This window comes from Enterobacter cloacae complex sp. XAL002, assembly GCF_049236805.1.
Lineage (GTDB): Bacteria > Pseudomonadota > Gammaproteobacteria > Enterobacterales > Enterobacteriaceae > Enterobacter > Enterobacter intestinihominis.
This window is the reverse complement of the sequence record NZ_JBMKJN010000009.1, coordinates 57672-114518: the sequence shown is the minus strand read 5'-3', so window position 1 is coordinate 114518 and position 56847 is coordinate 57672. Positions and strand designations below refer to the sequence as shown.

Below are 56847 nucleotides of genomic sequence, written 5' to 3'. Positions count from 1 at the left end.
ACGACCAGCGCGCTCAGCATGCAGGAGATGATCTGGTGGCCGAAACCGCCGATGGAGATCAGCACGATGGTGATATACGGGTCGCGGGTCACGGCCACAACGGCCAGAGAAATCATCAAAAACGCGCCGGTCACTGAACTTGCCACCACCGAGTTGACGCGGGTGCAGCCGAACCAGCGGGTATAAAGCCGGGTGAGGTAGCCGCTCGCCACGCTGCCGAGGTCGGCGGCGAGGAACGGCAGCCAGGCGAACATCGCGATCTGTTTCAAATCCATGCCGTGCTCTTTGGCGAGGTAAAGCGGCACCCAGAAGCTCAGCACCGCCCAGGCGGGTTCCGCCATAAAGGCCGGAATGGCGATACCGTAGAACCGTTTGTTCTTCGAGACGGTTTTCAGCGCGGTCAGAAAGGGCAGCCTGACCGGTGCGGGTTCGTTATCCTGTTTGATAAACGCCAGCTCGTCGCGGCTCAGGTTCGGGTGCTGCTCCGGGTTGTGATAGAAGATCCACCACAGGATCACCCACAGCAGCGCCAGTACGCCGGTAAACATAAACGCACCCTGCCAGCCGAACGACGCATGAGCGAAGTAAATGATTGGCGGAGCCAGCATCGCACCGATGGAGAAGCCCACGCCCGCCCAACCGGCGGCAACAGGACGCTCTGATTTCGGGAACCATTCACCGATGGTTTTGGCGTTCGCTGGCGTGGCGGCGGCTTCGGACGCGCCCATAAAGAAGCGCAGGATCGCGAGATGCAGCCAGCTCCCGGCACCTGCGTGGAAGATACACATCAGCGCCCAAATCCCGGCGCAGACCATAAAGCCAATCTTGAGGCCGATAACGTCAATCAGCCAGCCGCAAAGGGGCTGGAAAATGGTATAGGCGATCTGGAACGCGCCGACGATCCACGAGTATTGCTCGGTGGTGATACCAAGGCTCTCTTTCAGCTCGGGGGCGAGAATACCTAACGAGTTACGGGTGATGTAGTTTACGGTCACGCCAAGAAGAAACAGCACCAGTACGTACCAGCGCAGATTCTTAATGACGCGACGGGTTTTGCTTGTCGCAACGGTGTTGTTGATGTCCTGACTCATTTTCTTCTCCACAAGACGGACGGTAAGGGACAAAGGTTCAGATGTCACACAGCGTCAGGCGTTTGAAAGTTATCTGTTTTAGAGTGCTAAGCTGCTATACAACTAGTATGGAAGTTGTGTGACAGGTTCACCTTAAGAGAGAAATTGAGCAGGAAATAGTGGATTTTGTGCAAACTTTCTCATAACCGAGGTTTAATTTTCGGCATTATGGCCTTCTCGCAAGTTATTACCTGATAAAGATGTTGTGAAAATTTTTTCATTTCACATCCGGAGCCAGATCACAAAATGGATAAAAGGCTTAAAATCACCGAAATCGCCGCCCGTACCCGGCTCTCCATCAGCACCGTTTCCCGCGTGCTGGCGGGGAAGGCAAACACCAGCGAAAAAGCACGGGCAACGGTGCTGGCATGCGCGCGGGAGCTGGGGGTAATAGAGGGCATGGCGGCGGGGCGTCTGTTGCTTAACAGCCTGATGGTGTTTGCCCCGCAGCGGGCGTTTGACGAGCGGTCTGACATCTTTTATTACCGCGTCATCCAGAGCGTGAGCAAAGGGCTGGCCTCGCACGAGGTTCGCCTGCGTTACTGTGCGCTGGAGGAGAACGACAGCGACGCCCAGCTGTTTCTGGCCCGCATGAACGAAGTGGACACCCAGGCGGCGATCCTCCTCGGTATCGACGATCCGCATATCCACGATCTGGCGGTAGACGTGGGCAAACCCTGCATGCTGATTAACTGCCGGGACCGCCACATGCGCCTGCCCGCCGTCGCGCCGGATCACCGCGCCATTGGCGAGCGGGCGGCGGAGTACCTGTTCGAGATGGGGCACCGGGAGGTGATGAATGTGCTGTGTTTGCGTCGCTATACCATGGAGCTGCGCCTGTCGGGGATCCGCGACGCGTGGCACGGCCATAACCTCAGGTTTAGCGACCGGCGCGATCTGCTGATGGTGCCAAGCTTTAGCGCCAAAGAGACGGAGCAACTGGTGAGTGAGTGGCTTCACCAGCAAAAAGGGAAAGATCTGCCGACGGCGTTCCTGGTGGGCGGCGACTTTATGGCGGCGGGAACCATCAGCGCCCTGCAAAAACACGGTCTGCGCGTGCCGCAGGATGTCTCGGTGATGAGCATCGACGGCTTTAATCTCGCGGCGATTCAGGATGTGCCTCTGACGGCGGTGCATGTCCCGCGCGATGAGCTGGGAACAGAAGCGGTATATATGCTCCAGCAGCGGCTGATGCGCCCGGACGCGCCGGTCGGAACATTGCTGCTGAACGGCACGCTGGCCGTGCGGGAATCGGTACGGCGGATACGTCAGGGAAAACGACGCACCGCCGTTGAGCGGGAAGGGCTTTACGACAGTTAAGCCATGCCCAGCGCGCGCTTGCCGTGGATGTTCAGATCGTTCACGGTGAAACGGTCCTGCCAGCTTTTCTCATAATCCTCGCGCGGGAAATCTCCCGGTGACGCGCCGGTTTCCAGCGCTTCCTTGACCTTTTTCGCGTAGGCGAGGTTTTTCTCGCACATCGGCGCGGCAGGAATATACATCACGTTGCCCCAGCCCTGTTGGTTTTCCACCGGCGCGACCGAGTGGATCACATCGCAGTGCCACCAGACAGAATCACCGGCTTCCAGCGCGGGAATGCTGGTCAACGCTTCGATGAGCAGCGGATGCCACTTCTCAGAAATCGGCAGCACGCGCCCCGGCGCCACGCCGCACAGTTCGTCTTCCGGCACGTCGTCCAGTAGCGGACGCAGCAGAATGTAAGCCATCGCTTCCGGGATCGGCACCACGTGCAGCAGCCCCTGGCCGGGGATCATGTCCGACAGTGCCGTCCAGCCCTGGAAGGTGCGGAACACGGAGCATTTGGTGGTGTTATCCACCGTGTACTCTTCCACCTCGGTACGGTGCGCAGCATTCCACGGATCGTATTTCTCAACGTTGCCGTCAAACACGCGGGCAAAGACCTGCTGATAAGCGGGCAGCAGCCAGCGCTCCAGCGCGCCGGAATCGGTGTGTGCGCCAAGTCCTTTCGAGGTTGTTCCTGGTGGGCGGCGGCGAATGCGGTCCGGATAAATTACGCTCACGTCCGGGTCGAACCACTGCTTACCGTTGCTCTCAAATGTCCATAAACGATTCAGGAACGACTGTACCTGTGCCATCTCTCCACTCTGGCGCGCCTGCATTTGCGCCTGAGACCAGTAGATCGGATAAATCTCCGGGCGAGAGGCCGTTAAGGTGCCGAAGAAGTTATCGCCGGGTCCTTTGTAAACCTCGTCAAACTTATTCAGATCGAGGTAGTCGAGCATCGATTGATCCCATGCCAGCGCCTGCTCGCGCGGGAAGTGGCCTTTGATCACCGCGCAGCCGCGACGTTTAACCGCTTCGCGCTGTTCGGCGGTGATCGTACCGTTTTTCACATCCGTAAAGGGGATTACCGGCCATACGGATTCACCTTTATTTTTAAGGGCATTAATTTCCGCCACGCGGGCGGCGATTTTGTCGCTAAGCCGGTCGAACACTGCCTGCACGTCACCGATCTGGGCCCGTAGCGCGCGTTTCATCTGACGAATTGCCGCTTTGTGGTCCGCTGGCAACGTTTCGCTGGTAAAGGTCATAACTGCCTCGCATCTTTCATTCGAAAGTAAAAGTGTCTACAAGTGATACTTTAAGTTAAAAATAAGTTAATGCAAGTTTAAAACCTTGACGGGCGCCACAGGATGGAAAAAGAGTGAAGGGGCCGGAGTGAGGCTCCGGCAGGTAGGGGATCAGACGTCGAACGGGGAGTGGGCGTCGAGCACGGCCTGAATCACATTCAGCGCGCCCTGATGGTTGTTATCGTCGGTAGTGTAACGGCTGACCGCTTTAATGCTTTCTGCCGCATTGCCCATCGCAAATGAATATTTCACCAGCTTCAGCATTTCCGCATCGTTGCCGCTGTCGCCAATGCCGACGCACGCCTGCGGGGAGACTTTCCAGCGTTTCAGCAGACGACTGATGCCGTTGGCTTTGTGCAGGCCCGGGATAATCAAATCGACAAAACCGAAGCCGCTGGTAACCGGCTTCATGATGCCGTCCAGGGAGACATGCAGTTTATCTACCAGGTTCGGGATATCGCTGTCCGGCAGGTTCAGGGAGAATTTAAACAGCACGTCGTCAATGTCGCGGTAATCGCTGATGGGTTTTAAGCGATGGTAGTGTTTCGACATCAGCTTCACGAACGCTTCTGGAGCCTTATCGCTGACGTACGCGCTCTCCAGCCCGCAGGCCACAAAATTCAGCCCTTTGTCTTTCAGTAGTTCACCAATGACGATCTGCGACTCATGACGCGTTAGCTCACCGTGGAAAATCTGTTCGCCGTGGTCGAACACCAGCGCGCCGTTTTCCGCGACGAAGGAGATCTGATCTTTCAGCTCCGGGAAAAAGGAGATGAGCTGGTAATACTGGTTGCCGCTGGCGACAACAAATTCGATGTTACGGGCTTTAAGCTGCTCAAACTGTGCCTGGAAGCGGTCACGATCGTACTGCTTGGCATCATCAAGGAAAGTTCCGTCCATATCGGTGACGATAACTTTTACGGTCATACTGTGCTCCTGGGTCACTGCGTTTTGAAACATTCTAATAACAAGGTGACGGGGAGCACAAATTTAATTTCGAATGAAAGTCAGAAAGCCGGGTGGCGGCTTCGCCTTACCCGGCCTACGGGGAGACAATGTAGGCCCGGTAAGCGAAGCGCCACCGGGCGTTTTTTTACAGTGTATGCTCGGTACGGGCAATAATATCGTCCTGCGCATCAGGTGACAGGGCGGTGAAGAACGCCGAGTAACCCGCGACGCGCACCACCAGGTCACGATACTGATCAGGGTGTTTCTTCGCTTCCAGCAGCGTTTCGCGCGAGACAATGTTGTACTGAATATGCCAGCCCTTATGCACCTCGAAGAAGGTGCGCAGCAGCACCATCAGCTTCTGGCGATCGCTGTCGTTTTCCAGCGTCGACGGGTTCAGCTTCTGGTTAAGCAGCACGCCGCCGAGGATCGCTTCCGTCGGCAGTTTACCCACGGAGCCAATCACCGCCGTCGGGCCGAGGTGGTCGGTACCGGAGGCCGGGCTTGCCCCTTCCGCCAGCGGGGTGTGCGCTTTACGTCCGTCCGGCGTCGCCATGGTTGCTGCGCCAAACGGCACGTTTGCGGAGATAGACGACGTGCCCGCGTAGTAGTTACCCCCAATCGGGCCACGGCCGTAGCGTGGGTTGTGATACTGCTTCAGCTCTTCAATGTAGGTTTCGTAGGCACGGGTCAGCAGCAGGTCCACGCTGTCGTCGTCGTTGCCGTACTTCGGCGCGCCGTTGATCAGGCGCTGGCGCAGCTGCTCGTGGGTCAGCCCCTCGAAGTCATCCGCCAGCGCCGCCGCCAGCTGTTGCTGACCGATAACGCCCTGGTCAAACACCAGCTTCTTCACCGCGGCCAGGCTGTTACCGAGGTTGGCGATCCCCACCTGAAGGCCGGAAACCCAGTCATACTTCGCGCCGCCCTGCTTAATGCTTTTCGCGCGTTCGATGCAGTCGTCCACCAGCGCCGAGCAGAGAATATCGTGGACGTTCTCTTCCAGCATGGTGTCCACCACGTACTCGATCTCAATAGATTTGCGGGTGTAGTAGCGGATCTGGTTATCCCACGCCGCCATCACTTCGTCGAAATTGCCAAAATTACCGGCCGAAAGCGCTTTTTCCTGCGGCAGGAATACCTGGCCGCTGGTGGCATCGCGACCGCCTTCCAGCGCTGCCAGCATCACGCGGGCGAAGTTGATAAAGCTCATGCCGGTGCAGCGATAGCCCCACTTTCCGCCGACGGCGGTTTCGATGCAGCCAATCGCCGCATAGTCATACGCGTCCTCTCGTTCCACGCCGAGCTTGATAAATTCCGGGATGACGATTTCATCGTTGTTAAACGCCGGCATCCCGAAGCCGCAGCGGATCACCTGCACGCAGGCGTCGAGGAAGTCGTTGCTCATGCCAGCGTGGTAGCGCACGCTCAGGTTTGGCTGGGTGGAGCGCAGACGGCCGCAGGATTCCAGAATTGCGTAGGAGAGCGGGTTGACCGCGTCCATTGGCTCGCCGTTGACCAGCTTCTGGCCGCCAATGGTGACGTTCTGATACAGCGGGCTGCCCGCAGAGGCTTTGGAGTGCGAGCCGGAGCGGATTTTGTTCACTTCCAGCAGCTTCAGCCAGCAGCTGTGCAGCAGCTCGATGGCGTGCTCGCGATCCAGGCTCTGGTCCAGCTCCACGTCGCGGCGATAGTACGGGTAAAGGTACTGGTCCATACGGGCAAAGGAGACGGAGTGACCGTTGGACTCAATTTGCAGGATCAGCTGAATGAAGTAGCACAGCTGTAGCGCCTGCCAGAAGCTTTTTGGCGGCTGGTGGGCGATGATGTCGCAGTTTTCCGCCATCGCCAGCAGCTCGTCGCGGCGGCTGTCGCGGGTTTCGCTGGCGGCCATCTCACGTGCCAGATCGGCGAAGCGCCTGATGTGCAGGCTTACGGCTTCCAGCACGATATCAATGGCTTTCAGGAACTGATCGCCGTGCAGATCGTCCAGTACCGTCAGGTTGATGCGCGAGCGGCGCTCGGCTACTTTCGCGCGCAGGCCGTCGAGCCCTTTCTCCAGCACCAGCGGGAAATTCACCGCCAGGTGTGCGTCGCCTGAGGTCATGTTGCCTTCCGCTTTGATGATGCCGGTTTCCAGCAGGCCCTTCTGCTCGTCGGTAAACATACCGTAGCAGCGATCCTGTACCGTCTGGCCGCGCCACCACGGGCAGATTTCATGCAGAACGCGTTTATTCTCTTCGCTCACCGCAAAGCCTGCACCTGGACGGTCCGCCAGATCGTCAATCTCTTTCTCAATCCAGGAGACGGTATATTCCGGGAAGATCGGCGCGGCACGCACTTCGCTGGCCTGGTTACCGATAATCAGCTCATCGTGCTTGATCCAGATGGTGCGTTTTGCCAGGTGGTGGGCGAGGGCCAGCGCGCGACGTACCGGGATCGGCTTGTCCAGATGCTGCTGGTACATTTCGGTATAGTGCTGCGCGCGTTCGGTACAGACCGGCGGCTTAACGATATGCACCAGAGCCGTTTTGTGCGCCTTGATGCGCTCGCTGAGGGTGTTGAGATTCAGGGTGGTCATAAGTTTATCCTCGTAAGGTCGCGGTTAACCCTTTCTGGCAGGCATACTGCTGCGCGAAGTCCAGCAGGGCAGGGTTATCCAGCGGTTTGTCAGGGGCAGAGTAGGGTTGGCCGAGCAGGGTGTATTTGTTCATGCCCAGCGTGTGATACGGCAGAAAATGAATATCGTGAACGCCGAGTTCGTCGGCGGCGAAATTGGTAATGGCGGTAACCGACGCTTCATCGGCGTTAAAGCCCTGGATCAGCGGCACGCGAATGGTGATCTTCTTCCCGACGGTAGCCAGGCGCTTCAGGTTGTCCAGGATCCGCTTAGCAGAGCCATCGGTCCACTGCTTGAACACCTCGCCGTCGACATGTTTCAGGTCCGCCAGGAACAGATCGACATACGGCAGTGAAGGCTCGATATAATGCCAGGGCACGTGAAGGCAGGTTTCAACCGCAGTATGAATGCCTTGTTCATGGCTGGCTTTAAACAGGGCGTGCGCCAGGTCAGGATTCATAAACGGCTCGCCGCCGGAAAGGGTGATCCCGCCGCCGCTGCGGTCGTAGAAGGGCTTGTCGCGTAGCACGGTGGCCATAATCTCCTCCACCTGCTTCTCTTCACCGCAGACGGTAAGCGCCTGCGTCGGGCAGCAGTCGGTGAGGGCAGTGAGCGTCTTTTCACTTAATTTTTCACGATGGATGATCAACCCGTTCAGCGCACGTTCAACACACCCTGGCGCGGCCTGCTGACACAGGTCACAGCCGTCCAGACACAGACGGGCGTCAAACAGGACGTCCCGCGTGCGGGAGCGGCTTTCCGGGTTCTGGCACCAGCGACAGCCCAGCGAGCAGCCTTTCAGGAACACCACGGTTCGAATACCGGGGCCGTCGTGGGTGGAGTAACGCTGTATGTTGAAGATCATTTTTTTGCCCTCTAATTACATATGAAGATTAAATTACTTTCGAATGAAAGTTATCTTGATATGGGTCAATTCATGAGCAGGTTTTCTCGTGATAGGGTAAATGCAGGCTAATTTTGAGGGTGACATCATGGAACTTTATCTCGACACATCTGACGTTGCGGCAGTCAAAAAGCTGGCGCGTATCTTCCCGCTGGCGGGCGTGACCACTAACCCAAGCATTGTGGCGGCGGGTAAAACGCCTCTGGAAGAACTGCTGCCCGCGCTGCACGACGCGCTGGGCGGCAAGGGCCGGCTGTTCGCCCAGGTGATGGCGAAGACCGCCGAGGGGATGGTGGAAGACGCACGTAACCTGCGCGCGATAATCAATGACCTGGTGGTGAAAGTGCCCGTGACCGCTGAAGGGCTGGCGGCGATCAAAATGCTGAAAGCAGAAGGGATCCCGACGCTGGGTACCGCGGTATACGGCGCAGCGCAGGGGATGCTCTCCGCGCTGGCGGGTGCTGAGTATGTGGCCCCTTACGTGAACCGCGTGGACGCGCAGGGCGGGGACGGGATCCAGACGGTGATTGAACTGCAACAATTGCTGACGCTGCACGCACCGCAGTCAAAAGTGCTCGCCGCGAGCTTTAAAACCCCGCGCCAGGCGCTGGACTGCCTGCTGGCAGGGTGCGAGTCCATCACGCTGCCGCTGGACGTGGCGCAGCAGTTTATTACCTCTCCGGCAGTAGATGCGGCAATTGTGAAGTTTGAGCAGGACTGGCAGGGGGCGTTTGGGCGGACGTCTATTTGATGCTGTTGCCGGGTGGCGCTGACGCTTACCCGGCCTACGATTTTCTCCCTCTCCCTGTGGGAGAGGGCCGGGGTGAGGGCATCAGGCCGCAGCAGGGTTTAACCTCCGCACACCTCACACCCCGGATTACGCATCAGCTTCATCTCGCGGAACTGACAGGTCATCGCGTCATATATCACGATTTTGCCCGCTGCGGGCGTGCCGTAATGCGCCAGCACCTTAATCGCCTCCATCGCCTGCAAGGAACCGATAACCCCAACCAGCGGCGCCATCACGCCCGCCTCGACGCAGGTCAGCGCATTCTCGCCAAACAGACGGCTCAGGCAACGGTAGCAGGGCTCTCCCTCAGCGTAGGTGAAAACGCTGATTTGCCCCTCCATGCGGATGGCCGCGCCGGAAATTAGCGGCGTTTTATGGGCAAAGCAGCCCGCATTGAGCTGGTTACGAATGGCGACGTTATCGGTGCAGTCCAGCACCAGGTCATGCCGAGCAATCTGCGCAAACAGCGCGTCGTCATCCAGCATCGCGTCAATCAGGGTGAACTGAACGTTGGGGTTAATTCGCGCCAGCGCCGTGCGCGCAGATTCCACTTTCGGCTGACCAACCGTCGCGTCGCTGTGTAGCGTCTGGCGTTGCAGGTTCGACACCGACACGGTATCGAAATCCAGTAACGTCATGCGGCCGACGCCCGCCGCAGCCAGGTATTGCGCCGCCGCGCAGCCCAGCCCGCCAAGGCCGACAACCAGCACGCTGGCCGCCTTGAGCGCTTCCTGACCCTCGAAATCAAACCCGCGCAGCACGATCTGGCGGTTGTAGCGCATCATCTCCGGGTCGCTCAGTTCCACCGTCATGTCAGCCTCCGAACAGGTGGTTAAAGCGTTCCACTTCAACCCATTCGCCCGCCTCAACGTGGCCGCGATCGCGCTCCAGCACGATAAAGCAGTTACCCTGGCTGAAGGAGCTAAAGATGTGCGAACCCTGATGCCCGGTGGTGCTCACCTCCAGCTCGCCATCGGCGTTGCGCGCCAGAATGCCGCGCTGGAAATCGAGACGGCCCGGAGATTTTTTGAGGCGCGTTGCCGCCCGCACGCGCACACGTTCCGGCAGCGGGTCGGCATTGTTGCCTGAAAGCTTCGCCAGCAGCGGGATCACCAGCTGGTAGAAGGTCAGCGCGGCAGAGACCGGGTTACCCGGCAGGCCACAGAACCAGCTGTGCGGAAGTTTGCCAAACGCGAACGGTTTGCCCGGTTTAATCGCCAGCTTCCAGAAGGCGATTTCACCCAGCTCTTCAAGCAGGGTTTTGGTGTAATCCGCTTCGCCAACCGAAACGCCGCCGGAGCTGATCACCACGTCGGCAGAGGCGTCCGCGTCGATAAACGCCGTGCGCAGTTTCTCCGGATCGTCAGGAATGATGCCGAGGTTAATCACCTCGCAGCCCAGTTGCTCAAGCATCAGGTGCACCGCCAGACGGTTGGTGTCGTAAATCTGCCCCTCGTTCAGCGGCTGACCCGGAAGCTGTAGCTCGTCTCCCGTGGAGAACACCGCCACGTGTACCTTGCGGACAACGTCAATCTCCGCGATGCCAAGCGATGCCAGCACCGGCAGTTCGGCGACCGTCAGTTTTTGCCCGGCGGCAAAGACCGTTGCGCCGAGGGTAATGTCTTCCCCGATGTGGCGGATATTCTGTCCCGCTTTGACGCTGGCGGTAAAACGCACGCCGTCGTCCGTTAGTTCGGTCTCTTCCTGCATCACCACGGCTTCACAGCCCTTTGGCACCGGCGCGCCGGTCATAATGCGCACGCAGGTGCCCGCTGGCCACTCACCGTTGAACGGCTGCCCGGCAAAGGCTTTACCTGCCACCGGCAGCGGCTGACCCGTTTGCAAATCCGCCAGACGTACGGCATAGCCGTCCATCGCCGCGTTATCGAACCCCGGCACGTTCAGCGGCGAGACGATATCGCGCGCGGCAATACGGCCAAAACAGCGCACAAGCGGCAGCGTCTCAACGTCGTGCAGGGGAGTAATACGATCAAGCATCTGCGAGAGTGCCGTCTCAAGCGGCATCAGTCCGGCGGTAAAATCCATGGTGGGCTCCTGCGGAGTAACAACGAAAGCGCTCATTATGGCAGAAAAGTGCGGCTAACTGTATGACCCGATGGGTGTAAGCTTTACATCACAGTTGCGTCTTTCTATATTCAAAAATCATCTGAAGATTCGTCGACGATAATGATATTTATAGAAAAAGCAGCCAGCCAGGCTGATGGGTGATGCGAAATGAGTAAAGCGGTTATCGCAATTCATGGCGGTGCCGGGGCAATCACCCGTGCACAGCTCAGTCCCGAGCAGGAGAAGCGTTATATTGATGCGCTGAACGCCATTGTGGAAACAGGCCAGCGCATGCTGGAAGCGGGCGAAAGCGCGCTGGACGTGGTGACCGAAGCGGTGCGCCTGCTGGAGGAGTGTCCGCTGTTTAATGCCGGTATTGGCTCGGTCTTTACGCGCGATGAAACGCATGAACTGGATGCCTGCGTGATGGACGGTATCACCCTGAAAGCGGGGGCGGTGGCGGGCGTCAGCCGACTGCGCAATCCCGTGCTGGCCGCGCGTCTGGTGATGGATCAAAGCCCGCATGTGCTGCTGACCGGGGCGGGGGCGGAGAAATTTGCCGTCGAGCACGGGATGGATACGGTCTCGCCCGATCTTTTTTCCACCGAGGAGCGTTACCGGCAGTTGCTGGAGGCCCGTACAGCGTGGATGACACAGCTGGACCATGCCGCGCCGCTCGATGAACGCAGCAAAATGGGCACGGTAGGCGCGGTGGCGCTGGATAAAGCCGGTAACCTCGCCGCCGCGACGTCGACAGGCGGTATGACCAACAAGCTTCCCGGACGCGTCGGCGACAGTCCGCTGCCGGGGGCCGGGTGTTACGCTAATAACGCCACGGCGGCGGTGTCATGCACCGGCACTGGCGAAGTGTTTATTCGCGCGCTGGCGGCCTACGACATTACCGCGCTAATGGATTACGGCGGATTAAGTCTGAGTGAGGCCTGCGAGCGGGTGGTAATGGAGAAACTGCCAGCCCTGGGCGGAGAAGGTGGCTTAATCGCGGTGGATCGGGAGGGCAACGTGGCGCTGCCGTTCAACAGTGAAGGGATGTACCGGGCGTGGGGGTATGCCGGCGATGCGCCCAGCACAGGCATTTATCGTGAATAAGGGGGCATTGCGTGCCGCACAGTGAAGAGCTGGACAACTGCGAAGTGCTGGCTGTCCACCAACTGAATATTGCCTTTCAGGAAGAGCGGCAGTTCATCCCTGCAGTACAGAATTTATCGTTTTCGCTCAGGCGCGGCGAGACGCTGGCGATTGTCGGCGAGTCCGGATCCGGTAAATCGGTTACCGCGCTGGCGCTGATGCGTCTGCTTGAGCAGACGGGCGGGCAGGTCACCAGCGAGCGGATGCTGTTGCGCCGTCGCAACCGTCAGGTTATCGATCTCAACGAGCTGAGCGCGTCCCGGATGCAGGGGGTGCGCGGGGCGGATATTGCGATGATTTTTCAGGAGCCGATGACCTCCCTGAACCCGGTCTTCCCGGTGGGCGAGCAGATTGCCGAATCTATCCGCCTGCATCAGGGATTGAGCGGTGATGAGGCGCTCAACGAAGCTAAACGGATGCTGGAGCTGGTACGTATCCCTGAGGCGCACGCGATTTTGTCCCGCTATCCGCATCAGCTTTCCGGTGGCATGCGCCAGCGGGTGATGATTGCGATGGCGCTGTCGTGCCGTCCGGCGGTGCTCATTGCGGACGAACCCACCACGGCGCTGGATGTCACCATTCAGGCCCAGATCCTGCAACTGATTAAGGTGTTGCAGCAGGAGATGGAGATGGGGGTGATATTCATCACCCACGATATGGGGGTGGTGGCGGATATTGCCGATCGGGTGCTGGTTATGCATCAGGGCAAAGCTGTGGAAACCGGCACGGTGGAGCAGGTCTTTCATGCGCCGGTGCATCCTTATACTAAAGCGCTGCTGGCGGCGGTCCCGCGTCTGGGCGCCATGAATGGCAGTGATTTTCCGCGCCGTTTTCCGCTGTTCTCTCAGACCGAACAGGGCCAGCAGGAAGACGAAACCGAGCAGAACACGGTGGTTTCCGGCAGGCCGATCCTTGAAGTGCGTGACCTGGTGACCCGTTTCCCGCTGCGCAGCGGGATCCTTAACCGCGTGAAGCGCGAAGTGCATGCGGTTGAATACGTCAGTTTTGATCTCTGGCCGGGCGAAACGCTGGCGCTGGTGGGGGAGTCCGGCTGCGGTAAATCCACCACCGGGCGGGCGCTGCTCAGGCTGGTTGAGTCGCAGGAGGGAAGCATCACCTTCAACGGTGAGCGCATCGATACACTCCCCAATGGTAAATTGCAGGCGGTGCGCCGGGATATTCAGTTTATTTTTCAGGATCCTTATGCGTCGCTCGATCCGCGCCATACGGTGGGGTACTCGATTATGGAGCCGCTGCGGGTGCACAACCTGCTCGACGGTGAAGCCGCGCAGCGCCGCGTCGCGTGGCTGCTGGAGCGCGTGGGCCTGAAACCGGAGCATGCCTGGCGTTATCCGCACGAATTTTCTGGCGGTCAGCGACAGCGTATCTGCATAGCCCGGGCATTGGCCCTGAATCCGAAGGTGGTGATTGCGGATGAGTCCGTGTCAGCGCTGGATGTCTCCATCCGCGCGCAAATCATCAATCTCCTGCTCGATTTACAGCGGGATTTGGGCATTGCGTTTCTGTTTATCTCTCACGATATGGCGGTGGTTGAGCGGATCAGCCATCGCGTGGCGGTGATGTACATGGGGCAAATTGTTGAAATTGGCCCCCGTCGGGCGGTATTTGAAAACCCGCAGCATCCGTACACCCGCAAGCTGATGGCCGCCGTACCGGTTGCCGATCCTGAGCATCGTCACGCCCAGCGCGTGCTGTTGCAGGACGAAATGCCGAGCAATATTCGTAAACGGGGCGAAACTCTGGAGCGCGTGGCGCTGCGTGAAGTCGGTCCCGGTCATTTTGTCGCACCCCCGCGTCAGGGCAATGCATTCTCGCGGTTATAACTTACAACAGGCAGGAGAACACAATGGTTCCTTTTGTTGCTCGTCAATGGCTGCTTGCCGCGAGCGTGACGGCTGCGCTGGCCGCCGCCCCCGCGATCGCGGCGAAAGACGTGGTGGTGGCTGTGGGGTCTAACTTCACGACGCTGGATCCGTATGATGCTAACGACACCCTTTCTCAGGCGGTGACAAAATCCTTCTACCAGGGGCTGTTCGGCCTGGACCGCGAGATGAAGCTGAAAAACGTGCTGGCGGAAGGTTATACCGTGTCGGACGACGGGCTGGTCTATACCGTTAAGCTCCGTACCGGCGTGAAGTTCCAGGACGGCACCGACTTCAACGCCGAGGCGGTTAAGGTCAACCTGGACCGAGCCAGCAATCCGGAAAACGGTCTTAAGCGCTACAACCTGTATAAAAATATCGCCCAAACCGAGGTGATTGATCCAGCGACGGTGAAGATCACCCTCAAAGAGCCGTTCTCGGCGTTTATCAATATCCTGGCGCATCCCGCGACGGTGATGATTTCCCCTGCGGCGTTGAAGAAATACGGCAAAGAGATTGGCTTCCACCCGGTGGGGACCGGACCGTACGAACTGCTTACCTGGAACCAGACCGATTATGTGAAGGTGAAGAAATTCGCCGGATACTGGCAGCCGGGGCTGCCGAAGCTGGATACCCTCACCTGGCGGCCGGTCGTGGACAACAATACCCGTGCCGCGATGCTGCAAACCGGCGAAGCGCAGTTTGCCTTCCCGATCCCCTACGAACAGGCAGCGCTGCTGGCGAAAAACAGCAAGCTGGAGCTGGTGGCCAGCCCGTCGATTATGCAGCGCTACATCAGCATGAACGTCACGCAAAAACCGTTTGATAACCCGAAGGTGCGCGAAGCCATCAACTACGCCATTAACCGCCAGGCACTGGTGAAGGTGGCCTTTGCCGGCTACGCCACCCCGGCGACGGGCGTGATGCCGCCAACCATTGAGTACGCGCAGAGCTATCAGCCGTGGCCGTACGATCCGGCGAAAGCGCGGGAACTGCTGAAAGAGGCGGGCTATCCGAACGGCTTTAGCACCACGCTGTGGTCGTCGCATAACCACAGTACCGCGCAGAAGGTGCTGCAATTTACCCAGCAGCAGCTGGCACAGGTGGGCATTAAAGCCAGGGTCACGGCGATGGATGCCGGACAGCGCGCGGCGGAAGTGGAAGGCAAAGGACAGAAAGAGAGCGGCGTGCGGATGTTCTACACCGGCTGGACGGCTTCAACCGGTGAAGCGGACTGGTCCCTGTCGCCGCTGTTTGCTTCCCAGAACTGGCCGCCAACGCTGTTCAATACCGCGTTCTACAGTAATCCGCAGGTGGATAAGGATCTGGCTGATGCCCTGAAAACCACCAAACCGGAAGAGAAAGCGCGCCTGTACAAAGAGGCGCAGGACATTATCTGGAAAGAGTCGCCGTGGGTGCCGCTGGTGGTGGAAAAACTGGTCTCAGCCCACAATAAAGCGCTGACCGGTTTTTACATCATGCCGGATACGGGCTTTAGCTTTGATGACGCGGATCTAAAATAAAACTCATGCTGAATTATGTGTGTAAACGCCTGCTGGGGCTTATCCCGACGCTGCTGATTGTGGCCGTGCTGGTGTTTTTGTTTGTCCACATGCTGCCCGGCGATCCGGCGCGTTTGATTGCCGGACCGGAAGCGGATGCGACGGTTATCGAACTGGTACGTAAACAGCTCGGTCTTGACCAGCCGCTGTATCGGCAATTTCTGCGCTACATTGGCAATGTCCTTCAGGGCGATTTCGGCATCTCGATGGTGTCGCGTCGTCCGGTGTCGGAGGAGATTGCCAGCCGCTTTATGCCCACCTTCTGGTTAACGATTGCCAGTATGAGCTGGGCGGTTGTGTTTGGCCTGGGCGCGGGGATTGTCGCCGCCGTCTGGCGCAACCGCTGGCCGGATAAGCTCGGTATGGCGCTGGCGGTCACCGGTATCTCTTTCCCGGCGTTTGCGCTGGGTATGCTGCTGATGCAGATTTTCTCCGTCGAGCTGGGCTGGTTGCCCACCGTCGGGGCCGACACCTGGAAGCACTACATTCTGCCCTCTATGACGCTTGGCGCAGCCGTTGCGGCAGTGATGGCCCGTTTCACCCGCGCCTCCTTTGTCGACGTGCTGAGCGAAGATTACATTCGCACCGCGCGGGCAAAAGGGGTGAGTGAGAAATGGGTCATTCTGAAGCATGGTTTTCGTAATGCGATGATCCCGGTGGTCACGATGATGGGGCTACAGTTCGGCTTCCTGCTGGGCGGCTCTATCGTGGTTGAGAAGGTCTTTAACTGGCCGGGGCTGGGGCGCCTGCTGGTCGACTCGGTCGATATGCGTGACTACCCGGTGATTCAGGCTGAAGTTCTGCTTTTCTCGCTGGAGTTTATTCTTATCAACTTAGTGGTGGATGTGCTGTACGCCGCCATTAACCCGGCCATCAGGTATAAGTAAGATGCGATTACTGAACTGGCGTCGCCAGGCCATTTTAAACGCTATGCCGGGGATCAGGCCGGACCATATTCGCACCCCGTGGGTTGAGTTCTGGCGTCGATTCCGTCGTCAGCCCGTCGCTATGGTCGCCGGGTTGTTTGTGTTACTGCTGATCCTGGTGGCGATTATCGCCCCCTGGATAGCCCCGTTTGATGCGGAAAATTACTTCGATTACGACCGGCTGAACGATGGACCGTCGATGATGCACTGGTTTGGCGTGGACTCGCTCGGGCGCGATATTTTCAGCCGCGTGCTGGTAGGGGCGCAGATCTCGCTGGCGGCCGGGGTCTTTGCGGTGCTGATGGGCGCAGCGATTGGCACCGTGTTTGGGCTGGTGGCCGGGTACTATGAAGGCTGGTGGGACCGCATCATCATGCGTATCTGCGACGTGCTGTTTGCCTTTCCCGGTATTCTGCTGGCGATTGCCGTGGTGGCGGTGATGGGCAGCGGCATGGCGAACGTCATCATCGCCGTGGCGGTATTCACGATTCCCGCTTTCGCGCGCCTGGTACGTGGCAACACGCTGGTGCTGAAGCAGCAGACCTTTATCGAGTCGGCCCGCAGCATGGGAGCCAGCGATGCCACAATCCTGTTCAGCCATATTCTGCCGGGAACGGTCTCGTCTATCGTGGTCTATTTCACCATGCGCATAGGCGTGTCGATTATCTCGGCGGCCAGCCTGTCGTTTCTGGGGTTAGGCGCACAGCCGCCGACGCCGGAGTGGGGCGCGATGCTGAACGAGGCGCGGGCGGATATGGTGATCGCCCCGCACGTGGCGATCTTCCCGAGCCTGGCGATTTTCCTGACCGTGCTGGCGTTTAACCTGCTGGGGGATGGGCTGCGCGACGCGCTGGATCCGAGGATTAAGGGGTAGGTTTTTGCAGGAACTTACCCCTCACCCTAACCCTCTCCCCTGAGGGGAGAGGGGACTGCTCGGTGCGGTCTGTTCCCCCTCGCCCCTTTGGGGAGAGGGCCGGGGTGAGGGGTTAAAGATTAAACCCGGCTGCCCCACAAATCATACTCGTCGGCGTTTTCAACCTTCACGCGAATAATATCGCCCGGCTTGACGTTGGTTTCCCCGTTCAGGTACACCGCGCCGTCGATTTCAGGCGCATCCGCCATGCTGCGGCCAATCGCGCCTTCTTCGTCCACTTCGTCGATAATGACCAGAATTTCGCGGCCCACTTTCTCCTGCAAGCGTTCAGCAGAGATCTGCTGTTGCAGCTGCATAAAGCGGTTCCAGCGTTCCTCTTTGACCTCTTCCGGTACCTGGTCCGCCAGCTCGTTGGCCGTTGCGCCTTCAACCGGGCTGTACTTGAAGCAGCCCACGCGATCCAGACGCGCTTCTTTCAGGAAGTCGAGCAGCATCTGGAAATCTTCTTCGGTTTCACCCGGGAAGCCAACGATGAAGGTGGAGCGCAGGGTCAGATCCGGGCAGATCTCGCGCCACTGCTTGATGCGCGCCAGCTGGCGGTCAACGGATCCAGGACGCTTCATCAGCTTCAGAATGCGCGGGCTGGCGTGCTGTAACGGGATATCCAGATACGGCAGGATTTTGCCTTCCGCCATCAGCGGAATCACGTCGTCAACGTGCGGGTAAGGGTAGACGTAGTGCAGACGCGTCCAGATCCCGAGCTTAGCAAGCTGCTCGCACAGGCCAACCATGCTGGTTTTTACCGGCTCGCCGTTATGGAAGCCGGAGCGGTGTTTGACGTCCACGCCGTAGGCGGAGGTGTCCTGGGAGATGACCAGTAACTCCTTCACGCCCGCGTCGGCCAGGCGTTTGGCTTCTGCCAGCACCTCGCCAATCGGACGGCTCACCAAATCGCCACGCATCGACGGGATGATGCAGAAGGTGCAGCGATGGTTGCAGCCTTCGGAAATTTTCAGGTAAGCATAGTGGCGCGGCGTCAGCTTCACGCCCTGTTCCGGTACCAGGCTCAGGAACGGGTTGTGCTTTGGCTTTGGTACGTAGTGATGAACATGTTCCAGCACCTGCTCGTAGCTGTGCGGGCCGGTGATCTCCAGTACCTTCGGGTGCACTTCGCGGATCTGATCCACCTTCGCGCCCAGGCAGCCGGTGACAATCACTTTGCCATTTTCCGTCAGGGCTTCACCAATGGCTTCCAGTGACTCCTGGACCGCGCTGTCGATGAACCCACAGGTGTTGACGATCACCATGTCGGCGTTGTCGTAGCTTGGCACCACGTCATAGCCTTCAGTGCGAAGTTCAGTCAGGATCCGTTCGGAATCCACCAGGTTCTTCGGGCAGCCCAGGGAGACAAAGCCGATTTTCGGCGGGTGCGTAACATTGCTCATAGGTTAAAAATTCATCAATTATGGAGTTATCAGGGCGGGATTTTACAGCGTATCGCGGGGGATTTATACACTCTTGATGGCGCAGTTGAGGCGGGCAATCGTTGTAACATTGTAAAGAATGTTAATCAGTTATCGTTTATTGATCTCAGGCATCACATTGTACAAAAAATGACCTTATTATTAATAGGGTAACATGGCTGACAGAGGAGGAAATAGCATGTCCGTTGACAGACTGAAACGCGATCTGCTTAACAAGCTGATCAACGCCCGAATCGACCTGGCTGCATATCTGCAACTCCGCAAGGCGAAAGGGTATATGTCAGTCAGCGAAAGCGAAAATCTGCGTGATAATTTCTTTGAACTTTGCAATTTCATGCGTGATAAAGCACCCATCCTGAAAGCGCACTGCGCTGAAAACGAACTAGTGGCGCTGCGCCGCGCCGCCGAGGTGCTTTCCATCGCCGGGGTCTGTTTGATGAACGGACGTCACGACTGCCCGAATTTTATTGCCGTTAACGCGGAGAAGCTTGAAAACTGCCTGACCACGCTCGCGCTTTGCATCATGTGTCTGAACAAGCCGGAAACGCTTGCCCGACACTGAACCCGGGGGAGGCAACTCCCCCTTTTGATTAAGCTTTTGTAAAAGTGTTAACGCACCCGGGAACAGTGGCTAATCTTTAAGCCATATGCCGATAAAGGAGTGCGTTATGCCTCGATCCTCGCTGCTTTTCCTCCCTGCACTGTTATTCCCGCTTTCGCTGCTTGCGGCGCCCGAGACGGTTAAGGTCGACGTGCTACAGACAAAACTGGATCACCCCTGGTCGCTGGCGTTTCTGCCTGATAATAAGGGGCTGCTGATCACGCTAAAAGACGGGCAGCTTAAGCACTGGCAGGCAGGGAAAGGGCTCTCCGACCCGATTATCGGCGTGCCGAAGGTCTGGGCGAGCGGCCAGGGCGGATTGCTGGACGTGGTGCTGGACCCGGATTTTGAACAATCACGGCGGATCTGGCTCAGCTTCGCCGAGGCGGGTGATGATGGAAAAGCGGGTACCGCGGTGGGCTACGGGCGGTTGAGCGATGACCTCTCGCGCATTGAGGGCTTCCAGGTGGTGTTCCGACAGATGCCGAAGCTCTCTACTGGCAACCACTTTGGCGGACGGCTGGTGTTCGACGGCAAAGGCCATCTCTTTATTGGCCTGGGTGAAAACAACCAGCGCCCGACGGCGCAGGATCTGGATAAGCTTCAGGGCAAGGTGGTGCGCCTGACGGAGGACGGGAAAGTGCCGCCGGATAACCCGTTTGTGAACACCGCCGGTGCACGGCCTGAAATCTGGTCTTACGGCATTCGCAACCCGCAGGGAATGGCGATGAACCCGTGGAGCGACGCGCTGTGGCTTAATGAACACGGCCCTCGCGGCGGGGATGAGATCAACATTCCTGAAAAAGGCAAAAACTACGGCTGGCCGATGGCGACGCACGGGATCAACTACAGCGGCCTGAAAATCCCGGAAGCGAAAGGCGAGCACGTTGAGGGCACTGAAAAACCGCTGTTTGTCTGGAAAGTGTCGCCCGCCGTCAGCGGCATGGCGTTCTACAACAGCGACGTCTTCCCGCAGTGGAAAAACAAGCTGTTTATCGGCGCGCTGAAGGAGAAAGACGTCATCGTGCTGAGCGTGAAGGGCAATACCGTGACGGAGGACGGGCGCATTCTTGGGGATAAAGATCATCGAATTCGCGATGTGCGCGTCGGGCCGGATGGTTATCTGTACGTGCTGACCGACGAGACGGACGGGCAGCTTTGGAAAGTCAGCCCGTCCGGGTCGTAATCAGGTCACCGGGATCATCACCACGTTGCGATACGCCGGGCGCTCGCTGAGCTGCTGGATCCAGCGCTCAAGGTGAGGGCGCGGGGTCCAGCTGAGACCCATGTTAGTGAGGTTCCAGACGAAAGGGGCGACGGCGATATCGCCCACGCCGAACGTGTCGCCGGAGAACCAGGTATGCTTCGCCAGTTCGTCGTTCATCATCGCAAACAGCGACTCGCACGCGTCCTGGGCGGCATGAATGGTGGGATAATCACGATCGGCTTCCGGCGTACGTATAAGCCCCATCAGGATCACGCGGTGCGTTGGGGAAAGCGTCTGGTTTGCCCAGTCCATCCATTTTTCGCCCTGCGCGCGCTGGGCTGGATTTTCTACCCACAGCCGACCCTGGCCGTACTGCGCGGCGAGGTATCGCACGATAGTGTTAGACTCCCACAGCGTGGCGTCTGTCTCGTCATCGCGCAGTAGCGGCACCAGTCCGTTTGGGTTCATCGCCAGGTAGTCCGCGTCTTTATTCACGCCAAACTCCAGGCCCGCCATAACCTGCTTGAACGGTAAATCCAGCTCTTCCAGCGTCCAGAGCACTTTTTTCACGTTGGTCGAATTGTTCCTGCCCCACAGCGTAATCATATTTACTCCCGATGAGATGTGAATCCGAGTCAGCTTTTCGCCATGGTGAGATAAACCTAACAATTACGCAACAGATGCTAAAAAAAACACCGCAATCAAAGCGTATCTGAATGTTATTGCATAAACTTTAAAAACTTTACCTGGAACAGGTTTCTTTGAAGGCTGTAGTGCGCTATTACTCATCGCTTCTTGCGACACGGTGATTGTGACGTGATTTTTAGAATGGACACTCGGGTGGCATTTATGACGCAAAAAACTTCCTCTCTGCGCAGCCTGGCGGCAGGCTCGGCGCTGCTTTTCCTTTTTGCCCCAACGCTCCATGCGGCGGAACAGACAGCGCCCGAAGCGCCGCCTGTTGATGCGCGCGCCTGGATCCTGATGGATTACGCCAGCGGGAAAGTGCTGGCGGAAGGTAACGCCGACGAAAAACTCGACCCGGCGAGCCTGACGAAAATTATGACCAGCTATGTGGTCGGCCAGGCGTTGAAAGCGGGCAAGATCAAGCTGAATGACATGGTCACCGTCGGGAAAGATGCCTGGGCGACCGGTAATCCGGCGCTGCGCGGCTCGTCCGTGATGTTCCTGAAGCCTGGCGACCAGGTCTCCGTGTCCGATCTGAATAAAGGGGTTATTATTCAGTCGGGAAATGATGCCTGTATTGCGCTGGCCGATTACGTCGCGGGCAGTCAGGACTCATTTATTGGGCTGATGAATGGCTACGCGAAAAAACTGGGTCTGACCAATACCACTTTTAAAACTGTTCACGGCCTGGATGCGCCGGGTCAGTTTAGTACCGCGCGCGATATGGCGCTGCTGGGCAAAGCGCTGATCCATGACGTGCCGGATGAGTACGCTATCCATAAAGAGAAAGAGTTCACCTTCAACAATATCCGCCAGCCTAACCGTAACCGTCTGCTGTGGAGTAGTAACGTTAACGTGGACGGCATGAAAACCGGTACAACTGCCGGGGCCGGATACAACCTGGTGGCTTCTGCGACGCAGGGCGATATGCGCCTGATCTCAGTGGTGCTGGGAACGAAAACCGACCGAATTCGTTTTAACGAATCCGAAAAACTGCTGACCTGGGGTTTCCGCTTCTTTGAAACCGTCACGCCGATTAAGCCGGACGCTACCTTCGTGAGTCAGCGCGTCTGGTTTGGTGATAAAAGTGAAGTGAACCTGGGAGCGGGTGAAGCGGGTTCCGTCACCATTCCACGCGGTCAGCTGAAAAACCTGAAAGCCAGCTATACCCTGACCGAGCCACAGCTCACCGCACCGCTGAAAAAAGGTCAGGTGGTCGGGACGATAGATTTCCAGCTTAACGGCAAATCTATTGAGCAGCGTCCGCTGGTGGTAATGGAAGCGGTGGAAGAGGGCGGCTTCTTCAGCCGGATGTGGGACTTTGTGTTAATGAAATTCCACGGCTGGTTTGGCAGCTGGTTCAGCTAAGTTTTTGCCGGGTGGCGGCTTCGCCTTACCCGGCCTGTAACGGCTCGAACGTAGGCCGGGTAAGCGCAGCGCCACCCGGCATAACCTCAATACATCAACTTCACCTGCTGCGCTTTCGCGTATGCCACCAGCTCGTCATCCGGGCGGCAATCACTGACGATGGCGTCAAAGCGCGACAGTTCTCCCATCCTTGCCGGACGGACCTTGCCAAATTTACTGTGATCAACCACCAGCACATGCTGCTGCGCGGCGTTGAGCGCCCACTGTTTCACCGGTAACTCTTCAAGATTAAAACAGGTTGCCCCCTGTTTCACATTCACGCCCGCCGCAGAGTAAAAGGCGATATCAGGGCATACATTGCTCAGCGTGTCCTGAATATTCAGCGGCTTGAAGATGGCGTTGCTGGCATGAAACTCGCCGCCACACAAAATCACCCGGCATGCTGGTTTCTCCTGCAAAGCCAGGAAGGTATTTAGCGAATAACAGACGGCGGTAAAGGGAACGGTGCTGTCGATGGCCTCGATGATCCACGGGGTTGTCGTACCGCAGTCAAAAAACAGCGTTTGATGCGGCTGCACCAGCGAGGCGGCGAGCCGCGCGGCTTTGCGCTTCTCTTCCACCAGGCGTGTTTTTTGATCGCTTAACAGATAATGGCTGGCGCTACGCGGCTCCAGAACAATATACCCGCCAAGCAGCACAACGGGGGCGCTGTCGCTGTTCAGATCGCGACGAATGGTCATTTCAGACACGCCAAGCAGGGAAGCGGCTTCCTTAAGATGCAGCTTATCGCTGCGCTTCAGCGCCTGAAGCAGCTGAGCAATGCGGTCATCGCGACGTGTTTCCATAGATCCTCGGGCTAAAAAAGTGAGCCCCCGCAGGGCGGGGGCTCAAGTGTAACCTGACGGACCGGGGTTAGTCACGTATCCAGCCTTTGCGGATCGGAAGAGCAAACAGAACGCGATAGGCCTGTGATAATGCACGATAAAGCGCCGGGCCAAAGAGGCTCCACAGGATGGCTGCGCTGACGCAGCCCATCAGCCCCACCAGGAAACCGCCGACCATATCCAGCGGCCAGTGCACCCCCAGGTAGACGCGGGACCAGGCGATGGCGACTGCCACGCCCATCAGCACTACGCCGGACCACAGGCGATGCCAGAACAGGAAGGCCAGCGCAAAGGTGAAGATCACCGTGCCGTGATCGCTCGGGAACGAGTCATCCGGCGCATGGTGCAGGAAGTTGTAGCCGATGCGATCGACAAACGGACGATCGTGCGGGAAGGCGTGACCCAGCACGTAGCTTGCCAGCACGCTCACGCCAATTGCCATTGCCATTTTGATCACCAGATGGCGCTGGGCGGTGACCTGTGTACGAGGTCCCCATAACCAGAGGATCACCGCCAGCGCCGGTACAATGCTAATCAGATCTTTCGCAATGAAGGTGGCGAGATCGATCATCCATTCCGGTGACGACGGTGTGGCGTTGAGCAGGTAAAACAGTTCGTAGTTCAGATTTTCTAACATAATCTCGTTACTCTTTAGCAAACCGGGCGGAAACCAGCCCGTAAACCAGCACCTGGGAAAACCAGACCCACCACCCGGCCCACAGGTTGTGAGAGAAAAAATGCGCGCCGCGCATGACCTGCCCGAAGCCCATCACCAGCCCCATAACAACGCCTGACGCGACAAAGGACCATGCCAGGCGCGGACGTTCACGCCAGAAGGCAAAAAACAGCCCCATCACCATAAACCCGCTGGAGGCGTGGCCGCCGGGAAAGCAGCGTCCCGGTCCGCTGTCTGCCGGAACGGCGCTGAACAGGGGATACGAAACGGACCTGCCGCCATATTCCACCAGATCCCACGGACAGCTGTGGTGGCTTATGCTTTTCAGCACCCCTACTACCAGCGCACCCAGCCCCATCAGAAGCGCGGCCGTTACCAGTCGGGCATTGCGTTTGTAAGCGCCGTAAATTAGCGATGCGGCAGCGATAACAATGGTCACATATTTCGCCAGCCGATGGTTCAGCAGATCCAGCAACGGGTTTTGCTGTAGCGGAAAATGATGCGCCGCTGCGTCATACCAGGAACCGGTTATCCATCGGTCAAGCGATTCATCGCGCGAAAGCCAGGTAAAAAGCACCGCAAGGGCAATAAGCACGAAAAGTTGATAACCATAAAAGCGGGCAGGCAAACGGTAAAGACGTTTTGTCTTATTTGTCGGTAACTTAGATAATTCTGAAGGGCTGACGGCGTGTGTCATAGTTTCGGTCAATAACGTGAAATAGCACTATCATAGGGAGGGCAACTTAAGGAAACCTTAAACAACAACGATAAGTGCGTTATTTCTGTTTTTTCACGTTAATTTGCTATCTCAGACAGCGGCAATTCATTACACTCATCGCGATTTTTTCATACTAAAGAGATTGCATGATAAACCGTTCTTCTTCCGGTAATCGTCTGGGTCGTCAGGCGTTACTTTTTCCTCTGTGTCTGGTGCTTTACGAATTCTCTACCTACATCGGCAACGACATGATCCAGCCCGGCATGCTGGCTGTGGTTGAGCAGTACAACGCAGGTATTGAGTGGGTGCCGACATCCATGACCGCCTATCTGGCGGGCGGCATGTTTTTACAGTGGCTGTTAGGGCCGCTGTCGGATCGTATTGGCCGCCGTCCGGTGATGCTGACGGGCGTAGTGTGGTTTATCGTCACCTGTCTCGCCACGCTGCTGGCGCAGAGTATTGAGCAGTTCACGCTGCTGCGTTTCCTTCAGGGCGTGAGCCTGTGCTTTATTGGCGCCGTGGGCTATGCCGCTATTCAGGAGTCGTTTGAGGAGGCGGTGTGTATCAAAATTACCGCGCTGATGGCAAACGTGGCGCTGATTGCACCGCTTCTTGGGCCGCTGGTGGGAGCGGCATGGGTTCACGTCGCGCCGTGGGAGGGGATGTTCGTCCTCTTTGCCGCGCTTGCGGCTATCTCTTTCTTTGGCCTGCACCGTGCGATGCCGGAAACCGCCACCCGCCTGGGCGAAAAGCTCTCGCTTAAAGAGCTTGGGCGGGATTATAAGGCAGTGCTGAAAAACGGTCGTTTTGTCGCGGGCGCGCTGGCGACGGGGTTTGTCAGCCTGCCGCTGCTGGCGTGGATTGCCCAGTCGCCGGTCATTATCATCAGCGGCGAACAGCTTAGCAGCTATGAGTATGGCCTGTTACAGGTGCCGATTTTTGGCGCGCTGATTATCGGTAACCTGGTGCTGGCGCGTCTGACGTCGCGCCGTACCGTGCGTTCGCTGATTATTTTGGGCGGCTGGCCCATAGCGGCAGGGCTGATTATCGCGGCGGTGGCGACCGTAGCCTCGTCTCATGCGTACCTGTGGATGACGGCGGGGCTGAGCGTTTACGCGTTTGGTATCGGCGTGGCGAATGCTGGCCTGGTGCGCCTGACGCTGTTCGCCAGTGAAATGAGTAAAGGCACGGTGTCTGCCGCGATGGGGATGCTGCAAATGCTGATTTTCACCGTCGGTATTGAGGTGAGCAAGCATGCTTATGCGTTTGGCGGAAACGGGCTCTTCAGCCTGTTCAATCTCGCAAACGGTGTGCTGTGGGTAGGTCTGATGGTGGTGTTCCTGAAGGACAAACGCGTCGGAAATGCCCTGCAACCGTAATCCTTATTCCCTCTCCCCGCTGGGCGAGCTCGGGACAGTTCCCTCTCCCTGTGGGCTGAGGGATCCCCAGTAATTTGAAAGCAAAAGCGATAACGTTGCCTCAGAATAACTGAGGGCTTTCAGCGATGCCGCGGTCCGGCTGTAAATCGCTGAGGCGTTTCCTGCAGGCCGGGGCGAGGCACATGGATGCGACGGGAGCCCGGGTCGCCAGGGTGGTGGCGACTGAGCCACCCTGGCACGTTCACCGGTCATGTCGTGACAGAGTAGCAAGGAAAATAAAGTGAACGGAATGACCACCAGAGCCGTATGTTCCCCCTCACCCCAGCCCTCTCCCTCAAGGGAGAGGGGGCCATCTGTGCAGGCATTATTTTGTGGGGAACCCTCAGCCCTGTGGGAGAGGGTTAGGGTGAAGGCACCAGACCGCACGGAATCAATTAAACGGCGCCTTCCCCTCCAGCACCATATCAATCACGTCCAGCACCCCTTCGTCATTATTGTTCGGCGCTTCATAGCGGGCCACAGCCTTTATATGCGGTCTGGCGTTGGCCATCGCGAAGCCAAACCCAGCCTGGCGCAGCATCTCCACGTCGTTACCGCTGTCGCCAAAGGCCACCACTTCACTGTCCTCAATGCCCCAGCGCGCTTGCAGGATCCGCAGGCCGTTAGCTTTGTGCACGCCAGGGATTATCAGGTCGATACTGCCGTGACCCGTGGTCACCGGCACCATGATGTCGCCAAGCTTCTCATGCAGCAGCGCCTGAATGCGCGGTATTTCGTCGTCAGAGACGTTAAGCCCGAACTTGAAGAAAATATCGTTGAGGTTGTCAAAGCTGCTGACGCTTTCAAGGCGGTGATAGTATTTCGCCGCAATCTCTTTGAAGAGGTCGTTATACGTTTTCAGCGTGTAGGCGCTGTTTTTTCCGCAGGCAATTATCTCAATGCCGGGCACGTCGTTTAACAGGGTGGCGACGGTCAGAAAATGCTCTTTCGACAGTTCGCCGTTAAACACGTCTTCGCCCGCATCCACCACCCAGCCGCCGTTTTCGGCGACGAAGGCGATTTCATGGGCGATCTCGGGGAAAAATGAGATCAACTGGTAGTACTGGTTTCCGCTGGCGACCACAAAACGGATGCCTTGCGCTTTCATGCGCGCGTACTGCGCCAGAAAACGCGCGCGATTATAGGTTTTCGCATCGCTCAGGAAGGAGCCATCCATGTCGACTGCAATCAGTTTAACGCTCATATCCCTTCTCCATTGTCGTTTGTTCTGCTTCCGGTTTTGCCACCGCACGCGCCACCAGGGCGGCAATAATCACTAACCCTAACACCACCAGCATGGCGCTGCGCAACCCGTAGTGCTCACCGAGGAATCCAAGCAACGGTGGCCCCACCAGGAAGGCAAGGTAGCCCGTGGTCGCCACAACGCTCACGCGCGTCGGCGCATCGGGACCGGTATCGCTGGCAGCGGAAATGGTCAGCGGGAAGCCAAGGGAGGCGCCCAGCCCCCACAGGATCACCGACACACCGGCAATCCAGTCCACATCCACAAAGATGATCATCGCGATGCCCAGCCCACCCAGCAGGGCGCTGGCACGGACGACCGCCACGCGGCTGTAACGGTCGATAAACCAGCCGCCGGTAAAGCGTCCGACGGTCATGCCGAGCGTAAATCCAGCGTAGATCAGCGAGCCGGAGGTGGGGCTAAATCCGTGCCCGTCCACCATCAGCAACGGTAGCCAGTCGTTGGCGGAGCCTTCAGCAAATGCCATCGCCAGCACCACCACGCCAATCAGCATTAGCTGGAAATCACGATAGAAGGGCAACCCTTTCGCCGCAGACTTCTGTTCGTCCGTGGCGTGTTGTCCTGTGCCTGCGGGAATAGCCCTGATGCCGGTGAGGATCGGGATAATACAGACCAGCGCCGCCAGCAAAATGTGCACATTGGCCGCAATGCCCAGCGCCGTCAGCGCCATCCCCACGCCCGCGCCCGCCAGCGTGCCGAGACTGTAAAAGCCATGCATCATGGGCAGCACCGTTTTGTTCATCGCCTGTTCGACGGCGGCCCCCTCGACGTTAATGGCCACTTCAGCCGCACCAAAGCTGCCGCCAAATACCATCAGCCCAAGGGCAAACATCAGCGGCGAGGCGAACCACAGCGCCACGCTCAGACCGAACATTCCCACCACGGCGCAGCACATGGTGGTGCGGATCACCGCGCGCGTGCCAAAGCGCTTCACCAGCCAGGCCGAGCAGAGGATGCCGCTCATCGAGCCAATCGACAGGCCAAACAGCACGATCCCCATCTCCGCCGTCGAGACGGATAGCGTATCGCGGATTGCCGGGGTGCGCGTTGCCCAGGAAGCCATCAGCAGCCCGGGGATGAAGAAGAACATAAACAGCGCCCACATGCGCAGATGCAGGGCTTTGCGAGGAGAAGTTAGCGTCATTGGGATCAGCACCAGAAGTACAACAATAGCGACAACACTAGCAACTTTGTGTACATTTGTACATAAACCGGATGAGGATTTTATGAGCAGACCACCAAACGACCCTAACCGCCGCGAGAAGATACTCCAGGCGACGCTGGACACCATAGCTGAGCACGGTATTCATGCCGTCACGCACCGCAAAATTGCCACCTGCGCAGGCGTACCGCTGGGGTCGATGACCTACTATTTCGACGGGATGGAGTCGCTTCTGGAGGAGGCGTTCACGTGGTTTACGCAGCAGATGTCTCAGCAGTACCGGGATTTCTTCGCGGGGGTGACCGGGCGGGAGAGGGCGTGCGAGGCCATTACCACGCTGATCCACAGTTCAGCCGTGACCACGCCACACAATATGGCGCTGATGTATCAGCTGTACGCTTTTATGCACCGCAGCGCCGCGCTGAAAACGGTGATGCAGGACTGGATGAAGATGAGCCAGACTACGCTTGAGCAGTGGTTTGATCCGGCCACCGCCCGTGCGCTGGATGCGTTTATCGAGGGGATGACGCTGCATTTTGTAACCGACCGGTCGCCGTTAACCCGGGAGGAGATCCGGGCGATAGTGGGACGGATTGCAGGCGAGGATACCGTCTGATAGCGCTCGCCCCGGCCACGCCTGATGTCAGGAGATTTTTTTCCCGCTGGCGTCAACGACGACTTCGCCATCTTCCTTTGTAAATGCCCCTTTTTGCGCGTCCGGAAGGATGTCGAGAACGACTTCAGAAGGGCGGCACAGACGTGTACCCAGCGGCGTCACCACAATCGGACGGTTAATCAGAATGGGGTATAGCAGCATGAAATCAATAAGCTGGTCATCGGTGAAATTTCCCCCGGCAAGGCCCAGTTGCTCGTAAGGCTCGACGTTTTTGCGCAGCAGATCGCACACGGGAATCCCCATGTCTGCAATCAGCCTGGTCAGTTCATCACGCGACGGTGGGTTCTCAAGATAGAGAATAATTTCGGGTTCCGTACCGCTGTTGCGGATCATCTCCAGCGTATTGCGCGACGTGCCGCAGGCCGGGTTGTGGTAGATAGTGATGTTGCTCATATCCGTTACTCATTACAGTGTGAAGGAGAGACGTAGCGCCAGCGCGGCGAGCGTCACAAACAGAACTGGCAGCGTCATTATGATGCCCGTCCTGAAATAGTAGCCCCAGGTAATGGTCATGTTTTTCTGTGCCAGCACATGAAGCCATAGCAGGGTAGCCAGGCTACCGATGGGGGTGATTTTCGGCCCCAGATCGCAGCCAATCACGTTAGCGTAAATCATCGCCTCCTTAATCAAGCCTGTTGCCGCACTACCCTCAATGGAGAGCGCGCCGATCAATACCGTTGGCATATTGTTCATTATGGATGACAGAAAGGCGGTGATAAATCCGGTTCCCAGCGTAGTGGCCCAGAGTCCGTGTCCGGCTAAGCGATCAAGAACGCCTGAAAGAGACTCCGTCAGCCCGGCATTACGCAGGCCATACACCACCAGATACATCCCCAGCGAAAAGATAACGATCTGCCAGGGTGCGCCGCGCAGCACTTTCCCGGTGTTAATGGCGTGCCCGCGTTTAGCAACGGCAAATAAAATCAGCGCGCCAGTTGTTGCGATAGCGCTGACCGGGATACCCAGAGGTTCAAGCACAAAGAAACCGACGAGCAGTAGCAGCAGCACGATCCAGCCCGTTCTGAACGTCGGCAGGTCATGAATGGCCCGTGCGGGCTCGCGGAGTTTTGCCAGGTCATATTCCGGCGGTATTTCCTTGCGGAAGAACAGATGCAGCATCACCAGCGTCGCGGCAATTGCGGCGATATCAACCGGGATCATCACCGAGGCGTATTCGCTAAAGCCCAGCTTAAAGAAGTCCGCTGAGACGATGTTGACCAGGTTGGAGACAATCAGCGGCAGGCTGGCGGTATCGGCGATAAATCCCGCCGCCATCACGAACGCCAGCGTGGCCTGCTTGCTGAACCCCAGCGCCAGCAGCATGGCGATAACGATAGGCGTCAGGATCAATGCCGCGCCGTCATTGGCGAACAGCGCCGCCACGGCTGCACCCAGCAGCACGATCCAGGTAAACAGCAACCGCCCGCGACCGTTTCCCCAGCGAGCAACGTGCAGCGCCGCCCATTCGAAAAAACCGGACTCATCCAGCAGCAGGCTGATAACGATCACCGAGATAAACGTGGCCGTGGCGTTCCAGACGATATTCCAGACCACCGGAATATCGTTAATATGAATAACGCCGCTCGCCAGCGCCAGCGCGGCGCCAATGGTCGCGCTCCAGCCGATGCTGAGCCCTCTGGGTTGCCAGATGACCAGCACCAGCGTGAATAAAAAAATCGCTCCTGCCAGAAACATTGTTTACTCCATTGTATCTGATTTTGTGAATATGTTTTGCTTAGCATGCACCCGGAACTTTACCCTTCAGCTTCAGGCGGGTGTCTTCACGCAGGCAGTTCCAGCTGTTATCGATAATGGACGCTGCCCACGCGGGCATGTTCGGAGATAAACGGTAATGGACCCATTTCCCTTCACGTCGGTCGATGACCAGCCCGGTCTCGCGGAGCAGTGCCATATGGCGGGAGACTTTCGGCTGCGGCTCGTTGGTGGCGGCGCAGAGATCGCATACGCACAGTTCCCCCGCTTCACGCAGCAGCATGACGATGGCGAGCCGCGTTTCGTCGGAGAGGATTTTGAAGAGCTGGAGCGGGTGGAGCATGGGTGTTCCTGGATGTGTGATTTTTATATGCGTTTAATCATATATGTTTTGGTTGCTGCAGAGAAGCAGAAGTAGATCCGATGCTGCGAGATGGCAGTCTGTAGTTGGGTTGCGCATCTTTTACATGAATCAACGTCCGTAGGAGTATAACTAATGGCATAAGTTATACTAGAGCAGCATGGGTTTGAACTCCATTATTAATCAATGGGTTAGGTGAGTGAAACTTTTTTAGCGTTAAAAGCATATTTTTGCTGTATGTATAACTGTGATGTTGAGAGGAAATGTGAACGATATATTCAGGATGTCACTTGCCCAGCGGACGGATAGAACTTTTACATACAGATTGTCGCTAGCTCTGACTATAGTGTTGAGGGCAAGGACATTGCGATTACGCTGTTAGACAGCAAGGAAGTACACATTAGTGATTCCTCACTTGAGAGCGATAATTAGTGTTATAGGCCTTACAACATGATTGTTATGCATTTTGTTGAGTTTGAAACTTTAAAACGCTACTATCATTGAACTGAATTTATGGTTTTGGGGAATTAGAGGCGGCCCCCCGAAAGTTGATACCGCCTAGTTGGTAACTTCGTCGAACGACTGGGACTCCAACCGTGCTGGCTGTGAGGTCGGCTCTATTTTTTAGACTTGGGCAATTCATACTTCAAATTCACATCTCGCGTAAGGATATCCCTTGGTCCTTTCGTTCTGTCGAAAAAAAGCCAAATATTAAATTTGCGCTCTTTTGGCCAAGTGTCATACATAAGCGAATCCCACCCTAAATAAGACGCAACTTTGTTGGCAACTGCTAACTTCGCATCCGAAGTTGCTTTGCCTTGATAGGCGCACATCACTGCGCCTAGAAGAAAATCTGCAATTTGAATATGTTCAGAAGATTTTGAATCCTTTGTGACGACGCTCTTGATAATGTCTCTACGGCCAAACCTTTTTGCTAACGTGTGGTTAGTAATGACTTCAAATGCCTCATCAGCTTTTTTATACCGCGATGGAAGTGGGTCCACTTCCACACGGAACTCGCATTCCCTATCTGGATGAGCCTTGATAACGTTGCCTATTTTAGTTTCAATCAGCTTGCCAAAATGCTTACGCATAGCCAGATCGTAGTCGCCGCCATGGAAGGATTTTTCTACTTTTGATTTTTCTACAATGATGCAGTGGAACGCCAGCCATTGGTGTTTGAAGAACGTTTCAAGGAGGTCATGATAAAAAGCAGCATTTCTCTTTGAATGAGCTTTTTGCCACTTTATTTCATCGCTACAGTTATGCTTTTCCCTAAGCTCACGAATGATGCGTACGAAGTCGCCACGCCTTTGGTACTTCATCCACAGGCTGCCAAATCCATAAAATCGCTGACCATCAATGCCTGACTCATCGCAGGCGACATGCCATATCAGCTTCCCAGGATCAGTTGCGTCCATGTTTTTCCTTCATGAGTAAAATTTCAGCGTAGGATTATGATTTAACCACATCACTAAGTGATTGATAAGGATCAGTTTTAATCTGTAACAAGAAGGCTATTCAATGCGAACTTGAGTGGCTTAGGTTTTGCGTGGGGGCATGGCGGACTTTTGCTGGGTTTATGTACACCATAAGTGCCGAGTTGCGTGTAGATTTGCATGATCAAAAGGAGCGTAACGGTGCTGACCCACCAGAACTGCCGCACTTTCCAGCCATAAAACTATTATTTAAAGCGGGCAGGCGTGGCGGGGATACGAGCGCGCGCTCACAGAATGGTTTCAGTAGTTTGTTTAAATTAGGTTATGCAAATTTTGAGAGGATCTTGATTTTGGATAAGCGCTATCAGGTATTTGTTAGTTCAACGTTTTCAGATTTAGAAGAAGAACGCCAAGAAGTGATGCAGGCACTATTGGAGCTTGATTGTATGCCAGCAGGGATGGAGTTATTCCCGGCAACTAATAGCGATCAATGGAGTTTGATAAAGAAAGTAATTGATGACAGTGATTATTATATAGTCATCCTAGCAGGACGATACGGATCTATTGGACCCGATGGACTAAGCTATACGGAAATGGAGTATCGTTACGCAGTTGAAACTGGAAAACCGGTTATTGGTTTTATCCACAAAAACAAGGAAAATTTGGCTGCAAGACTTTGCGAGTCAACCTCTGATGGTAAAGAAAAACTGGCGAGATTTGAAGAGTTGGTTAAAAATCGGCTTTGTCGCTTCTGGGAGTCCCCTGCAGAACTCGGAAGTCAGGTCAGTAGAAGTTTAATCAAACTTACACGAGAATCACCTGCTGTTGGCTGGGTTAAAGGTAATCTTGTTGCCAGTGAAAGTGAAGCTCAAGAAATACTGAAATTAAAAAGAACAATTGAAGAGCTTGAGAGCCAACTTGTTGCCAGCAAAACAACTGCTCCAGTTGGAAGTGAAACTTTATCTCAGGGTGATGATTTATTTGAATTTGAGTATACATTTAATGCATCCCCCTCTCAATGGACCCATGATGGAAAACGTTACTCTGCTAGTGCGAAAATTAGCTGGAATGAGATTTTTTCCTATGTTTCACCGATGATGATAGATGAAATTGCTGATGAGGGATTACATTCTGCAGTTAATTCTTCTATATCAAAAATTGTGCGTGATCAGCTTACGGATAATGAAGATGTTTTGGGGCTGAATATACTTTCAATAATAATGAAGTCATCATCATTTCAAACGGTGAAAGTTCAATTGAGAGCGCTTGGTTTAATAACGAAAAGTGAAAGGAATCGGAGCGTAAAAGACAAAGGGACATATTGGACGCTTACTCCTTATGGTGAGAATCTTATGACAACTCTTCGTGCAATAAAAAAATAAAAAACTGCCGGGGAAGTCCTCGGCTGTTTTTTATTTGATATGATGATGTGGTTTCAGTTTTCTTTAAACGCACTCCATCTTTTAATGAGTGCTGTCAGAGATATACGATGTATCGTGTTTATTATGCTATTATGATAAATATCATAGCCTTCATTGATGACTTTTTTAGAGAAATGAATTGTCAAAAACTCCGGATGTATAGCACATAAATTTAGATCAAACAGAGTATGAATGTCGCTTCTGAGCAGCAATCCGTTGCTTATATGGTTATGACTTTCATTTCTGTAAGCATCAATATGTGCCGCCTCAAGAATATCTACAAGCTCACATCCTGTAACTGCGCATATAGGGCTGGACTTTAACAGCTTATCTCGAAATGTTTTCTGTCCACGTCTTTGCCTGATCTGCCTATCTACTAGTTTCCTCTGATCACCTTCAAGCAAATCTGGAGAGTCGTTATCTGCTTCTCCTGCAGTAAGAAGAATCGACGATATTTGAGCATCAAATAGTTCTTTTGCCCACTGTATATTTACTTCCTGTATGGATAACTGAACGTTATAGCGCAAGCTTTCAGCTTCAAGTTTATCAAGAGGGATGTCTTTTAGTTTCTTAAAAACGGAACCATAAGTAGCTATAAATCCTATAGCAGGCTCTAAAACCAACCTTCTCTCATTAAATTCATGTCCGTTATCGCAACGCCACTTTGGCATCATTGTTTTGCGTGGGCGGATCTTTTTTGCATTGCATTCGTCATGGGGGCATTTATACACATTTTTTTCAGTGTCGTATGTTTCTAATTTTTCTATAATAGAGATTCCTAAAATATTATCTCTATTTCTAATTATTACAAGATCTCCTTCTTTGACATTTTTGTAATTTGGGACAGAATTATTGTAGCGATAGAAAACTGAGTAATCGTCGTTATAGCCATCATTTGCCCAGTACCTTACGTTGCCTTTTTCAATTGCTTTAAAGGACCATGCTTGTTGTACCACGAACTTTTCCCACTGATCAGATTTTTGGTTTGTTCTATCGAACAGCAAAACATGTTGATTTACAAGCATCATCAGCCCAGATAATATGACTTAAATCGCAAAATTTCGTCTCTTACCAGTTTTTTACTTTATCCATTCTTTTCTGTGACGGCAGTAACTCATTTCGAAAAAAAAACTTGGTCGCTTTCTCCTCATCCCCAAACCCCCAACATTACTCGGCATAATTTCCATCATCTGAGGTGGTACAAGATGTGCTGCCATCATGTCGTCCCGGTTCACATTCTTGTTGTTCGAAAACTCATCCTTAGCCGCCACCTCTGACAGAGGGATGATCAGAATTCTGTCTTTTTGCCGTTAGGTGAGTACATAAACAGGTTGCGGAATTTGCCCGGCCCCTTGCGTTTTTCATGGCCTGGCGGATATTGTTTATTACCTCCTGGTTCTGCGCGGTGTCGGTCATGTACAAGATGAAACTCGCGTGGCTGCCGTTAATGTAATACTTCTGGCGGAACAGGGTGGCGGACTCGTTGAGCAGGACTTAAGTATAGCGGACAGGTATGCCAGCAGGCCGTAAATTTCATGGTTCATATCCGGCTCCATCAGATGAAGTTGCTGCCTTGAGTGAACTTATACGGCTGCGTGGTCATGCCGTATTGCACAAACCAGTAAGTATCGAGGTCGATCCAGCGGCGTGTGTATTTCGCCAGCGATGGCTTCAGTTACAGAATGTCCACCAGTCTGTTCGTCCGTTTCTCCAGGTAGGCGTTACCAGACACCTGATAGTCCTGAACAAAGCGGCTGAATGCCTACTGGCTCAGCAGCGGACGCGGGATAAAGGTGCTGGTGAGAATGTTATGTTTCACCGCAATCGGTGAGCTGTGATGTACGGCGGTGTGTCCGGTCAGTTTTTTGCCGTATCGGGCTTGGGCATTTTCGGTGGACCGCTAGGACGAAAGCTGGGCGTAAAGCGTTAAGCACCGGAAGAAAACCATGACAGCAATGGAGCTGGAGGCGAAGCAGGGAGATTATCTGGTGGGTGCGGATGAAAATGTGCTGGTGCTGAACCGGGCCTATGCCAACAGGGCCGCCAAAATGCAATGGGAGCTCTACAGCGTGGTGTGGCGTCTTTCTCCCTTTAACTGAGAAGGCCGTGCCGATCTCTACACGTAAATGCCCGTGAAGGGAAGATTAGCGGCTTTAAGCAGCTCATAGATGATGCGGAATGGACAATCACCACGTTCATGCATACGGCCAGCGCTGACAGTGGTTTCACAACCAGTATTGAGTTTGAGGTGAAAATTGATGAGTTCGCAATGGAACAATTAGTTCAAAATTGCGAACAATCATCTCTCATTATTGCTATTTAGTTAATAATTAGATCTGATTATTATGATGAATTGTTCTATGTGCGTACAGGCGGCACATATCTGAAACAGTTTCCAAGTTTCCAATCAAACCAAAGAACGCTACAACCTGTGCACTAATATCGAGTACGGGCATACCATCGTGTCGCATGAAAATTTTGTACGGTCAGTATGCCGTCCGCAAAAAATCAGCGCAGCAGCGCCTCATCCCAAAAATATGTAGAAGCAATTTGCTTACTGATTCTGACCCGCCGCTGGCGGTTTTTTTTATTGTTATAGTAAGCTGGATGAACTTTTAAAAAGTATTTAAATCCGGAGTACACATGGATTTTGCAAGTTCGTTCTCTTTTATCGAAAAGATTATTCCTGCATTGGTCGGTTTTGCAGGTGCTTGGGCAGGTAGTCGATGGGGACTCACTAAGTTCAAGAAGGAAAAGTATTGGGAATCAAAAGTTAAGGCATACGAAACTACTTTGAGTCATTTTGAAAAAATTGCTTTCTGGGGGCGTTCTAATAAGGCACAAGCTCACTGTGCCGTAACTGTTGGAGATAACGATTTGCATCCACAAACGTTCAATGAGTCTATGCGTAACCTTGCACAGTTAGAAATTACTGCATTTGTATACTTTGATGGTGAATTTAGAGATCTGATCAAAGAACACAGACATGCTATGGAAAGCATTTACATAAATGAAATTGAAAAATTGGAAGGGGTGCCTAAGGAGAGCGCTTACTACAAGTATGCTGATACACAAGGAAAAATAGGTGATATGGCCTATGCGGCTTTAGAGGTTCTGAACCAACAGGCTCATAAAGATATCGGCCTGAAAGGGCATTGCTGCGAAAGACTTATGGTTAAAATCACCGATGATTGGCGAGAATTTAGAAAAAACATTCAATAGATTACACAAAAATCCGCCGCCATTCCTATCGAAATGGAGCTCTAACTACCTGATTAAAAAGGTCACGAACTTCAGACAACAAAAAACCCATCAACCTTGAACCAAAACGGCGGGGTTGATGGGCTCCACAAATTGGGGACATCAAAGAAAAGCAGTGGCAATAGTTATGACTGTGACCTGTGTAAAAAGTTCTGCGCGTAACGAAAATTTTTTCAGCCACGCGCAAACTTGAGATTTATCCGAGTCCTGGCCAGATAATGATGATCAGCGTACCTGCCAGCGTCAGCAGCACGTTTGCGATGGCGTAGGTGCCTGCATAGCCCAGCGCCGGGATGTTGCTGCGCGCGGTGTCGCTGATGATCTCCATTGCCGGTGCGCAGGTGCGCGCGCCCATCATCGCGCCGAAGAGCAGGGCGCGGTTCATGCGGAGCACGTAGGCGCCGAACAGGAAGCAGATGACTACCGGTACCAGGCTGACGATAAGTCCGGAAACCAACATTTGCCAGCCGACCGCACCCAGGCCATTGCCAATGCCGCTCCCGGCGCTTAAGCCGACACCCGCCATAAAGACCATCAGACCGAACTCTTTCACCATGTTCAGCGCTCCCTGAGGGATGTAGCCGAAGGTGGGATGGTTCGCTCGCAGGAAGCCCAGCATGATCCCGGCGAACAGCAGACCGGCAGCGTTACCGATGCCGAAGCTAAAGTTACTGAACTGGAAGGTGATCATTCCGATCATCAGGCCAACAATGAAGAAGGCGCAGAAGGCTAACAGGTCCGTCACCTGACTGTGAATCGAGATAAAGCCGATACGGTCGGCAACGGTTTTAACACGTCGGGCATCGCCGCTGACCTGCAACACATCGCCTTTATTAAGCACCACGTTATCGTCGATAGGCATTTCAATCTGGCTGCGGATCACGCGGTTGAGGAAACAGCCGTGGTCGGTCAGCTTCAACTGCGCCAGACGGCGGCCCACGGCGTTGTGGTTCTTCACCACAATCTCTTCGGTGACGATACGCATGTCCAGCAGGTCGCGGTCGAACACTTCTTTCCCGTTGCGGAAGCTCGGATCGAGACGCGCGTGGGCGTCCGGGTAACCAACCAGAGCGATGTCATCGCCCATCTGGAGCACCGCGTCACCGTCCGGGTTTGCCAGAATGCCGTTACGACGGATACGTTCGATGTAGCAGCCGGTCTGACGGTAAATCCCCAGCTCGCGCAGGTTTTTCCCGTCGGTCCAGGCAACCAGCTCTGGCCCGACGCGGTAGGCGCGGATCACCGGCAGGTAAACTTTACGTTTGGAGTCCGTATCCAGACCACGCTCTCGGGCAATGGTTTGGGCGCTGGTCTGGAGATCCTGATGCTGAAGTTTTGGCAGATAGCGCGCGCCAACAATCAGGCTCACCAGACCAATCAGATAGGTCAGGGCATAGCCCAGGCTCAGGTTATCCAGTGCGGCGGAAAGCTGGGTGCCTGCCATGCCAGAATGACGAAGCGTATCCCCCGCGCCAACAAGCACCGGCGTGGAGGTCATCGAGCCTGCCAGCATACCGGCCGTTAAGCCGATGTCCCAGCCAAACAGTTTGCCCAGCCCTAACGCAATCAGCAGGGCGCTGCCGACCATCACCAGCGCCAGCATCAGATAATTTTTGCCGTCTCGGAAGAAAATGGAAAAAAAGTTCGGACCGGCTTCCACGCCAACGCAGAAAATAAACAGCATGAAACCTAAGTTAAGCGCGTCCGTGTTAATACTGAAATGTTGCTGACCTAATAACAGGGAGACGACTAAAACGCCAATGGAATTACCAAGTTGAACTGAACCCAGGCGCAATTTACCCAGACAAAGGCCCAGTGCCAGTACCACAAATAATAACAGGATGTAATTCCCATTTAACAAGTCTGCGACGTTTATATTCACGGAGGCTAACTTCTTGTTTACCAGTAAGTTGTTGAATGAAAGGACTATTTGGGCTACTGTTTTCAGAGTCAGGGAATCACTTTGCACCTCCCTGCTTCCTGATAAATACCCTAAACACTAGCAGGCGGTTAGTTTAATCGTAATAGCTACCGACAGCCACCTATTATCGCACGACTTGTGTGCGTGCTTTGGCAAGGATTGCCGCAATGCTTTATCTGACTGGGCGTCCACCGGACGATTTTTGTATTTGATAGAGATAAGTCAGGAGGATAGTTTGAACTTTAAACGAAACTGGGTTGGCGTAATCAGCTGCTTTTTGCTGTTTACGGTCGTTTGCATGTCGCTTGCTTTTAATGTGAAGGGCGCCTTCAGAGCGTCCGGTCATCCCGAGCTGGGCCTGTTGTTCTTTATCCTGCCGGGAGTAGTGGCCAGTTTTCTCTCGCGCCAAGGCGAGGTGGTAATGCCGCTGCTGGGGGCCATCCTTGCGGCGCCCCTCTGCCTGCTTCTGATGCGCGTGCTGTTTCTCTCGTCGAGAAGCGTCTGGCAGGAAGTGGCGTGGCTACTAAGTGGCGTTTTCTGGTGTGCGCTGGGGGCGCTCTGTTTCTTATTTATGCGCAGCCTGCTGCAACAGCGGAAGCATCATAAATAAAAACGCCCTCAGGGTGAGGGCGTCTTAGCATTACTGAGCGGCAAACAGGCCCAGGTGCTCTTTGGCGTACGCTTCGAAATCGGTGCAGCCGCCGATGTGTTTCTGATCGAGGAAGATTTGCGGCACGGTTTCAACCGGTTTACCCACGGTTTTTTCCAGATCGGCTTTGCTGATGCCTTCCGCGTGGATATCCACGTAACGGAAGTTGAAATCATCACGTTCTTCAGTCAGTTTCTCAGCCAGCTCTTTCGCGCGCACACAGTAAGGGCATCCTGGACGACCAAAAATTACTGCAAACATTTCTCTCTCCTCAAAAAACAAGCCTGACGGCGAATAATCCCTATAGTGCACGATAACCTGCCGTCATGGAAAGAAGGTTTCACCTGTCACTTTGATACAGTCAGGCTATGTTTCGCCAATTACATCAGGTGGATCATTGCCTATACTGGCTGCCATATGTTTTACGCAATACAAAGAGAGACAAAATGACGCCAACCATTGACCTGCTTCGTTCCCACCGTTCCATTCGCCATTTCACCGATGAGCCGATCACCCAGGCGCAGCGGGACGCGATCATCGACAGCGCAAGAGGCACCTCCAGCTCCAGCTTTTTGCAGTGCAGCTCCATTATCCGCATCACCGATCCGGCGATGCGTGAACAGCTGGTAACGCTGACGGGCGGACAAAAGCACGTTGCCCAGGCGGCTGAGTTCTGGGTGTTCTGCGCCGATTTTAACCGTCACCTGCAAATCTGTCCTGAGGCGGAGCTGGGGCTGGCGGAACAGCTGCTGCTGGGCGTGGTGGATACGGCATTGATGGCGCAAAACGCGTTCACGGCGGCGGAATCGCTGGGGCTTGGCGGCGTCTATATCGGCGGGCTGCGTAATAACATCGAAAGCGTGACGCAACTGCTGAAGCTGCCGAAACACGTGTTGCCGCTGTTTGGTCTGTGCCTCGGCTGGCCGGCGGATAACCCGGATCTGAAGCCGCGTATTCCTGCTGCGATGCTGGTGCATGAAAACCACTACCAGCCGGTCGATCAGGACGTTCTGCATCAATACGATGAAGAGCTGGCGAACTACTATCTGACGCGCGACAGCAACAACCGCCGCGATACCTGGAGCGACCATATTCGTCGCACCATCATTAAAGAAAACCGCCCGTTCATTCTTGATTACCTGCACAAACAGGGCTGGGCAACGCGATAGTCCCTTCCTCCTGCGCCTCGTGTATGATAGGCAGGCTTTTCCCATGTCTTTAGAGAGGTGCAGGGTGAAAATTGCCATATTGTCCCGGGATGGAACGCTCTATTCATGTAAACGCCTGCGAGAAGCGGCGGCGAAACGCGGACATCAGGTTGAGATCCTCGATCCGATGTCCTGCTATATGAACATCGACCCTGCGGCGTCGTCGATTCATTACAAAGGCCGCAAACTCCCGCATTTTGATGCGGTAATTCCCCGCATCGGCTCCCAGATCACCTATTACGGCACGGCCGCGCTGCGCCAGTTTGAAATGGTGGGAAGCTATCCGCTCAACGAGTCCGTGGCGATCTCACGCGCCCGCGATAAGCTGCGCTCGCTGCAGTTGCTGGCGCGCCAGGGGATCGATCTGCCCGTCACCGGGATTGCTCACTCCCCGGACGACACCAGCGATTTAATCGACATGGTGGGCGGTGCGCCGCTGGTCATTAAGCTGGTGGAAGGCACGCAGGGTATTGGGGTGGTACTGGCGGAGACGCGTCAGGCGGCGGAAAGCGTGATTGACGCCTTTCGCGGTCTGAATGCCCATATTCTGGTTCAGGAGTATATTAAAGAGGCCAAAGGGTGCGACATCCGCTGCTTTGTGGTGGGCGATGAAGTGGTGGCCGCCATAGAGCGGCAGGCGAAAGAGGGCGACTTCCGCTCTAACCTGCACCGCGGCGGTATCGCGCGGGTGGCCCTTATCAGCGAGCGCGAGCGCGAGATTGCGGTGAAAGCGGCGCAGACGCTGGGCCTGGACGTGGCGGGGGTCGATCTGCTGCGTGCCGACCGCGGGCCGCTGGTGATGGAAGTTAACGCCTCGCCGGGGCTGGAAGGGGTGGAAAAAACCACAGGCGTCGATATTGCAGGTAAAATGATCGCATGGATTGAACGCCATGCGACGCCGGGATTTTGCCTGAAAACGGGCGGTTAAATGGATCGGCGCGCACTTTTTGCGTAAGCTGGACAACGTTTTTATTTAAGAGGCTGCACAGCGATGGATTTACAGGTCGTACCTACACTGGATACGTTACGTCAATGGCTCGATGATGCCGGTATTACTTTTTTCGAATGCGACTCCTGCCAGGCGCTGCATCTGCCTCACATGCAAAATTTCGATGGTATTTTTGATGCCAAAATCGATCTGATTAACGACGTGATCCTGTTCTCGGCGCTGGCTGAAGTGAAGCCTTCAGCGCTGCTTGCACTGGCATCCGATCTTTCAGCGATTAACGCCAGTTCTTTGACGGTGAAAGCGTTTCTCGACATACAGGATGATAATCTGCCGAAGCTGGTGGTTTGCCAGTCTTTATTCTCCGGCGCGGGGCTCTCCTTCAAACAGTTCGCCTGGTTTATGCGCCTGAGCGAAGAGCAAATTTCCATGGTAATGATGGAAGCCAACGCACATCACCTGCTGTATAGCGCGGAAGATGATGCCGAGAATAATGATGCATCTTCCAATTTTCTCCACTAAGCCTGTCTGACTTTTGCGCAGTCGCTACCAGAGCGGCTGCATAACACCGCTTTTTCTGCTGCTTTTAACCTTTCTTTAAAGAATTTTTCACCTCCTCTCGGGCCATTTCGGCTTATCACGTAGACATAATCTGCATAAAAAATTGATAAAAGGCGTTTTTTCGTCTGGGCTATAGCCGGAGACACGGGCTACAGTTATTCTTGCGGTGCTTAAAAAAGCGAGCGGAACCTGCCGGGAAGAGGGGTGTATTTTATTTCGGGCAGAGCGACAAACTATGCATGAATATTGCATATCTTCAGGCTGCACAGTTTTGGTTCGTTTGTTAACGAGCTTTCAGAAGGAATAACAATATGATCGCCTTGAATAAAAAATGGTTATCGGGTCTGGTTGCGGGTGCTCTGATGGCCGTCTCTGCCGGCACGCTCGCTGCGGAACAAAAAACGCTGCACGTCTATAACTGGTCTGACTATATTGCGCCGGACACCGTCGCGAATTTTGAAAAAGAGACCGGCATTAAGGTTGTCTACGACGTATTCGATTCCAACGAAGTACTGGAAGGCAAACTGATGGCGGGCAGTACCGGTTTCGACCTGGTGGTGCCCTCTGCAAGCTTCCTGGAGCGTCAGCTGACCGCCGGTGTCTTCCAGCCGCTGGACAAGAACAAGTTATCGAACTGGAAAAACCTCGATCCGGAAGTGCTGAAGCTGGTGGCGAAGCATGATCCGGACAACAAATACGCCATGCCTTACCTGTGGGCGACCACTGGTATTGGCTTTAACGTGGATAAAGTCAAAGCGGCGCTGGGCCCGGACGTCAAACTGGACAGCTGGGACGTGGTGCTGAAGCCGGAAAATCTCGAGAAGCTGAAAAGCTGCGGCGTCTCTTTCCTCGATGCGCCGGAAGAGATTTTCGCCACCGTGCTTAACTATCTCGGCAAAGATCCAAACAGCAGCAAGGCCGACGACTACACCGGTCCGGCGACCGACCTGCTATTGAAGCTGCGTCCGAATATTCGCTACTTCCACTCCTCTCAGTACATCAACGACCTGGCTAACGGGGATATCTGCGTGGCCATTGGCTGGGCGGGTGACGTCTGGCAGGCAGCGAACCGTGCGAAAGAGGCGAAAAACGGTGTGAATGTTTCCTACTTCATTCCGAAGGAGGGGGCGCTGGCGTTCTTCGACGTCTTCGCGATGCCGGCTGATGCGAAAAACAAAGAGGAAGCGTATCAGTTCCTCAACTACCTGATGCGTCCGGAAGTGATTGCCCACATCAGCGACCACGTCTACTACGCCAACGGTAACAAGGCCTCCGTGCCGCTGGTGAGCGAAGAAATCCGCAATAATCCGGCGATCTACCCGCCAGCCGATGTGTTTGCCAAGCTCTTCACCCTGAAAGTGCAGGAACCGAAAATTGACCGTGTGCGTACCCGCGCGTGGACCAAGGTGAAAAGCGGTAAGTAACGGCGTTTGATATCGTTGCCCGGTGGCGCTGTCGCTTACCGGGCCGACAAATCCCGTAGGCCGGGCAAGCGTTAGCGCCGCCCGGCGATGCGCACCCTGACGGTGCGTTTGCACCAGTGTTGATCTATGCCGGAGAGCACCCCGTGAATGACGCGATCCCCCGCCCGCAGGCGAAAGTCCGTAAAGCGCTGACCCCGCTTCTTGAAATTCGAAACCTCACCAAATCCTTCGACGGCCAGCATGCCGTGGACGATGTCAGCCTGACGATCTACAAAGGTGAAATTTTTGCTTTGCTCGGCGCATCCGGCTGCGGTAAATCGACCCTGCTGCGTATGCTGGCCGGGTTTGAACAACCTACCGCCGGGCAGATCGTGCTGGATGGGGTAGACCTCTCCAGCGTGCCGCCGTACCAGCGGCCCATTAACATGATGTTCCAGTCCTATGCCCTGTTCCCGCACATGACCGTCGAGCAGAACATCGCCTTCGGCCTGAAGCAGGACAAACTGCCGAAAGCCGAAATCACCGCGCGCGTGGCGGAGATGCTGAGCCTGGTGCACATGCAGGAGTTCGCGAAGCGTAAGCCGCATCAGCTTTCCGGCGGCCAGCGTCAGCGCGTGGCGCTGGCAAGAAGTCTGGCCAAACGGCCGAAATTACTCCTGCTCGACGAGCCGATGGGCGCGCTGGATAAAAAGCTGCGCGACCGGATGCAGCTGGAAGTGGTGGATATCCTTGAGCGCGTAGGGGTGACCTGCGTGATGGTGACGCACGACCAGGAAGAGGCGATGACCATGGCCGGGCGCATTGCGATCATGAATCGCGGTAAGTTCGTGCAGATAGGCGAGCCGGAGGAGATTTACGAACACCCGACAACCCGCTACAGCGCGGAGTTCATCGGCTCGGTAAACGTCTTCGAAGGGCTGTTGAAGGAACGCCAGGACGACGGTCTGGTGATTGAATCGCCGGGGCTGGTGCACCCGCTTAAGGTTGATTCTGATAATTCCGTGGTGGACAACGTGCCGGTTTACGTTGCCCTGCGCCCGGAAAAAATCATGCTTTGCGATGAGCCGCCCGCCGATGGCTATAACTTTGCCGTGGGCGAAGTGGTACACATCGCCTATCTCGGCGATCTGTCGATTTACCATGTCCGCCTGAAAAGCGGCCAGATGCTCAGCGCCCAGTTACAGAACGAACACCGGTATCGCAAGGGACAGCCAACCTGGGGCGACGAAGTGAGCCTGTGCTGGGATGCGGACAGTTGCGTAGTCCTGACGGTATAAGGAGCGGTCATGAGCACACTTGAACCTCCAGCCCGCGTCAAAAAACCGGGCGGTTTCTCGCACTGGCTGGCGCGCGTGCAGATGGCGCATGGCCGCAAGCTGGTCATCGCCATGCCCTATATCTGGCTGATCCTGCTGTTTCTGCTGCCGTTCCTGATCGTCTTTAAGATCAGCCTGGCGGAGATGGCGCGGGCGATCCCGCCGTATACCGATCTGTGGGAGTGGGCCGACGGGCAGCTGACGCTGACCTTAAATCTTGGGAATTTCCTGCAACTGACTGAGGATCCGCTCTATTTCGAAGCCTATTTACAGTCGTTACAGGTTGCGGCGATCTCAACGATCTGCTGCTTGTTGATGGGCTACCCGCTGGCGTGGGCAGTGGCGCACAGCAAGCCGTCGACGCGAAATATTTTACTGCTGTTGGTCATTTTACCGTCGTGGACATCTTTCCTGATCCGCGTGTACGCGTGGATGGGGATCCTGAAGAATAACGGCATACTGAATAACTTCCTGCTGTGGCTTGGGGTGATCGACCAGCCGCTGACGATCCTGCATACCAACCTTGCGGTGTATATCGGGATTGTCTATGCCTATCTGCCGTTTATGGTGCTGCCAATCTATACGGCGCTGACGCGAATCGATTACTCGCTGGTGGAAGCCTCGCTGGATCTCGGCGCACGCCCGTTGAAGACGTTCTTCAGCGTCATTGTGCCGCTCACAAAAGGCGGGATCATCGCCGGATCGATGCTGGTGTTTATCCCGGCGGTCGGGGAGTTTGTGATCCCCGAACTGCTCGGCGGGCCGGACAGCATCATGATTGGCCGCGTGCTGTGGCAGGAGTTTTTCAATAACCGCGACTGGCCGGTGGCCTCGGCGGTGGCGATTGTCATGTTACTGCTGCTGATCGTGCCGATCATGTGGTTCCACAAACATCAGCAGAAACAGATGGGAGACCACGGATGAACAACTTACCGGTAGTACGCTCCCCGTGGCGAATTCTGATCCTGATTATCGGCTTTACCTTCCTGTACGCGCCTATGCTGATGCTGGTGATCTACTCGTTCAACAGCTCTAAGCTGGTCACCGTCTGGGCGGGCTGGTCGACGCGCTGGTACAGCGAGCTGTTCCACGATGATGCGATGATGAGTGCGGTGGGGCTGAGCCTGACCATTGCGGCGCTGGCGGCGACGATGGCCTGCGTGCTGGGCACGATTGCCGCGCTGGTGATGGTGCGCTTCGGCCGTTTTCGCGGAGCAAATGGTTTTGCGTTTATGATCACCGCCCCGCTGGTCATGCCGGACGTCATCACCGGTCTGTCGCTGCTCCTGCTGTTTGTCGCGCTGGCGCACGCCATCGGCTGGCCAGCGGATCGCGGGATGCTCACCATCTGGCTGGCGCACGTCACCTTCTGTACGGCGTATGTGGCGGTGGTCATCTCCTCGCGGCTGCGCGAGCTGGATCGCTCCATTGAAGAGGCGGCGATGGATCTCGGCGCCACGCCGCTGAAGGTCTTTTTCATCATTACGCTGCCGATGATTATGCCGGCGGTGATCTCCGGCTGGCTGCTGGCGTTCACGCTCTCGCTCGACGATCTGGTTATCGCCAGCTTTGTGTCGGGGCCGGGCGCGACGACGCTGCCGATGCTGGTCTTCTCCAGCGTGCGCATGGGGGTGAATCCGGAGATTAATGCCCTGGCCTCCATCATCCTCGGCGTGGTCGGAATTGTCGGATTTATCGCCTGGTATTTGATGGCGCGCGCGGAAAAGCAGCGCGTGCGCGATATCCAGCGTGCAAGACGCGGCTGAAGGAATTATTATTTCCAGTGATGTGCCGCGTATGACGCGGCACTGTTTTTCAGGGAAGTAAAAACATTGGGATTCTTGCAAAAAACACGTCATTCGCACGCCCGTCCGAACGTCCCTGCGCTGGTGCAGGTGGCGGCGCTCGCCATTATTATGATCCGCTGCCTGGATGTGCTGATGATTATGAACACGCTGGGCCCGCGAGGCATGGGGGAGTTCATTCACCGCAGCGCGCAGACGTGGAATCTGACGCTGGTGTTTCTCAGCAGCCTGATGCTGGTGTTTATTGAGATCTACTGTGCGTTCTCGCTGGTAAAGGGGCGCAACTGGGCGCGCTGGGTATATTTTCTTACGCAGATCACCGCCGCCAGCTATCTGTGGGCCGCCTCGCTGGGCTATGGCTATCCGGAGCTGTTCAGCATACCCGGCGGCTCCCGCCGCGAGATTTTCCATTCCTTAGTGATGCAAAAATTGCCGGACATGCTGGTGCTCTGCCTGCTCTATGTTCCCGCCTCCAGTCGGCGGTTCTTCCGCCTGCAATAATGTGTATAATCGCAGCCCTCGTGATTCTTAAGGTTTTCATATGCAGTGCGCACTCTATGACGCCGGACGCTGCCGCTCCTGTCAGTGGATAGAACAGCCGGTCCCTCAACAACTCACCGCCAAAATGGCCGACCTGCAACAGCTGCTGGCAGCACACGCGGTGGGCGAGTGGTGCGCACCCGTCAGCGGGCCGGAGCAGGGCTTTCGTAATAAAGCCAAAATGGTGGTCAGCGGCAGCGTCGAAAAGCCGCTGCTGGGCATGCTGCACCGTGACGGCACGCCCGTCGATCTCACCGGCTGTCCGCTGTATCCCGCCTCGTTTGAGCCGGTGTTTACCGCCCTGAAACCCTTTATCGCCCGCGCGGGGTTAACGCCCTATAACGTTGCCCGCAGGCGCGGCGAGCTTAAGTACCTTCTGCTGACTGAAAGCCAAATCGACGGCGGGATGATGCTGCGCTTTGTGCTGCGTTCGGAAACCAAACTGGAGCAGCTTCGCGCGGTGTTGCCGTGGCTGCAGGAACAGCTTCCGCAGCTCAAGGTCATTACCGCTAATATTCAGCCGGTGCATATGGCGATCATGGAAGGAGAGAAAGAGATTTTCTTCACCGAACAGCATGCGCTGGCGGAGAATTTCAACGGCGTGCCGCTGTGGATCCGTCCGCAAAGCTTCTTCCAGACTAACCCCACCGTCGCCAGCGCGCTGTACGCGACCGCGCGCGACTGGGTGCGTGCGTTACAGGTTCATCACATGTGGGATCTGTTCTGCGGCGTCGGCGGCTTTGGCCTGCACTGTGCCACGCCAGACATGCAGCTCACCGGGATTGAAATTTCTGCGGAGGCCATCGCCTGCGCGAAACAGTCCGCCGCGCAGCTGGGGCTGACGAATCTGCACTTCCAGGCGCTGGACTCGACCCGGTTCGCCACCGGCCAGGGCAACGTGCCGGAGCTGGTGTTGGTGAACCCGCCGCGCCGGGGTATCGGCCAGGCGCTCTGCGACTACCTGAGCCAGATGGCGCCGGAGTACATCGTCTACTCCAGCTGTAACGCGCAGACCATGGCGAAGGATATCGCCAGCCTGCCGGGCTACCGCATTGCGCGCGTTCAGCTCTTTGATATGTTCCCGCACACTGCGCATTACGAAGTGCTGACGTTGCTCGTGAAATCTTAAACAAAATGTGAACTCTTCCCCCGCTCGAAATCAGGTAAGCTTACGTCATAACAAATGATTGAAGGCTTACCCATGAAGCAGATCCTGCTGGTAGAAGACGACCACGATATCGCTGCACTCCTGCGTCTTAACCTGGAAGATGAAGGCTACGCCATTACCCACGAGCCGGACGGGGGAAAGGCGTTACTGCTTCTGGAAAAACAGCCGTGGGACGCGGTGATCCTCGATCTGATGCTGCCGAATGTTGATGGTCTGGAGATTTGCCGCCGTATCCGCCAGATGACCCGCTACCTGCCCATTATCATCATTAGCGCCCGCAGCAGTGAAACTGACCGTATTACCGGCCTGGAAACCGGGGCGGATGATTATCTGGCAAAACCTTTCTCGGTGCAGGAGCTGATTGCCCGCATTAAGGCGCTGTTCCGCCGACAGCAGGCGATGGGCCAGGCGCAGACGGACGGCATTATTCAGGCGCACGGTCTGACTATCGATCCGCTGGCGCGCACCGTGCGTCTTAACGGTCAACACGTCGATCTCACCCCGCGTGAATTTGAACTGCTCTATTTTTTTGCCCGCCATCCCGGAGAGGTCTTTTCACGGCTGGCATTGCTGGAGCAGGTGTGGGGGTATCAGCACGAAGGCTACGAACACACCGTCAACACCCATATTAACCGCCTGCGCATCAAAATAGAGAAAGATGCCGCCGAGCCGGAGATCGTTCGCACCGTCTGGGGTAAAGGCTACAAATTTGCGGAGCAGAATCATGATGCGTCGCTTTAGCCTGAGCCAGCGCCTGACGCTGCTGTTTACGGTGTTACTGCTGCTCTGCGCCACCGTCGCCTGTGCGGTGCAGCTCTACGTTAGCATGCAGTACGGCAATGCGATGGTGCAGCGTCTCTCAGGCGGGCTGGCGCAGCAGATTGCGCAGCGGGAAGCGATTCTGGATTCGCAGGGCAGGGTGGATCGCAGCGCCTTAAAGCCGCTGTTCGACCGGCTGATGACCTTTAATCCGAGCGTCGAGCTGTATGTTGTCTCGCCTGATGGCGATATCCTGGCCGATGCCGCCCCGCCGGGGCACATTCAGCGGCAAAAAATTGACCTCGCGCCGATACAGAATTTCCTGAGCGGGACGGTGATGCCGGTGTTTGGCGACGATCCCCGAAGCCAGAATAAGAAAGTCTTCAGCGCCACCCCGCTGCGACAGGACGGCGAGCTGAAGGGGTATCTGTACATTATTTTGCAGGGGGAGGAGTCCAACGCGCTGGCGGAGATGGCCTGGCACAAAGCGCTCTGGAGTACGGCGCTGTGGTCGATGCTGCTGGTGGCGCTGTTTGGTCTGCTGGCGGGGCTGCTGCTTTGGTACTGGGTGACGCGCCCGGTTAAACAGCTCACGCTGGACGTGGCCGGGCTGGAGCAGGACAGCATCAGCGCGATTAAGCAGCTGGCGGCCCAGCCGCTCGAGCCTGCCGGCCAGGATGAAGTGGCGATCCTGCGCAATACCTTTATCGAGCTGGCGCGCAAAATCACCTCTCAGTGGGATCGGCTGGCCGACAGCGACCGCCAGCGCCGGGAGTTTATCGCCAACATTTCGCACGACTTACGCACCCCGTTGACGTCGCTGCTGGGTTATCTGGAAACGCTGTCGCTGAAATCCGCCACGCTGTCGCCGCAGGAGCATCAGCAGTACCTCGCTACCGCGCTGCGTCAGGGGCAAAAGGTACGCCATCTGTCGCAGCAGCTGTTCGAGCTGGCGCGTCTTGAGCACGGCGGCATCAAGCCCCAGCGCGAGCGTTTTGCCATGGCTGAACTGATTTCCGACGTGGCGCAGAAGTTTGAACTTACCGCCCGCACGCGCGAGGTGAACCTGCGTATTGATGTGCCGGGGCGATTGCCGCTGGTGAACGCCGACGTGTCGATGATCGAGCGCGTGGTCACTAATCTTCTGGATAACGCCATCCGTCATACGCCGAGCGGCGGAGAAATTCGTCTGGCGGTCTGGCAGGAGAATGAACGACTTCAGGTCGAAGTGGCAGACAATGGTACGGGCGTAGATGCCTCGCTGCGCGACGATTTGTTCCAGCGACCGTCAGCGTTAAATCCTCAGGCGTCGCGGGAGAACCGTGGGGGATTAGGGCTGTTAATCGTGAAGAGAATGCTGGAGCTGCACGGTGGCGGGATCAGGCTGATGGAGTCCGTGAGCGGGGCGCGGTTCAGGTTCTTTGTGCCGCTATGAGAAATTGCCGGGTGGCGCTGCGCTTTCCCGGCCTACAGACCACCCCCGTAGGCCAGACCACCCGGCAAAAAGAGATTACTGCGGGAACCACTGCTCGCTGATTTTCTGGTATGTGCCGTCAGCTTTGATCGCTTTCAGCGCGCCGTTCAGTTTTTCCAGCAGGGCCTTGTTATCCGGACGTACCGCGATGCCGAGGCCGGTACCAAAGTACTGCGGATCGGTCACTTTCTCCGTCGCTGTACCCAGCTGCGGGTTGGTTTTCAGCCACTCATTCACCACCGCGGTGTCGCCAAATACGCCATCGATACGGCCATTTTTCAGGTCGATAATTGCGTTCTGGTAGCTGTCATAGGCCACGGTTTTCACTTCAGGATGCTTGTCCTGGAGATATTTCTGGTGCGTGGTGCCGTTTTCCATGCCGATGCGCTTGCCTTTCAGCTCGTCGAAAGACTTATAAGCCCCTTTCTTCGCAATCACTACCGCAGAGTTCGCGTAGTACGGGTCGGTGAACGCGACCTGCTTGCTGCGCTCTGGGGTGATATCCATGCCGGAGATCACCGCATCGTATTTTTTAAATTTCAGGGACGGGATCAGGCTGTCAAACGCGTGGTTAGTAAAGGTGCAGTCGGCCTGCATCTGCTTGCACAGCGCTTTCGCCAGGTCAATGTCAAAGCCGACGATCTGGTTGCTGGCATCCAGCGATTCAAACGGCGGATAGGTGGCAGAAACGCCAAAATTGATTCTATCTGCGGCGGATGCGCCTGCGGCGAAGGTTGCGAGTAATGCGGCCAGAACTAACTTTTTCATTGTAATGCTCCCGTCTGTCTTATTTATGCGCCGTGTCTGCGGCCTGGATATACAATGCCATCTACTGAATTTATATGCAATAAAAATGATTAGATATTACCTTTGTTGCAAAAAAAAGCGGATAACCCATCAGGTTACCCGCTCAATCAATACCGTTTTATGCATTGGCGTGATTAATTCCTGCGCTCAAACGCCAGCGCCTTACGCTCGATAAGACGCATCATCAGCGTCAGCAGACCGTTGACCACCAGATAGACCAGACCCGCCGCACCGAACACCATCACGTCGTAGGTACGTCCGTACAGCAGCTGCCCGTGGCCCATCACTTCCATCAGGGTGATGGTGTAGGCCAGAGAGGTGCTTTTGAACACCAGAACGACTTCGTTGGAATAGGAAGAGAGCGCACGCTTAAAGGCGTATGGCAACAGGATCGCCAGCGTGTCCTTCTTGCTCATGCCCAGCGCACCGCAGGACTGCCACTGGCCTTCCGGGATCGCGCGGATCGCGCCGTAAAACAGCTGCGTGGTATAGGCCGCGCTGTTCAGTGAGAGAGCTATCAGGGCGCAGAGCCATGGCTCAGAGAGCAAATGCCAGATAACCGGATATTCCTGTAACGACGGGAACTGCCCTGGACCGTAGTAAATCAGGAAGATCTGCACCAGCAGCGGCGTACCGGTAAAGAGCGTAATGTAGCCACGGACAATCCACACCAGCACCGGCGTTTTCAGCGTCAGGACGATGGTGAAGAACAGCGCCAGGATCAGCGCTACGATGATAGACGCAACGGTCAGCGTCAGGCTGGTGTGCAGCCCTTTCATCAGTTCGGGTAAATAATCCAGCATCAGCCTGGTCTCCGTTCAAAACGCGTTGCGCGCAGATCAATACGCTTCAGAACGTACTGGCTCAGCAACGTGATCACCAGGTAGATAGCCGCCGCGACGATGTACCAGGTAAATGGCTCCTGCGTACGGGTGGCGATACTTTTGGTTTGCAGCATTAAATCGTTCACGCTGATCAGGCTCACCAGCGCGGTATCTTTCAGCAGTACCAGCCACTGGTTGCCCAGCCCTGGCAGGGCATGACGCCACATCTGCGGCATCACCAGGCGGAAGAAGATCGCCGCTTTCGACAGGCCCAGCGCCTGACCGGATTCCCACTGTCCCTGCGGTACCGCTTTCAGCGCGCCGCGCAGCGTTTGTGACGCATAGGCCGAATAGAGCAGGGAGAGCGCAATTACGCCGCACAGGAACGGGCTGACGTCGAAGTTCTCAATCTGCATTTGCACCGGGATCTGCGCAAAGCCGAGATTAATCGTAAAGCCGTCCGACAGCGTTAACAGCAGCTGTGAGGAGCCGAAATAGATAAACAGGACCACCAGAATTTCCGGCAGTCCACGCAGCACAGTTACCAGCGCTGAACCGAGCCATGCGACAGGGCGCCACTTAACGGACTCCCACACCGCAAAGAACATCGCCAGTACGAGGCCGATAATCAGTGCACAAACGGCAAGGCCGACGGTCATCCCGGCGGCGCTTGCTAAAGGAAAAATTTCATTCATCAGGAATTACTTCTGGAACCATTTTTTGTAGATGGTTTCGTAGGTGCCGTCTTTCTTCACTTTTTCCAGCGCAGCGTTGAATTTCTGCTGCAGCTCGGTGTTGCCCTGACGTACGGCAATACCCAGACCTGTACCGAAGTAGTCTTTATCTGTCACTTTGTCACCCACGGCGGCCAGCTTGTCGTTCGCTTTCAGCCATTCAGTCACGACAGCCGTGTCCCCGAACACCGCATCGATACGGCCGTTTTGCAGGTCCAGCTTCGCATTCTGGTAGCTGTCATACGGCACGGTGGTGATTTCCGGGTGCTTATCCATGATGAATTTCTGGTGCGTGGTGCCGTTCTGCACGCCGACTTTCTTGCCTTTCAGCAGGTCAACGGAGGCGTATTTACCTTTCTGACCAATGAACAGCGCCGAGTTGTCGTAGTAAGGGGTGGTGAACAGAACCTGCTTTTCACGCTCCGGAGTGATGTCCATACCGGCCATCACGGCGTCGATACGGCGGAACTTCAGGCTTGGGATCAGGCTGTCGAACGCCTGGTTGCTGAAGGTACAGGTCGCGTCGATCTCTTTACACAGGGCATTTGCCAGGTCCACGTCGAAGCCAACAATCTTGTTGTTCGCATCAATGGATTCAAACGGAGGGTAGGACGCTTCAGTGGCGAAACGGATGGTCTGGGCTGCGGTAGCGGAAAGGCTGACGCTAGCAAGCAGCGCGGCAATCAATACTTTTTTCATTATAATTTCCCTAACACATCAGTGTGATAAGTAGTTTTTGAAGGCATCGGTTTGCGGGTTGGTGAAGCAGCTCGCATCACCTTGCTCAACGATATACCCGTTTTCCATGTAGACCACGCGGCTGGCGGTTTTGCGCGCCACTTCCACCTCGTGGGTCACGATGACCTGGGTAATGTTGGTTTCCGCCAGTTCACGAATGATACTCACGATCTGGGCAGTAATTTCCGGGTCCAGCGCCGCGGTTGGTTCGTCGAACAGCAGCACCGCTGGCTCCATCATCAGCGCACGGGCGATCGCCACACGCTGTTGCTGACCACCAGAGAGATGCAGAGGATAACGGTCGCTGTACGGTTTCAGACGCAGACGTTCCAGCAGCTTTTCAGCTCGCGCCATCGCCTGGTCTTTGCTTAAGCCAAGCACGCGGCACGGGGCTTCAATCAGGTTTTGCACCACCGTCAGATGCGGCCAGAGATTATATTGCTGGAAAACCATGCCCACGTTTTGACGCAGTTCACGAATCGCTTTATCAGAAGGGGTTTTCGCGAAGTCAAAATGGTTACCGGCGATGGCCAGCGTTCCCGAACGGGGCATTTCAAGCAGATTTAAAACACGCAGAAGGGAGCTTTTTCCCGCACCGCTTGGGCCGAGCAAAACCAGCGTTTCGCCCTCCGGGCAGCTCAGCGTAATGTCGAACAGCGCCTGGTGTGCGCCGTAGAAGCAGTTAATGCCGTTTAGTTTAATACTCATCGGGGCAGTCTTTACTCATCCAGGCAATCTATAGCAATTGAGGCCGCAGATAGTACCGTTGACAGAATAGTTATGCAATATTTCTGCGTTAAAAGTTAAATATAACCCGTGTTTCCTCTTAAACATAGCACAAAATAGCGACGGGAAAGGGGGGCGAGAATAAATGTCGGCATTCCGCATGAAATGCCGGACATTTTACGGGGTTAACGTTTATTTAACGTATGCGTTAGCGGTTCTCAATCGACTGGCGAAGGGTGCCCGCCGGAGCATGAACGCTGCCGCCAATGTAGCGCACATCATCTATTGCCCAGCACTGGCCTTCACGGATCATCAGCACCTCATCCTGCCAGGTTTGCGTCCCCTGGGTTAGCTTCACGCGCAGAGGAATATTCCGTGCGTCGGTATTCGGAATGGTGGACGCGCTGGCGACGTCGGCGCTGTCCGGCAGCGTGGCGCGGCTGGAGAACGGATCGGATGAAAGCAGCACATTTTGCTGCGGATCGCGCGAGGCGTCATTAAGCAGTTTCGCCAGATTATCGCTCAGGTACGGGCGCAGGGCGGTGAGGTCATTACCGCGATGCTGAATGCGGTAATCATAGAACTGTTGCGCCACGGCGTCCGGGCCGCCCTCAATGCAGGGGCCGCTGCGGGAACCGATATCCTTAAAGGCTGGCGTGACCGGCGTAGTGCAGGCGCTGAGCACCAGCGCGCAGGGCACTAAAAGCGTTAAAGCAGAGTAGCGCATGTTGATTTCCTTATTTATTAACTATCCTTTCAATCATAGCGTAACGAACCGATAATGCAGTTGCTAACGCATTGAACGCTAAAGACGGAGAGGAAGTATGCAATTTTCAACAACACCAACCCTGGAAGGTCAACCCATTACCGAGTACTGCGGCGTGGTCACCGGTGAGGCGATTCTGGGCGCCAACATCTTCCGGGACTTCTTTGCCGGCATTCGGGATATCGTCGGCGGGCGCTCCGGTGCCTACGAGAAAGAACTGCGTAAAGCGCGTGACATTGCGTTTAAGGAGCTGGGCGAGCAGGCCAAAGCGTTGGGCGCGGATGCGGTGGTGGGCATTGATATCGACTACGAAACGGTCGGGAAAGATGCCAGCATGCTGATGGTGAGCGTAAGCGGCACGGCGGTGAAAACCCGTCGATGAAGCGTTCGCTCTCAACCCTCCTGCTGGCATTATTGCTGGCAGGATGCGCCTCGGAAGAGGGCATTGTTGATAAAGGCGCGTACGAACTTGATACGCGCCATCAGGCGCAGGCGGCCTACCCGCGCATAAAGGTGCTGGTGATCCATTACACCGCCGATGATTTCGACACCTCGCTTGCGACCTTGACCGATAAAAACGTCAGCTCTCACTATCTCATCCCCGCAAAGCCCCCAGCTCCGCAGGGCAAACCGCGTATCTGGCAGCTGGTGCCGGAGAGCGAGCTGGCCTGGCATGCAGGTA

At 55.6% G+C, this 56847-nt stretch carries 55 protein-coding genes and 3 pseudogenes (2 of these 58 running past the window's edge); 30 read left to right on the top strand and 28 right to left on the bottom strand.

Translation table 11 applies throughout. The annotated features are described in order from the left end of the window. Window positions 1-1091 carry the 5' portion of an MFS transporter gene (locus ACOT0L_RS10970; RefSeq protein ID WP_023299659.1) on the bottom strand. Its footprint begins 211 nt before the window's first position, so the window shows 1091 of its 1302 coding nt (coding positions 1-1091); its start codon is at window positions 1089-1091; the stop codon falls past the left edge of the window. Window positions 1092-1376: 285 nt separating this feature from the next. On the opposite strand from ACOT0L_RS10970, the gene ACOT0L_RS10965 reads away from it, so the two are divergent. Then, a complete protein-coding gene (locus ACOT0L_RS10965; RefSeq protein WP_032676354.1) occupies window positions 1377-2450 on the top strand; it encodes a LacI family DNA-binding transcriptional regulator in 1074 nt (357 codons plus the stop codon). Here ACOT0L_RS10965 and ACOT0L_RS10960 read toward each other — a convergent pair. The 4 genes from ACOT0L_RS10960 to ACOT0L_RS10945 all read right to left on the bottom strand — a co-directional run bounded on the left by ACOT0L_RS10960 (window position 2447) and on the right by ACOT0L_RS10945 (window position 8172). Then, window positions 2447-3703, bottom strand: coding sequence for a DUF1479 domain-containing protein (locus tag ACOT0L_RS10960; RefSeq protein ID WP_126503617.1), 1257 nt, complete (start codon window positions 3701-3703; stop codon window positions 2447-2449). The two genes, ACOT0L_RS10965 and ACOT0L_RS10960, sit on opposite strands and share 4 nt — an antisense overlap. 150 nt (window positions 3704-3853) lie before the next feature. Further along, complete coding sequence (locus ACOT0L_RS10955) at window positions 3854-4669, bottom strand: Cof-type HAD-IIB family hydrolase (protein WP_023299662.1); 816 nt, start codon at window positions 4667-4669, stop codon at window positions 3854-3856. Window positions 4670-4835: 166 nt separating this feature from the next. After that, the gene (locus ACOT0L_RS10950) at window positions 4836-7268 is read right to left on the bottom strand and encodes a formate C-acetyltransferase/glycerol dehydratase family glycyl radical enzyme (protein WP_126503619.1); all 2433 of its coding nucleotides are present in this window, start codon (window positions 7266-7268) and stop codon (window positions 4836-4838) included. Window positions 7269-7272: 4 nt separating this feature from the next. Then, on the bottom strand, window positions 7273-8172 hold the full coding sequence (locus ACOT0L_RS10945; protein WP_126503621.1) for a glycyl-radical enzyme activating protein: 900 nt from the start codon (window positions 8170-8172) through the stop codon (window positions 7273-7275). 127 nt (window positions 8173-8299) lie between these two features. On the opposite strand from ACOT0L_RS10945, the gene fsa reads away from it, so the two are divergent. Next, window positions 8300-8962: a fructose-6-phosphate aldolase gene (gene fsa / locus ACOT0L_RS10940; protein WP_108367364.1), complete on the top strand. Its 663-nt coding sequence runs from the start codon at window positions 8300-8302 to the stop codon at window positions 8960-8962. 98 nt (window positions 8963-9060) lie between these two features. On the opposite strand, the gene moeB is transcribed toward fsa, so the two are convergent. Together moeB and moeA are read right to left on the bottom strand one after the other, a co-directional pair. After that, complete coding sequence (moeB, locus tag ACOT0L_RS10935; protein ID WP_063138198.1) at window positions 9061-9813, bottom strand: molybdopterin-synthase adenylyltransferase MoeB; 753 nt, start codon at window positions 9811-9813, stop codon at window positions 9061-9063. Window position 9814: 1 nt separating this feature from the next. Beyond that, a complete protein-coding gene (moeA, locus tag ACOT0L_RS10930) occupies window positions 9815-11047 on the bottom strand; it encodes a molybdopterin molybdotransferase MoeA (protein WP_126503623.1) in 1233 nt (410 codons plus the stop codon). A 189-nt stretch (window positions 11048-11236) separates the two neighbouring features. Between moeA and iaaA the strand changes: the two genes are divergently transcribed. The 5 genes from iaaA to gsiD are packed head-to-tail and all read left to right on the top strand — an operon-like array spanning window position 11237 to window position 17459. Beyond that, window positions 11237-12175, top strand: coding sequence for a beta-aspartyl-peptidase (iaaA, locus tag ACOT0L_RS10925; RefSeq protein ID WP_126503625.1), 939 nt, complete (start codon window positions 11237-11239; stop codon window positions 12173-12175). Window positions 12176-12186: 11 nt separating this feature from the next. Further along, entirely contained in the window at window positions 12187-14058 is a 1872-nt protein-coding gene (gsiA, locus tag ACOT0L_RS10920) for a glutathione ABC transporter ATP-binding protein GsiA (protein ID WP_126503627.1), read from the top strand. Window positions 14059-14081: 23 nt separating this feature from the next. Continuing rightward, on the top strand, window positions 14082-15620 hold the full coding sequence (gene gsiB / locus ACOT0L_RS10915; RefSeq protein ID WP_126503629.1) for a glutathione ABC transporter substrate-binding protein GsiB: 1539 nt from the start codon (window positions 14082-14084) through the stop codon (window positions 15618-15620). A 5-nt stretch (window positions 15621-15625) separates the two neighbouring features. After that, a complete protein-coding gene (gene gsiC, locus ACOT0L_RS10910) occupies window positions 15626-16546 on the top strand; it encodes a glutathione ABC transporter permease GsiC (RefSeq protein WP_006809475.1) in 921 nt (306 codons plus the stop codon). Window position 16547: 1 nt separating this feature from the next. Then, the gene (gene gsiD / locus ACOT0L_RS10905) at window positions 16548-17459 is read left to right on the top strand and encodes a glutathione ABC transporter permease GsiD (protein WP_048966435.1); all 912 of its coding nucleotides are present in this window, start codon (window positions 16548-16550) and stop codon (window positions 17457-17459) included. Between the two features lie 119 nt (window positions 17460-17578). Here the strand turns inward: gsiD and rimO are convergent, their stop codons facing one another. After that, window positions 17579-18904, bottom strand: a complete 1326-nt coding sequence (gene rimO / locus ACOT0L_RS10900) for a 30S ribosomal protein S12 methylthiotransferase RimO (RefSeq protein WP_022647549.1) — start codon at window positions 18902-18904, stop codon at window positions 17579-17581. 217 nt (window positions 18905-19121) lie between these two features. Here rimO and bssR point away from each other — a divergent pair, with 217 nt between their 5' ends. Together bssR and ACOT0L_RS10890 are read left to right on the top strand one after the other, a co-directional pair. Beyond that, window positions 19122-19505, top strand: coding sequence for a biofilm formation regulator BssR (gene bssR / locus ACOT0L_RS10895; protein ID WP_022647550.1), 384 nt, complete (start codon window positions 19122-19124; stop codon window positions 19503-19505). Between the two features lie 106 nt (window positions 19506-19611). Then, window positions 19612-20730, top strand: a complete 1119-nt coding sequence (locus tag ACOT0L_RS10890; RefSeq protein WP_126503631.1) for a PQQ-dependent sugar dehydrogenase — start codon at window positions 19612-19614, stop codon at window positions 20728-20730. Here the strand turns inward: ACOT0L_RS10890 and ACOT0L_RS10885 are convergent, their stop codons facing one another. Next, a complete protein-coding gene (locus ACOT0L_RS10885; RefSeq protein WP_126503633.1) occupies window positions 20731-21357 on the bottom strand; it encodes a glutathione S-transferase family protein in 627 nt (208 codons plus the stop codon). Window positions 21358-21600: 243 nt separating this feature from the next. On the opposite strand from ACOT0L_RS10885, the gene dacC reads away from it, so the two are divergent. Beyond that, window positions 21601-22806 carry a serine-type D-Ala-D-Ala carboxypeptidase gene (gene dacC, locus ACOT0L_RS10880; RefSeq protein ID WP_023299674.1) on the top strand — a complete coding sequence of 402 codons (1206 nt, stop codon included), beginning with the start codon at window positions 21601-21603 and terminating at the stop codon, window positions 22804-22806. 86 nt (window positions 22807-22892) lie between these two features. On the opposite strand, the gene deoR is transcribed toward dacC, so the two are convergent. The 3 genes from deoR to ACOT0L_RS10865 all read right to left on the bottom strand — a co-directional run bounded on the left by deoR (window position 22893) and on the right by ACOT0L_RS10865 (window position 25063). Beyond that, on the bottom strand, window positions 22893-23651 hold the full coding sequence (gene deoR, locus ACOT0L_RS10875) for a DNA-binding transcriptional repressor DeoR (RefSeq protein ID WP_022647554.1): 759 nt from the start codon (window positions 23649-23651) through the stop codon (window positions 22893-22895). A gap of 67 nt (window positions 23652-23718) precedes the next feature. Further along, window positions 23719-24327 (bottom strand): undecaprenyl-diphosphate phosphatase, encoded by a 609-nt coding sequence (ybjG, locus tag ACOT0L_RS10870; protein WP_063150551.1) that lies wholly within the window; start codon window positions 24325-24327, stop codon window positions 23719-23721. Window positions 24328-24334: 7 nt separating this feature from the next. Then, window positions 24335-25063 carry a phosphatase PAP2 family protein gene (locus ACOT0L_RS10865; RefSeq protein WP_063199609.1) on the bottom strand — a complete coding sequence of 243 codons (729 nt, stop codon included), beginning with the start codon at window positions 25061-25063 and terminating at the stop codon, window positions 24335-24337. 167 nt (window positions 25064-25230) lie between these two features. Between ACOT0L_RS10865 and ACOT0L_RS10860 the strand changes: the two genes are divergently transcribed. Beyond that, window positions 25231-26463 (top strand): MFS transporter, encoded by a 1233-nt coding sequence (locus ACOT0L_RS10860; protein ID WP_045621923.1) that lies wholly within the window; start codon window positions 25231-25233, stop codon window positions 26461-26463. Window positions 26464-26893: 430 nt separating this feature from the next. Here the strand turns inward: ACOT0L_RS10860 and ACOT0L_RS10855 are convergent, their stop codons facing one another. Together ACOT0L_RS10855 and ACOT0L_RS10850 are read right to left on the bottom strand one after the other, a co-directional pair. After that, window positions 26894-27706 (bottom strand): Cof-type HAD-IIB family hydrolase, encoded by an 813-nt coding sequence (locus tag ACOT0L_RS10855; RefSeq protein ID WP_022647558.1) that lies wholly within the window; start codon window positions 27704-27706, stop codon window positions 26894-26896. Then, window positions 27696-28910 (bottom strand): MFS transporter, encoded by a 1215-nt coding sequence (locus tag ACOT0L_RS10850; protein WP_048965810.1) that lies wholly within the window; start codon window positions 28908-28910, stop codon window positions 27696-27698. Before ACOT0L_RS10850 ends, ACOT0L_RS10855 begins: the two co-directional genes overlap by 11 nt. Window positions 28911-28992: 82 nt before the next feature. Here ACOT0L_RS10850 and ACOT0L_RS10845 point away from each other — a divergent pair, with 82 nt between their 5' ends. After that, complete coding sequence (locus ACOT0L_RS10845) at window positions 28993-29544, top strand: TetR/AcrR family transcriptional regulator (RefSeq protein WP_032624580.1); 552 nt, start codon at window positions 28993-28995, stop codon at window positions 29542-29544. Between the two features lie 27 nt (window positions 29545-29571). On the opposite strand, the gene arsC is transcribed toward ACOT0L_RS10845, so the two are convergent. From arsC to ACOT0L_RS10825, 4 genes are all read right to left on the bottom strand, one after another. After that, a complete protein-coding gene (arsC, locus tag ACOT0L_RS10840) occupies window positions 29572-29997 on the bottom strand; it encodes a glutaredoxin-dependent arsenate reductase (protein ID WP_023299678.1) in 426 nt (141 codons plus the stop codon). A 12-nt stretch (window positions 29998-30009) separates the two neighbouring features. Continuing rightward, on the bottom strand, window positions 30010-31299 hold the full coding sequence (locus tag ACOT0L_RS10835) for an arsenic transporter (RefSeq protein ID WP_126503635.1): 1290 nt from the start codon (window positions 31297-31299) through the stop codon (window positions 30010-30012). 40 nt (window positions 31300-31339) lie between these two features. Further along, entirely contained in the window at window positions 31340-31660 is a 321-nt protein-coding gene (locus tag ACOT0L_RS10830; protein WP_048965812.1) for a metalloregulator ArsR/SmtB family transcription factor, read from the bottom strand. A 635-nt stretch (window positions 31661-32295) separates the two neighbouring features. After that, complete coding sequence (locus ACOT0L_RS10825) at window positions 32296-33099, bottom strand: DUF3800 domain-containing protein (protein ID WP_048965813.1); 804 nt, start codon at window positions 33097-33099, stop codon at window positions 32296-32298. Window positions 33100-33260: 161 nt separating this feature from the next. Here ACOT0L_RS10825 and ACOT0L_RS10820 point away from each other — a divergent pair, with 161 nt between their 5' ends. Then, the gene (locus ACOT0L_RS10820) at window positions 33261-34499 is read left to right on the top strand and encodes a DUF4062 domain-containing protein (protein ID WP_225303551.1); all 1239 of its coding nucleotides are present in this window, start codon (window positions 33261-33263) and stop codon (window positions 34497-34499) included. A 53-nt stretch (window positions 34500-34552) separates the two neighbouring features. Here the strand turns inward: ACOT0L_RS10820 and ACOT0L_RS10815 are convergent, their stop codons facing one another. Continuing rightward, complete coding sequence (locus ACOT0L_RS10815) at window positions 34553-35566, bottom strand: HNH endonuclease (protein ID WP_226842120.1); 1014 nt, start codon at window positions 35564-35566, stop codon at window positions 34553-34555. After that, a pseudogene (locus ACOT0L_RS10810) lies at window positions 35566-36399 on the bottom strand (phage portal protein). Before ACOT0L_RS10810 ends, ACOT0L_RS10815 begins: the two are co-directional and overlap by 1 nt. A 64-nt stretch (window positions 36400-36463) precedes the next feature. Here ACOT0L_RS10810 and ACOT0L_RS10805 point away from each other — a divergent pair. The 3 genes and pseudogenes from ACOT0L_RS10805 to ACOT0L_RS10795 all read left to right on the top strand — a co-directional run. Then, window positions 36464-36861, top strand: a pseudogene (locus tag ACOT0L_RS10805) (hypothetical protein); the annotation flags it as partial. 22 nt (window positions 36862-36883) lie between these two features. Further along, window positions 36884-37081, top strand: a pseudogene (locus ACOT0L_RS10800) (ogr/Delta-like zinc finger family protein). A gap of 100 nt (window positions 37082-37181) precedes the next feature. Continuing rightward, on the top strand, window positions 37182-37760 hold the full coding sequence (locus tag ACOT0L_RS10795) for a hypothetical protein (RefSeq protein ID WP_063138149.1): 579 nt from the start codon (window positions 37182-37184) through the stop codon (window positions 37758-37760). A 235-nt stretch (window positions 37761-37995) separates the two neighbouring features. On the opposite strand, the gene ACOT0L_RS10790 is transcribed toward ACOT0L_RS10795, so the two are convergent. Beyond that, window positions 37996-39681, bottom strand: coding sequence for an aspartate:alanine antiporter (locus ACOT0L_RS10790; protein WP_001024855.1), 1686 nt, complete (start codon window positions 39679-39681; stop codon window positions 37996-37998). Window positions 39682-39955: 274 nt separating this feature from the next. Here ACOT0L_RS10790 and ACOT0L_RS10785 point away from each other — a divergent pair, with 274 nt between their 5' ends. Beyond that, window positions 39956-40330, top strand: a complete 375-nt coding sequence (locus tag ACOT0L_RS10785) for an inner membrane protein YbjM (RefSeq protein WP_022647569.1) — start codon at window positions 39956-39958, stop codon at window positions 40328-40330. A gap of 30 nt (window positions 40331-40360) precedes the next feature. Here the strand turns inward: ACOT0L_RS10785 and ACOT0L_RS10780 are convergent, their stop codons facing one another. Then, window positions 40361-40630, bottom strand: a complete 270-nt coding sequence (locus ACOT0L_RS10780; protein WP_014169305.1) for a GrxA family glutaredoxin — start codon at window positions 40628-40630, stop codon at window positions 40361-40363. 185 nt (window positions 40631-40815) lie between these two features. Between ACOT0L_RS10780 and nfsA the strand changes: the two genes are divergently transcribed. The 11 genes from nfsA to ACOT0L_RS10725 all read left to right on the top strand — a co-directional run bounded on the left by nfsA (window position 40816) and on the right by ACOT0L_RS10725 (window position 51531). Continuing rightward, window positions 40816-41538 (top strand): nitroreductase NfsA, encoded by a 723-nt coding sequence (gene nfsA, locus ACOT0L_RS10775; RefSeq protein ID WP_023299683.1) that lies wholly within the window; start codon window positions 40816-40818, stop codon window positions 41536-41538. Between the two features lie 64 nt (window positions 41539-41602). Continuing rightward, entirely contained in the window at window positions 41603-42505 is a 903-nt protein-coding gene (rimK, locus tag ACOT0L_RS10770) for a 30S ribosomal protein S6--L-glutamate ligase (RefSeq protein ID WP_126503637.1), read from the top strand. Between the two features lie 63 nt (window positions 42506-42568). After that, complete coding sequence (locus tag ACOT0L_RS10765; RefSeq protein ID WP_022647571.1) at window positions 42569-43045, top strand: YbjN domain-containing protein; 477 nt, start codon at window positions 42569-42571, stop codon at window positions 43043-43045. A gap of 350 nt (window positions 43046-43395) precedes the next feature. Continuing rightward, a complete protein-coding gene (potF, locus tag ACOT0L_RS10760; RefSeq protein WP_022647572.1) occupies window positions 43396-44508 on the top strand; it encodes a spermidine/putrescine ABC transporter substrate-binding protein PotF in 1113 nt (370 codons plus the stop codon). A 143-nt stretch (window positions 44509-44651) separates the two neighbouring features. Then, window positions 44652-45785, top strand: coding sequence for a putrescine ABC transporter ATP-binding subunit PotG (gene potG, locus ACOT0L_RS10755; protein WP_017693732.1), 1134 nt, complete (start codon window positions 44652-44654; stop codon window positions 45783-45785). Between the two features lie 9 nt (window positions 45786-45794). Next, window positions 45795-46748: a putrescine ABC transporter permease PotH gene (gene potH, locus ACOT0L_RS10750; RefSeq protein WP_022647573.1), complete on the top strand. Its 954-nt coding sequence runs from the start codon at window positions 45795-45797 to the stop codon at window positions 46746-46748. Next, entirely contained in the window at window positions 46745-47590 is an 846-nt protein-coding gene (gene potI / locus ACOT0L_RS10745) for a putrescine ABC transporter permease PotI (protein ID WP_022647574.1), read from the top strand. The genes potH and potI overlap by 4 nt, the downstream gene beginning before the upstream one ends. A gap of 42 nt (window positions 47591-47632) precedes the next feature. Further along, the gene (locus ACOT0L_RS10740) at window positions 47633-48130 is read left to right on the top strand and encodes a YbjO family protein (RefSeq protein ID WP_087878582.1); all 498 of its coding nucleotides are present in this window, start codon (window positions 47633-47635) and stop codon (window positions 48128-48130) included. Window positions 48131-48170: 40 nt separating this feature from the next. Continuing rightward, window positions 48171-49298: a 23S rRNA (uracil(747)-C(5))-methyltransferase RlmC gene (gene rlmC, locus ACOT0L_RS10735; protein WP_126503639.1), complete on the top strand. Its 1128-nt coding sequence runs from the start codon at window positions 48171-48173 to the stop codon at window positions 49296-49298. A gap of 72 nt (window positions 49299-49370) precedes the next feature. Next, window positions 49371-50078: a response regulator transcription factor gene (locus ACOT0L_RS10730; protein WP_038417008.1), complete on the top strand. Its 708-nt coding sequence runs from the start codon at window positions 49371-49373 to the stop codon at window positions 50076-50078. Beyond that, window positions 50062-51531: a sensor histidine kinase gene (locus ACOT0L_RS10725; protein ID WP_032624570.1), complete on the top strand. Its 1470-nt coding sequence runs from the start codon at window positions 50062-50064 to the stop codon at window positions 51529-51531. Before ACOT0L_RS10730 ends, ACOT0L_RS10725 begins: the two co-directional genes overlap by 17 nt. A 75-nt stretch (window positions 51532-51606) precedes the next feature. Here the strand turns inward: ACOT0L_RS10725 and artJ are convergent, their stop codons facing one another. From artJ to ACOT0L_RS10695, 6 genes are all read right to left on the bottom strand, one after another. After that, window positions 51607-52338 (bottom strand): arginine ABC transporter substrate-binding protein ArtJ, encoded by a 732-nt coding sequence (artJ, locus tag ACOT0L_RS10720; protein WP_126503641.1) that lies wholly within the window; start codon window positions 52336-52338, stop codon window positions 51607-51609. Between the two features lie 173 nt (window positions 52339-52511). Then, entirely contained in the window at window positions 52512-53180 is a 669-nt protein-coding gene (artM, locus tag ACOT0L_RS10715; protein WP_022647579.1) for an arginine ABC transporter permease ArtM, read from the bottom strand. Beyond that, complete coding sequence (gene artQ / locus ACOT0L_RS10710; protein ID WP_003858367.1) at window positions 53180-53896, bottom strand: arginine ABC transporter permease ArtQ; 717 nt, start codon at window positions 53894-53896, stop codon at window positions 53180-53182. Before artQ ends, artM begins: the two co-directional genes overlap by 1 nt. A 6-nt stretch (window positions 53897-53902) precedes the next feature. Then, window positions 53903-54634, bottom strand: a complete 732-nt coding sequence (artI, locus tag ACOT0L_RS10705) for an arginine ABC transporter substrate-binding protein ArtI (RefSeq protein WP_006174322.1) — start codon at window positions 54632-54634, stop codon at window positions 53903-53905. An 18-nt stretch (window positions 54635-54652) separates the two neighbouring features. Beyond that, entirely contained in the window at window positions 54653-55381 is a 729-nt protein-coding gene (artP, locus tag ACOT0L_RS10700; RefSeq protein WP_006809439.1) for an arginine ABC transporter ATP-binding protein ArtP, read from the bottom strand. A 226-nt stretch (window positions 55382-55607) separates the two neighbouring features. Next, entirely contained in the window at window positions 55608-56126 is a 519-nt protein-coding gene (locus tag ACOT0L_RS10695; protein WP_126503645.1) for a lipoprotein, read from the bottom strand. 97 nt (window positions 56127-56223) lie between these two features. Between ACOT0L_RS10695 and ACOT0L_RS10690 the strand changes: the two genes are divergently transcribed. Further along, window positions 56224-56547 (top strand): heavy metal-binding domain-containing protein, encoded by a 324-nt coding sequence (locus ACOT0L_RS10690; protein ID WP_003858361.1) that lies wholly within the window; start codon window positions 56224-56226, stop codon window positions 56545-56547. Then, window positions 56544-56847: the 5' end (the start) of an N-acetylmuramoyl-L-alanine amidase gene (locus ACOT0L_RS10685; protein ID WP_046618480.1), read on the top strand. It continues 527 nt past the right edge of the window; the window shows 304 of its 831 coding nt (coding positions 1-304); its start codon is at window positions 56544-56546; its stop codon lies off the right edge, out of view. Before ACOT0L_RS10690 ends, ACOT0L_RS10685 begins: the two co-directional genes overlap by 4 nt.

Coding starts and splice junctions, on each gene's coding strand:
- ACOT0L_RS10965 (WP_032676354.1), top strand. CDS start 1,377: ATGGATAAAAGGCTTAAAATCACCGAAATCGCCGCCCGTACCCGGCTC.
- ACOT0L_RS10960 (WP_126503617.1), bottom strand. CDS start 3,703: ATGACCTTTACCAGCGAAACGTTGCCAGCGGACCACAAAGCGGCAATT.
- ACOT0L_RS10955 (WP_023299662.1), bottom strand. CDS start 4,669: ATGACCGTAAAAGTTATCGTCACCGATATGGACGGAACTTTCCTTGAT.
- ACOT0L_RS10950 (WP_126503619.1), bottom strand. CDS start 7,268: ATGACCACCCTGAATCTCAACACCCTCAGCGAGCGCATCAAGGCGCAC.
- ACOT0L_RS10945 (WP_126503621.1), bottom strand. CDS start 8,172: ATGATCTTCAACATACAGCGTTACTCCACCCACGACGGCCCCGGTATT.
- fsa (WP_108367364.1), top strand. CDS start 8,300: ATGGAACTTTATCTCGACACATCTGACGTTGCGGCAGTCAAAAAGCTG.
- moeB (WP_063138198.1), bottom strand. CDS start 9,813: ATGACGGTGGAACTGAGCGACCCGGAGATGATGCGCTACAACCGCCAG.
- moeA (WP_126503623.1), bottom strand. CDS start 11,047: ATGGATTTTACCGCCGGACTGATGCCGCTTGAGACGGCACTCTCGCAG.
- iaaA (WP_126503625.1), top strand. CDS start 11,237: ATGAGTAAAGCGGTTATCGCAATTCATGGCGGTGCCGGGGCAATCACC.
- gsiB (WP_126503629.1), top strand. CDS start 14,082: ATGGTTCCTTTTGTTGCTCGTCAATGGCTGCTTGCCGCGAGCGTGACG.
- gsiC (WP_006809475.1), top strand. CDS start 15,626: ATGCTGAATTATGTGTGTAAACGCCTGCTGGGGCTTATCCCGACGCTG.
- gsiD (WP_048966435.1), top strand. CDS start 16,548: ATGCGATTACTGAACTGGCGTCGCCAGGCCATTTTAAACGCTATGCCG.
- rimO (WP_022647549.1), bottom strand. CDS start 18,904: ATGAGCAATGTTACGCACCCGCCGAAAATCGGCTTTGTCTCCCTGGGC.
- bssR (WP_022647550.1), top strand. CDS start 19,122: ATGTCCGTTGACAGACTGAAACGCGATCTGCTTAACAAGCTGATCAAC.
- ACOT0L_RS10890 (WP_126503631.1), top strand. CDS start 19,612: ATGCCTCGATCCTCGCTGCTTTTCCTCCCTGCACTGTTATTCCCGCTT.
- ACOT0L_RS10885 (WP_126503633.1), bottom strand. CDS start 21,357: ATGATTACGCTGTGGGGCAGGAACAATTCGACCAACGTGAAAAAAGTG.
- dacC (WP_023299674.1), top strand. CDS start 21,601: ATGACGCAAAAAACTTCCTCTCTGCGCAGCCTGGCGGCAGGCTCGGCG.
- deoR (WP_022647554.1), bottom strand. CDS start 23,651: ATGGAAACACGTCGCGATGACCGCATTGCTCAGCTGCTTCAGGCGCTG.
- ybjG (WP_063150551.1), bottom strand. CDS start 24,327: ATGTTAGAAAATCTGAACTACGAACTGTTTTACCTGCTCAACGCCACA.
- ACOT0L_RS10865 (WP_063199609.1), bottom strand. CDS start 25,063: ATGACACACGCCGTCAGCCCTTCAGAATTATCTAAGTTACCGACAAAT.
- ACOT0L_RS10860 (WP_045621923.1), top strand. CDS start 25,231: ATGATAAACCGTTCTTCTTCCGGTAATCGTCTGGGTCGTCAGGCGTTA.
- ACOT0L_RS10855 (WP_022647558.1), bottom strand. CDS start 27,706: ATGAGCGTTAAACTGATTGCAGTCGACATGGATGGCTCCTTCCTGAGC.
- ACOT0L_RS10850 (WP_048965810.1), bottom strand. CDS start 28,910: ATGACGCTAACTTCTCCTCGCAAAGCCCTGCATCTGCGCATGTGGGCG.
- ACOT0L_RS10845 (WP_032624580.1), top strand. CDS start 28,993: ATGAGCAGACCACCAAACGACCCTAACCGCCGCGAGAAGATACTCCAG.
- arsC (WP_023299678.1), bottom strand. CDS start 29,997: ATGAGCAACATCACTATCTACCACAACCCGGCCTGCGGCACGTCGCGC.
- ACOT0L_RS10835 (WP_126503635.1), bottom strand. CDS start 31,299: ATGTTTCTGGCAGGAGCGATTTTTTTATTCACGCTGGTGCTGGTCATC.
- ACOT0L_RS10830 (WP_048965812.1), bottom strand. CDS start 31,660: ATGCTCCACCCGCTCCAGCTCTTCAAAATCCTCTCCGACGAAACGCGG.
- ACOT0L_RS10825 (WP_048965813.1), bottom strand. CDS start 33,099: ATGGACGCAACTGATCCTGGGAAGCTGATATGGCATGTCGCCTGCGAT.
- ACOT0L_RS10820 (WP_225303551.1), top strand. CDS start 33,261: ATGTACACCATAAGTGCCGAGTTGCGTGTAGATTTGCATGATCAAAAG.
- ACOT0L_RS10815 (WP_226842120.1), bottom strand. CDS start 35,566: ATGATGCTTGTAAATCAACATGTTTTGCTGTTCGATAGAACAAACCAA.
- ACOT0L_RS10795 (WP_063138149.1), top strand. CDS start 37,182: ATGGATTTTGCAAGTTCGTTCTCTTTTATCGAAAAGATTATTCCTGCA.
- ACOT0L_RS10780 (WP_014169305.1), bottom strand. CDS start 40,630: ATGTTTGCAGTAATTTTTGGTCGTCCAGGATGCCCTTACTGTGTGCGC.
- nfsA (WP_023299683.1), top strand. CDS start 40,816: ATGACGCCAACCATTGACCTGCTTCGTTCCCACCGTTCCATTCGCCAT.
- ACOT0L_RS10765 (WP_022647571.1), top strand. CDS start 42,569: ATGGATTTACAGGTCGTACCTACACTGGATACGTTACGTCAATGGCTC.
- potF (WP_022647572.1), top strand. CDS start 43,396: ATGATCGCCTTGAATAAAAAATGGTTATCGGGTCTGGTTGCGGGTGCT.
- potH (WP_022647573.1), top strand. CDS start 45,795: ATGAGCACACTTGAACCTCCAGCCCGCGTCAAAAAACCGGGCGGTTTC.
- potI (WP_022647574.1), top strand. CDS start 46,745: ATGAACAACTTACCGGTAGTACGCTCCCCGTGGCGAATTCTGATCCTG.
- rlmC (WP_126503639.1), top strand. CDS start 48,171: ATGCAGTGCGCACTCTATGACGCCGGACGCTGCCGCTCCTGTCAGTGG.
- ACOT0L_RS10730 (WP_038417008.1), top strand. CDS start 49,371: ATGAAGCAGATCCTGCTGGTAGAAGACGACCACGATATCGCTGCACTC.
- ACOT0L_RS10725 (WP_032624570.1), top strand. CDS start 50,062: ATGATGCGTCGCTTTAGCCTGAGCCAGCGCCTGACGCTGCTGTTTACG.
- artJ (WP_126503641.1), bottom strand. CDS start 52,338: ATGAAAAAGTTAGTTCTGGCCGCATTACTCGCAACCTTCGCCGCAGGC.
- artM (WP_022647579.1), bottom strand. CDS start 53,180: ATGCTGGATTATTTACCCGAACTGATGAAAGGGCTGCACACCAGCCTG.
- artQ (WP_003858367.1), bottom strand. CDS start 53,896: ATGAATGAAATTTTTCCTTTAGCAAGCGCCGCCGGGATGACCGTCGGC.
- artI (WP_006174322.1), bottom strand. CDS start 54,634: ATGAAAAAAGTATTGATTGCCGCGCTGCTTGCTAGCGTCAGCCTTTCC.
- artP (WP_006809439.1), bottom strand. CDS start 55,381: ATGAGTATTAAACTAAACGGCATTAACTGCTTCTACGGCGCACACCAG.
- ACOT0L_RS10695 (WP_126503645.1), bottom strand. CDS start 56,126: ATGCGCTACTCTGCTTTAACGCTTTTAGTGCCCTGCGCGCTGGTGCTC.
- ACOT0L_RS10690 (WP_003858361.1), top strand. CDS start 56,224: ATGCAATTTTCAACAACACCAACCCTGGAAGGTCAACCCATTACCGAG.